General features: G+C 63.6%; 53 protein-coding genes. 29 read left to right on the top strand and 24 right to left on the bottom strand.

All coding sequences use genetic code 11. From position 1 onward, the window contains the following. Window positions 1-165 precede the first annotated feature (165 nt). From dnaJ to hrcA, 5 genes are all read right to left on the bottom strand, one after another. Window positions 166-1,287 carry a molecular chaperone DnaJ gene (gene dnaJ, locus ACTHNE_RS18385; RefSeq protein WP_324945380.1) on the bottom strand — a complete coding sequence of 374 codons (1,122 nt, stop codon included), beginning with the start codon at window positions 1,285-1,287 and terminating at the stop codon, window positions 166-168. After that, on the bottom strand, window positions 1,284-1,862 hold the full coding sequence (locus ACTHNE_RS18380) for a TMEM175 family protein (protein WP_324945378.1): 579 nt from the start codon (window positions 1,860-1,862) through the stop codon (window positions 1,284-1,286). The genes dnaJ and ACTHNE_RS18380 overlap by 4 nt, the downstream gene beginning before the upstream one ends. A gap of 230 nt (window positions 1,863-2,092) precedes the next feature. After that, complete coding sequence (gene dnaK / locus ACTHNE_RS18375; protein ID WP_324945375.1) at window positions 2,093-4,024, bottom strand: molecular chaperone DnaK; 1,932 nt, start codon at window positions 4,022-4,024, stop codon at window positions 2,093-2,095. A 132-nt stretch (window positions 4,025-4,156) separates the two neighbouring features. Then, complete coding sequence (grpE, locus tag ACTHNE_RS18370; protein ID WP_440269986.1) at window positions 4,157-4,693, bottom strand: nucleotide exchange factor GrpE; 537 nt, start codon at window positions 4,691-4,693, stop codon at window positions 4,157-4,159. A gap of 85 nt (window positions 4,694-4,778) precedes the next feature. Then, window positions 4,779-5,834: a heat-inducible transcriptional repressor HrcA gene (hrcA, locus tag ACTHNE_RS18365; RefSeq protein ID WP_440269985.1), complete on the bottom strand. Its 1,056-nt coding sequence runs from the start codon at window positions 5,832-5,834 to the stop codon at window positions 4,779-4,781. Window positions 5,835-6,018: 184 nt separating this feature from the next. Between hrcA and recN the strand changes: the two genes are divergently transcribed. Beyond that, the gene (gene recN / locus ACTHNE_RS18360; protein ID WP_440269983.1) at window positions 6,019-7,689 is read left to right on the top strand and encodes a DNA repair protein RecN; all 1,671 of its coding nucleotides are present in this window, start codon (window positions 6,019-6,021) and stop codon (window positions 7,687-7,689) included. 320 nt (window positions 7,690-8,009) lie between these two features. On the opposite strand, the gene hpnA is transcribed toward recN, so the two are convergent. Next, window positions 8,010-9,011, bottom strand: coding sequence for a hopanoid-associated sugar epimerase (gene hpnA / locus ACTHNE_RS18355; RefSeq protein WP_440269982.1), 1,002 nt, complete (start codon window positions 9,009-9,011; stop codon window positions 8,010-8,012). 370 nt (window positions 9,012-9,381) lie between these two features. Here hpnA and ACTHNE_RS18350 point away from each other — a divergent pair, with 370 nt between their 5' ends. The 7 genes from ACTHNE_RS18350 (at window position 9,382) to ACTHNE_RS18320 (ending at window position 18,772) form a co-directional block, all read left to right on the top strand. After that, window positions 9,382-10,551, top strand: a complete 1,170-nt coding sequence (locus ACTHNE_RS18350; RefSeq protein WP_324940034.1) for a phytoene/squalene synthase family protein — start codon at window positions 9,382-9,384, stop codon at window positions 10,549-10,551. Continuing rightward, window positions 10,548-12,524 carry a squalene--hopene cyclase gene (gene shc, locus ACTHNE_RS18345; RefSeq protein WP_324940037.1) on the top strand — a complete coding sequence of 659 codons (1,977 nt, stop codon included), beginning with the start codon at window positions 10,548-10,550 and terminating at the stop codon, window positions 12,522-12,524. The genes ACTHNE_RS18350 and shc overlap by 4 nt, the downstream gene beginning before the upstream one ends. Beyond that, a complete protein-coding gene (locus tag ACTHNE_RS18340) occupies window positions 12,521-13,258 on the top strand; it encodes a phosphorylase family protein (protein WP_324940040.1) in 738 nt (245 codons plus the stop codon). Before shc ends, ACTHNE_RS18340 begins: the two co-directional genes overlap by 4 nt. 28 nt (window positions 13,259-13,286) lie before the next feature. After that, on the top strand, window positions 13,287-13,652 hold the full coding sequence (locus ACTHNE_RS18335; protein WP_324940043.1) for a copper resistance CopC family protein: 366 nt from the start codon (window positions 13,287-13,289) through the stop codon (window positions 13,650-13,652). A gap of 182 nt (window positions 13,653-13,834) precedes the next feature. Next, on the top strand, window positions 13,835-15,490 hold the full coding sequence (locus ACTHNE_RS18330) for a copper resistance D family protein (protein WP_440269980.1): 1,656 nt from the start codon (window positions 13,835-13,837) through the stop codon (window positions 15,488-15,490). An 83-nt stretch (window positions 15,491-15,573) separates the two neighbouring features. Next, window positions 15,574-16,476, top strand: a complete 903-nt coding sequence (locus ACTHNE_RS18325; protein ID WP_440269979.1) for a polyprenyl synthetase family protein — start codon at window positions 15,574-15,576, stop codon at window positions 16,474-16,476. Between the two features lie 154 nt (window positions 16,477-16,630). Next, on the top strand, window positions 16,631-18,772 hold the full coding sequence (locus ACTHNE_RS18320; RefSeq protein ID WP_324940051.1) for a site-specific recombinase: 2,142 nt from the start codon (window positions 16,631-16,633) through the stop codon (window positions 18,770-18,772). An 89-nt stretch (window positions 18,773-18,861) separates the two neighbouring features. On the opposite strand, the gene ACTHNE_RS18315 is transcribed toward ACTHNE_RS18320, so the two are convergent. The 3 genes from ACTHNE_RS18315 to ACTHNE_RS18305 are packed head-to-tail and all read right to left on the bottom strand — an operon-like array spanning window position 18,862 to window position 20,631. Beyond that, a complete protein-coding gene (locus ACTHNE_RS18315; RefSeq protein WP_324940054.1) occupies window positions 18,862-19,212 on the bottom strand; it encodes a hypothetical protein in 351 nt (116 codons plus the stop codon). Window positions 19,213-19,255: 43 nt separating this feature from the next. Further along, window positions 19,256-19,930, bottom strand: a complete 675-nt coding sequence (gene bioD, locus ACTHNE_RS18310; RefSeq protein ID WP_324940057.1) for a dethiobiotin synthase — start codon at window positions 19,928-19,930, stop codon at window positions 19,256-19,258. Beyond that, the gene (locus tag ACTHNE_RS18305) at window positions 19,927-20,631 is read right to left on the bottom strand and encodes a TMEM175 family protein (protein WP_324940060.1); all 705 of its coding nucleotides are present in this window, start codon (window positions 20,629-20,631) and stop codon (window positions 19,927-19,929) included. The genes bioD and ACTHNE_RS18305 overlap by 4 nt, the downstream gene beginning before the upstream one ends. Window positions 20,632-20,708: 77 nt before the next feature. Between ACTHNE_RS18305 and ACTHNE_RS18300 the strand changes: the two genes are divergently transcribed. After that, window positions 20,709-21,197: a GAF domain-containing protein gene (locus tag ACTHNE_RS18300; protein ID WP_324940063.1), complete on the top strand. Its 489-nt coding sequence runs from the start codon at window positions 20,709-20,711 to the stop codon at window positions 21,195-21,197. Between the two features lie 21 nt (window positions 21,198-21,218). On the opposite strand, the gene yihA is transcribed toward ACTHNE_RS18300, so the two are convergent. Continuing rightward, a complete protein-coding gene (yihA, locus tag ACTHNE_RS18295) occupies window positions 21,219-21,866 on the bottom strand; it encodes a ribosome biogenesis GTP-binding protein YihA/YsxC (RefSeq protein WP_324940065.1) in 648 nt (215 codons plus the stop codon). A 402-nt stretch (window positions 21,867-22,268) separates the two neighbouring features. On the opposite strand from yihA, the gene ACTHNE_RS18290 reads away from it, so the two are divergent. The 5 genes from ACTHNE_RS18290 (at window position 22,269) to ACTHNE_RS18270 (ending at window position 26,093) form a co-directional block, all read left to right on the top strand. Next, window positions 22,269-23,084: a c-type cytochrome gene (locus ACTHNE_RS18290; RefSeq protein WP_440269978.1), complete on the top strand. Its 816-nt coding sequence runs from the start codon at window positions 22,269-22,271 to the stop codon at window positions 23,082-23,084. Window positions 23,085-23,142: 58 nt separating this feature from the next. Further along, window positions 23,143-24,033 carry a thiol:disulfide interchange protein DsbA/DsbL gene (locus ACTHNE_RS18285; RefSeq protein WP_440269977.1) on the top strand — a complete coding sequence of 297 codons (891 nt, stop codon included), beginning with the start codon at window positions 23,143-23,145 and terminating at the stop codon, window positions 24,031-24,033. A 92-nt stretch (window positions 24,034-24,125) separates the two neighbouring features. Then, entirely contained in the window at window positions 24,126-24,776 is a 651-nt protein-coding gene (locus tag ACTHNE_RS18280; RefSeq protein ID WP_324940074.1) for a thiol:disulfide interchange protein DsbA/DsbL, read from the top strand. 118 nt (window positions 24,777-24,894) lie between these two features. Then, window positions 24,895-25,671, top strand: coding sequence for an endonuclease/exonuclease/phosphatase family protein (locus ACTHNE_RS18275; protein ID WP_324940077.1), 777 nt, complete (start codon window positions 24,895-24,897; stop codon window positions 25,669-25,671). After that, window positions 25,668-26,093 carry a hypothetical protein gene (locus tag ACTHNE_RS18270; RefSeq protein WP_324940080.1) on the top strand — a complete coding sequence of 142 codons (426 nt, stop codon included), beginning with the start codon at window positions 25,668-25,670 and terminating at the stop codon, window positions 26,091-26,093. The genes ACTHNE_RS18275 and ACTHNE_RS18270 overlap by 4 nt, the downstream gene beginning before the upstream one ends. Here the strand turns inward: ACTHNE_RS18270 and ACTHNE_RS18265 are convergent. Next, window positions 26,004-27,602, bottom strand: coding sequence for a glycoside hydrolase family 17 protein (locus tag ACTHNE_RS18265; protein WP_440269976.1), 1,599 nt, complete (start codon window positions 27,600-27,602; stop codon window positions 26,004-26,006). The two genes, ACTHNE_RS18270 and ACTHNE_RS18265, sit on opposite strands and share 90 nt — an antisense overlap. 178 nt (window positions 27,603-27,780) lie before the next feature. Here ACTHNE_RS18265 and ACTHNE_RS18260 point away from each other — a divergent pair, with 178 nt between their 5' ends. The 3 genes from ACTHNE_RS18260 (at window position 27,781) to ACTHNE_RS18250 (ending at window position 31,912) form a co-directional block, all read left to right on the top strand. Further along, the gene (locus tag ACTHNE_RS18260; protein WP_324940085.1) at window positions 27,781-29,853 is read left to right on the top strand and encodes a transglycosylase SLT domain-containing protein; all 2,073 of its coding nucleotides are present in this window, start codon (window positions 27,781-27,783) and stop codon (window positions 29,851-29,853) included. A 279-nt stretch (window positions 29,854-30,132) separates the two neighbouring features. Continuing rightward, window positions 30,133-31,359, top strand: a complete 1,227-nt coding sequence (locus ACTHNE_RS18255) for a multifunctional CCA addition/repair protein (protein ID WP_324940088.1) — start codon at window positions 30,133-30,135, stop codon at window positions 31,357-31,359. Window positions 31,360-31,558: 199 nt separating this feature from the next. After that, window positions 31,559-31,912: a hypothetical protein gene (locus ACTHNE_RS18250; protein ID WP_440269975.1), complete on the top strand. Its 354-nt coding sequence runs from the start codon at window positions 31,559-31,561 to the stop codon at window positions 31,910-31,912. 1 nt (window position 31,913) lies between these two features. Here ACTHNE_RS18250 and ACTHNE_RS18245 read toward each other — a convergent pair whose 3' ends face one another. From ACTHNE_RS18245 to ACTHNE_RS18225, 5 genes are all read right to left on the bottom strand, one after another. After that, window positions 31,914-33,122 (bottom strand): class I SAM-dependent methyltransferase, encoded by a 1,209-nt coding sequence (locus ACTHNE_RS18245; protein ID WP_440269974.1) that lies wholly within the window; start codon window positions 33,120-33,122, stop codon window positions 31,914-31,916. Further along, complete coding sequence (gene tatC, locus ACTHNE_RS18240; RefSeq protein WP_324940097.1) at window positions 33,119-33,880, bottom strand: twin-arginine translocase subunit TatC; 762 nt, start codon at window positions 33,878-33,880, stop codon at window positions 33,119-33,121. Before tatC ends, ACTHNE_RS18245 begins: the two co-directional genes overlap by 4 nt. Beyond that, window positions 33,867-34,229 carry a Sec-independent protein translocase protein TatB gene (gene tatB / locus ACTHNE_RS18235; protein WP_324940099.1) on the bottom strand — a complete coding sequence of 121 codons (363 nt, stop codon included), beginning with the start codon at window positions 34,227-34,229 and terminating at the stop codon, window positions 33,867-33,869. Before tatB ends, tatC begins: the two co-directional genes overlap by 14 nt. A gap of 18 nt (window positions 34,230-34,247) precedes the next feature. Then, a complete protein-coding gene (tatA, locus tag ACTHNE_RS18230; RefSeq protein ID WP_324940103.1) occupies window positions 34,248-34,490 on the bottom strand; it encodes a Sec-independent protein translocase subunit TatA in 243 nt (80 codons plus the stop codon). Window positions 34,491-34,551: 61 nt separating this feature from the next. Then, window positions 34,552-35,238 carry a lipid-binding SYLF domain-containing protein gene (locus ACTHNE_RS18225; RefSeq protein ID WP_324940106.1) on the bottom strand — a complete coding sequence of 229 codons (687 nt, stop codon included), beginning with the start codon at window positions 35,236-35,238 and terminating at the stop codon, window positions 34,552-34,554. Between the two features lie 106 nt (window positions 35,239-35,344). Between ACTHNE_RS18225 and hemH the strand changes: the two genes are divergently transcribed. Together hemH and ACTHNE_RS18215 are read left to right on the top strand one after the other, a co-directional pair. Then, window positions 35,345-36,400 (top strand): ferrochelatase, encoded by a 1,056-nt coding sequence (gene hemH, locus ACTHNE_RS18220; RefSeq protein WP_324940109.1) that lies wholly within the window; start codon window positions 35,345-35,347, stop codon window positions 36,398-36,400. Continuing rightward, window positions 36,376-37,245 carry an alpha/beta fold hydrolase gene (locus ACTHNE_RS18215; protein WP_324940113.1) on the top strand — a complete coding sequence of 290 codons (870 nt, stop codon included), beginning with the start codon at window positions 36,376-36,378 and terminating at the stop codon, window positions 37,243-37,245. The genes hemH and ACTHNE_RS18215 overlap by 25 nt, the downstream gene beginning before the upstream one ends. A 14-nt stretch (window positions 37,246-37,259) precedes the next feature. Here ACTHNE_RS18215 and ACTHNE_RS18210 read toward each other — a convergent pair whose 3' ends face one another. From ACTHNE_RS18210 to ACTHNE_RS18190, 5 genes are read right to left on the bottom strand one after another with little or no spacing between them, the layout of a single operon-like run. Then, complete coding sequence (locus ACTHNE_RS18210) at window positions 37,260-38,435, bottom strand: ABC transporter permease (protein ID WP_440269973.1); 1,176 nt, start codon at window positions 38,433-38,435, stop codon at window positions 37,260-37,262. Continuing rightward, the gene (locus ACTHNE_RS18205) at window positions 38,432-39,166 is read right to left on the bottom strand and encodes an ABC transporter ATP-binding protein (RefSeq protein ID WP_440269972.1); all 735 of its coding nucleotides are present in this window, start codon (window positions 39,164-39,166) and stop codon (window positions 38,432-38,434) included. Before ACTHNE_RS18205 ends, ACTHNE_RS18210 begins: the two co-directional genes overlap by 4 nt. Next, complete coding sequence (locus ACTHNE_RS18200) at window positions 39,163-40,743, bottom strand: alpha/beta fold hydrolase (RefSeq protein ID WP_440269971.1); 1,581 nt, start codon at window positions 40,741-40,743, stop codon at window positions 39,163-39,165. The genes ACTHNE_RS18205 and ACTHNE_RS18200 overlap by 4 nt, the downstream gene beginning before the upstream one ends. Window positions 40,744-40,750: 7 nt before the next feature. Continuing rightward, entirely contained in the window at window positions 40,751-40,948 is a 198-nt protein-coding gene (locus ACTHNE_RS18195; RefSeq protein WP_324940125.1) for a helix-turn-helix transcriptional regulator, read from the bottom strand. Window positions 40,949-40,994: 46 nt separating this feature from the next. Next, window positions 40,995-41,597: a hypothetical protein gene (locus tag ACTHNE_RS18190; protein ID WP_440269970.1), complete on the bottom strand. Its 603-nt coding sequence runs from the start codon at window positions 41,595-41,597 to the stop codon at window positions 40,995-40,997. Window positions 41,598-41,993: 396 nt separating this feature from the next. Between ACTHNE_RS18190 and ACTHNE_RS18185 the strand changes: the two genes are divergently transcribed. The 5 genes from ACTHNE_RS18185 to ACTHNE_RS18165 all read left to right on the top strand — a co-directional run bounded on the left by ACTHNE_RS18185 (window position 41,994) and on the right by ACTHNE_RS18165 (window position 47,621). Beyond that, window positions 41,994-42,536: a fimbrial protein gene (locus tag ACTHNE_RS18185; protein ID WP_440269969.1), complete on the top strand. Its 543-nt coding sequence runs from the start codon at window positions 41,994-41,996 to the stop codon at window positions 42,534-42,536. Between the two features lie 89 nt (window positions 42,537-42,625). After that, entirely contained in the window at window positions 42,626-43,369 is a 744-nt protein-coding gene (locus tag ACTHNE_RS18180) for a fimbrial biogenesis chaperone (protein ID WP_324940132.1), read from the top strand. A gap of 47 nt (window positions 43,370-43,416) precedes the next feature. Next, window positions 43,417-46,155 (top strand): fimbria/pilus outer membrane usher protein, encoded by a 2,739-nt coding sequence (locus ACTHNE_RS18175; RefSeq protein WP_440269968.1) that lies wholly within the window; start codon window positions 43,417-43,419, stop codon window positions 46,153-46,155. A gap of 61 nt (window positions 46,156-46,216) precedes the next feature. Next, a complete protein-coding gene (locus tag ACTHNE_RS18170) occupies window positions 46,217-47,293 on the top strand; it encodes a fimbrial protein (RefSeq protein WP_324943273.1) in 1,077 nt (358 codons plus the stop codon). Between the two features lie 55 nt (window positions 47,294-47,348). After that, entirely contained in the window at window positions 47,349-47,621 is a 273-nt protein-coding gene (locus tag ACTHNE_RS18165; protein ID WP_324943270.1) for a hypothetical protein, read from the top strand. A 911-nt stretch (window positions 47,622-48,532) separates the two neighbouring features. On the opposite strand, the gene ACTHNE_RS18160 is transcribed toward ACTHNE_RS18165, so the two are convergent. Continuing rightward, on the bottom strand, window positions 48,533-49,279 hold the full coding sequence (locus ACTHNE_RS18160; protein ID WP_324943266.1) for an FAD-binding oxidoreductase: 747 nt from the start codon (window positions 49,277-49,279) through the stop codon (window positions 48,533-48,535). A gap of 99 nt (window positions 49,280-49,378) precedes the next feature. Here ACTHNE_RS18160 and ACTHNE_RS18155 point away from each other — a divergent pair, with 99 nt between their 5' ends. Genes ACTHNE_RS18155 through ACTHNE_RS18145 form a run of 3 tightly spaced genes read left to right on the top strand, consistent with a single transcriptional unit; the run spans window position 49,379 to window position 51,852 of the window. Continuing rightward, a complete protein-coding gene (locus ACTHNE_RS18155; RefSeq protein ID WP_324943262.1) occupies window positions 49,379-50,344 on the top strand; it encodes an ABC transporter ATP-binding protein in 966 nt (321 codons plus the stop codon). After that, entirely contained in the window at window positions 50,341-51,120 is a 780-nt protein-coding gene (locus ACTHNE_RS18150; protein ID WP_440269967.1) for an ABC transporter permease, read from the top strand. Before ACTHNE_RS18155 ends, ACTHNE_RS18150 begins: the two co-directional genes overlap by 4 nt. Before the next feature lie 12 nt (window positions 51,121-51,132). Further along, complete coding sequence (locus ACTHNE_RS18145; protein WP_324943257.1) at window positions 51,133-51,852, top strand: pseudouridine synthase; 720 nt, start codon at window positions 51,133-51,135, stop codon at window positions 51,850-51,852. A 329-nt stretch (window positions 51,853-52,181) separates the two neighbouring features. Here the strand turns inward: ACTHNE_RS18145 and iolG are convergent, their stop codons facing one another. Next, the gene (gene iolG, locus ACTHNE_RS18140; RefSeq protein WP_324943254.1) at window positions 52,182-53,192 is read right to left on the bottom strand and encodes an inositol 2-dehydrogenase; all 1,011 of its coding nucleotides are present in this window, start codon (window positions 53,190-53,192) and stop codon (window positions 52,182-52,184) included. Between the two features lie 144 nt (window positions 53,193-53,336). Beyond that, window positions 53,337-54,203: a MurR/RpiR family transcriptional regulator gene (locus ACTHNE_RS18135; protein ID WP_324943251.1), complete on the bottom strand. Its 867-nt coding sequence runs from the start codon at window positions 54,201-54,203 to the stop codon at window positions 53,337-53,339. Window positions 54,204-54,366: 163 nt separating this feature from the next. On the opposite strand from ACTHNE_RS18135, the gene ACTHNE_RS18130 reads away from it, so the two are divergent. Together ACTHNE_RS18130 and ACTHNE_RS18125 are read left to right on the top strand one after the other, a co-directional pair. Next, window positions 54,367-55,395: a sugar ABC transporter substrate-binding protein gene (locus tag ACTHNE_RS18130; RefSeq protein WP_440269966.1), complete on the top strand. Its 1,029-nt coding sequence runs from the start codon at window positions 54,367-54,369 to the stop codon at window positions 55,393-55,395. 15 nt (window positions 55,396-55,410) lie between these two features. Beyond that, window positions 55,411-56,556: an ABC transporter permease gene (locus ACTHNE_RS18125; RefSeq protein ID WP_440269965.1), complete on the top strand. Its 1,146-nt coding sequence runs from the start codon at window positions 55,411-55,413 to the stop codon at window positions 56,554-56,556. Window positions 56,557-56,635 lie beyond the last annotated feature (79 nt).

Raw genomic sequence — 56,635 nt, 5'->3', positions numbered from 1 at the left:
TCCCCTGCTTGCAGGGGAGGGTTGGGGTGGGGTTACACACCCTTGCGGCATTGTTTGAGTACACCGCGAGATTGCTTCACCCCACCCTAACCCTCCCCTACTACACGTAGGGGAGGGAATCGTCTGTGGCGAGTATGCGGCTCAACGCATCGAATAAGGAATGGCTCAGGACGTCACCCGCGACCAGAACTGCTTCACGCCATCCATAAAGCCCTTGGCCCGTGGCGTGTGCTCATCATCCTCGGCGAACGTCGCTTCCAGCTTCTCCAGCAATTCACGCTGCTCACGCGTAAGGCGCACCGGTGTCTCCACCATCACGCGGCAAACGAGGTCGCCGGTGCGGCCGCCGCGTACCGATTTCACGCCGCGTCCGCGCAACACGAACTGCTGCCCGGTCTGCGTTTCCGGCGGAATCGTGATGGCGACTTCGCCGTCCAGCGTGGGCACCTGCAATTCCGCGCCGAGCGCTGCCTGCGAGATGCGGATCGGCACTTCGCAATAGAGGTTGTTGCCGTCGCGCTGGAAAATCTCGTGTTCGCGCACGCGCACTTCCACGTATAGATCACCGGCTTCGGTACCGGCGGGACCTGCCTCGCCCTGCGCCGCCAGGCGGATGCGATCGCCGTTGTCGACGCCGGCGGGAATGCGCACCGACAGCGTGCGGGTTTCTTCCAGGCGCCCTTCGCCGTGGCATTTCTTGCAGGGTTTCTCGATCGCGCGGCCGCTGCCGCCGCAGTGCGGACAGGTCTGCTGGATGGAGAAGATACCGTTCTGCATGCGCACGCGGCCGTGGCCATTGCAGGTGCGGCAATTGACGGTCTTGCCGTCTTCCGAGCCGCTGCCGTTGCAGTGGTGGCAATTGACCTGGGTGGGAATGTCGAATTTTCTCTCGACGCCGAACACGGCTTCTTCGAGATCGAGCTCCATGATGTAGCGCAGGTCGGCGCCACGGCGCGGACGCGAGGAACGGCCGCCGCCACCAAAAATGTCGCCGAAGATATCCCCGAAGATATCGCCCATGTCGCCGAAGCCGGCGCCACCGCGTCCACCGCCCATGCCGCCCTCGAACGCGGCGTGGCCGTACTGGTCGTACATCGCGCGCTTCTGCGCGTCGCCAAGTACGTCGTAGGCCTCCTTGGCCTCCTTGAATTTCTCCTGCGCGTGCGGGTCGTCCGGGCAGCGGTCGGGGTGGTATTTCATCGCCAGGCGGCGGAAAGCTTTTTTCAGTTCCGCCTCGTCGGCGGAACGTTCGATACCCAGAATTTCGTAATAGTCACGCTTGCTCATTGCTTGATCCGCGATTCGATGCGCCGATCGGGAATGAACCAGATCGCTGCCACCGTGGCATAAAGAACACACGACACCCACGGCGCCACGAACGCCACGAGGATGCCGCCCAGATACATGGCGACGGCGACCCAGCCTTTCCAGTCGCTGCCCACCGCCTGCGCCAACAGGGACTCCCTACCGCCGTTGGCGGCGATCAGGCTGCGCTGGAACGGCTGCCAGGCGATGCCGCACATCAGCAGCACGAAACCATAAACCGCCACGGGTAGCCGCGCGAAATGGTTCTCGCCCATCCAGCCGGTAGTCACCGGCATCAGCGACAGCCAGAACAGGAGGTGCAGGTTGGCCCACAGCACCGCGCCGTTCACCTTGGCCGAAGCATGCAGGAAATGATGGTGGTTGTTCCAGTAGATGCCGACGTAGATGAAGCTCAATACGTAGCTCAGGAACACCGGCCACTGCGGCAGCAGCACGTTCCAGCCGTCGCCGTGCGGCACCTTCAGTTCCAGCACCATGATAGTGAGGATGATGGCGAGCACGCCGTCGCTGAAGGCTTCGAGCCGCCCCTTGTCCATCGTCTCCCCTCCCGTAAGAGCCTGTTCAATGCCTCTTCGCAGCTCTCATGGCTCCCGAGTGGCCGCCATGCGGCAGCGCGCGGCTTGACCAGACACCCAGTCTGGCGCTGCGCCACGCACTACCACCTGACGGCCACTCGGAAACCATGCGAACCACGCTGAGACATTGAACAGGCTCTAATGCAACGAGCGCCCCTTTCGAGGCGCTCGTTGTTCAACAGCTTAAAGGATTACGACTTGCCGTCGTTCTTGACTTCGGTGAACTCGGCATCGACCACGTCGTCCGGCTGGGCCGAACCGCCCGGGCCCGGGCCATGTTGCGCACCAGCGCCCGCATCGGCGTGGCCGGCCTGAGCGGCGGCGTAGAGCGATTGCGCCACTTGCTCCAGCTTCTGGATCTTTGCCTCGATGGCGCCCTTGTCGTCGCTATCTTTGGCCTTTTCCAGATCCGACAGCGCGCCTTCGATCTCGCTCAGCTGCGCACCCGGCACCTTGCCGCCGTGCTCCTTCAGCGCGCTGCGCGTGGCGTGCACCAGCTGGTCGGCCTTGTTGCGCGTGCTGACCAGTTCCTGGAACTTGCGGTCTTCTTCCTTGTGGCTTTCCGCGTCGGCGACCATGCGCTGGATTTCTTCCTCTGACAGGCCGGAACCGGCCTTGATCTCGATGCGCTGCTCCTTGCCGGTCTTCTTGTCCTTGGCGGACACATGCAGGATGCCGTTGGCGTCGATGTCGAAGGTCACTTCGATCTGCGGCATGCCGCGCGGCGCGGCATCGATGCCGGCCAGGTCGAACTTGCCCAGCGACTTGTTGGCACTGGCGCGGTCGCGCTCACCCTGCAGCACGTGCACGGTCACCGCGGTTTGATTGTCTTCGGCGGTGGAGAATACCTGCGAGGCCTTGGTCGGCACCGTGGTGTTCTTCTCGATCAGCTTGGTCATCACGCCGCCCATGGTTTCGATACCCAGCGAGAGCGGGGTAACGTCCAGCAGCAGCACGTCCTTCACCGAACCGCCCAGCACGCCGCCCTGGATCGCCGCGCCCACGGCGACGGCTTCGTCCGGGTTGACGTCCTTGCGCGGCTCCTTGCCGAAGAAATCCTTGACTGCTTCCTGCACTTTCGGCATGCGGGTCTGGCCGCCGACCAGGATCACTTCGCTGATGTCGGCCACGCGCAGGCCCGCATCGTTGAGCGCGGTGCGGCACGGTTCGATGGTGCGCTTGACCAAGTCTTCCACCAGCGCTTCGAGCTTGGCGCGGGTGAGCTTGATGTTCAGATGCTTGGGGCCCGAAGCGTCGGCCGTCACGTACGGCAGGTTCACTTCGGTCTGGTGCGAGGACGACAGCTCGATCTTGGCGCGCTCGGCCGCATCCTTCAGGCGCTGCAGTGCCAGCGCATCCTTGCTGAGATCGATGCCCTGGTCCTTCTTGAATTCCTCGATCAGGTAATCGATGACGCGTTTGTCGAAGTCCTCACCACCCAGGAACGTATCGCCGTTGGTGGCCAGCACCTCGAATTGCTTCTCGCCGTCGACTTCGGCGATCTCGATGATCGACACGTCGAAGGTGCCGCCGCCCAAGTCGTATACGGCGATCTTGCGATCACCGCCTTTCTTGTCCAGGCCGTAGGCCAGCGCGGCCGCGGTCGGCTCGTTGATGATGCGCTTCACATCCAGGCCGGCGATGCGGCCGGCGTCCTTGGTGGCCTGGCGCTGGCTGTCGTTGAAGTACGCAGGCACCGTGATCACCGCCTCGGTGATGGTCTCGCCCAGGTAATCCTCGGCGGTCTTCTTCATCTTCATCAGCACTTTGGCGGAGATTTCCTGCGGCGCCATCTTCTTGCCATCGGAGGTCTGCACCCAGGCGTCACCGTTCTCGTGCGCGACGATGCCGTACGGCACGATGTGGATGTCCTTCTGCACTTCGGCGTCGGTGAACTTGCGGCCGATCAGGCGCTTCACCGCGTAGAAGGTGTTCTTGGGGTTGGTCACGCCCTGGCGCTTGGCAGGGGCGCCGACCATCACCTCGCTGTCCTTGGTGAAGGCGACGATGGATGGCGTAGTGCGATCGCCTTCGGAGTTCTCGATGACCTTGGTGGTGCTGCCATCCATGATGGCCACGCACGAGTTGGTCGTGCCCAGGTCGATGCCGATGATCTTGCCCATGATGTGTGCTCCGGAAATCTCGTGTGCGGCCCCGCGCCGCGAATGGTTGTCAGATGGGGTTCTGGTGAAAGTCGTTCAATACCAGCTAAACCCTGCAGTTCTGGAATTGCAGATAACGTTCAGCAGAGACCGTCAGTCGTCCTTGGCCACGGACACCAGGGCCGGGCGCAACAGCCGATCGTTGAGCACGTAGCCTTTTTGCAGCACCGCCACCACCGTGCCGGGCGCCTTGCCGGGCGCCTCGACCATGCTCACGGCGTGATGACGTTCCGGGTCCAGCGGCTGGTCGACCGGGTCCACCTGCACCAGGCCGTTGTTGCTGGCGATACGCAACATCTCTTTCAGGGTGAGGTTCAGTCCCTCGCGAATCGTGGCCACATCGCCGCCCTCGGTTGCCAGGCCCCGCTCCAGGCCGTCGTACACGGGCAAGAGGTCATTGAGCAGCTTTTCGTTGGCGAAGCGGCGCGCCTGTTCCAGGTCGCGATGCAGGCGGCGGCGCTGGTTTTCCAGCTCGGCCTTTTCGCGCAGCACGGTTTCGCGCAGCTCCCGGTTGCTCGTTTCCAGTTCGGCCAGCTTGGCCTTGAGCGCTTCCAGTTCGTCACCGCCGGCGACGTTCTGCTCGCCCGTTTCAGGGGCCTGGTTCGGCGACTGCGAATCGCTGTTGTGCATGAAATGACTCCAAACATCGTCCTGGGCCGGCATATCTTGCCGACCATCAAAAATTCTGCGGGTGAACCCGCCTCCCAACCGGCCGTTATAGGGTCGTGGCGGCGCGATTCAAGGCATCGCTCAACAACCGAGCCGTGGCCTGCACCACCGGGATCACGCGATCGTAAGCCATGCGGGTGGGACCAATCACACCGACGGCCCCCAGCAATCGCCCCTGCGCCCCATAGCTGGCGGTGACCACGCTGCAGCCGTCCAGCGCGGCGAAGCCCGATTCCTCGCCGATGAACAATCGCACGCCCGGCGCCTTGGCACAGGTTTCCATCAGCTGCAGCAATTCGTTCTTCTTCTGGAACGCTTCGAACAGATCGCGCAGCCGGTCGAGGTTGCCCAGTTCGGCATAGGCCATCAGGTTGGTCTGGCCGCTGACCAGCACGTCTTCGTCCTGCGGCGCAAACGACGATGCCGCCAGTTCCACCGCTTTGGAAAGCAGTTGATGCAATTCGCTGCCGGCTTCGCGCAGTTCGCGCAGCAGACGCGCGCGGATGTCGTCCACGCGCAGGCCAACAAAATGTTCGTTGATGTAATTGGCGGCCTGCTCCAACTCCCGCGCCTCCACCGGCTTGGCCAGCTGGATCACGCGGTTCTGCACCTGGTTGTCGGAGAACACCAGGATCACCAGCACGCGCGCATCCGGCAGCGGCACGAAGTCGATATGGCGCAGCGGGAAATCGGTCTGGCGCGGTACGGTCACCACGCCGGCGAAATGGGTCATCGCCGAGAGCAGCGCCGACGCATTGCCGACCAGGTCGCGCACGGTGGCCGGGCCGGGCGGCAGCTCGCGCTGCAATCGCACCATTTCGTCACGCGGCAGCGGCTGCAATTCGATCAGGCTGTCGACGAACAGGCGCAGGCCGCGCGGCGTGGGGATGCGTCCAGCCGAGGTATGCGGGGAGGCGATCAGGCCGGCTTCTTCCAGGTCCGCCATGACGTTGCGGATCGTGGCCGGGCTCACGTCCAGCCCCGACGAACGCGACAGCGTACGCGAGCCGACCGGTTCGCCATCGATCAGATACTGCGCGATCAACGTGCGCAGCAGGCGTCGTGCGCGGCTATCGAGCTCTTGGCGGTGGTGACTAGACATGCGCTGTGGCAATCCGTGAGACGGCTTAGAAATAAGGTTTGATGAGCCAGAAAGCAAGAAAGGCTCCAAAGACGGGGAACGGGGGCCGGAAAACGGGGAACGTCGAGACCGCCGCATGCCGGATACCCCGTTTCCTATTCCCGGTTCCCCCGTACAATCGCGCCGATAACTACCGCCCTCTCCCATGCTCATCTCTCTCTACGTTCGCCATCTCGCCGTCGTCGAAGAAGCCGATCTCGCCTTTGGTCCCGGCCTGACCGTGGTCAGCGGGGAAACCGGCGCGGGCAAGTCCTTGCTGGTGGACGCCCTGATGCTGCTGGCCGGCGCGCGCGCCGACAGCGGCATCGTGCGTGCCGGCAGCGATCGCGCCGAGCTCGCCGCGGAGTTCGACCTCGGCCAACTGCCCGAGGCGCGCGACTGGCTCAAACGCGAGGAACTGGACGAAGACGGCACCTGCCAGCTGCGCCGCGTGATCCGCGCCGAAGGCAGCTCGCGCGCCTGGATCAACGGCCGTCCGGCCACCATCGGCCAGATGGGTGAGCTGGCCGCCCTGCTGGTGGAAATCCACGGCCAGCACGAGCATCAGGCGCTGCTGGAACGCGCGCATCAAATGAACCTGCTCGACGCCTACGCCGAGAACGAAACGCGCGTGGCACAAGTACGCGAGCTTGCCGCGCAGTGGCGCGAGCTTGGCGCACGCATCCGCAAGCTGGCCGGCGGCGAAGATCGCGAGCATCGCCTGGAACTGCTGCGGCACGAACTTTCCGAATTGGAAAAATGGGCGCTTCCCGCTACCGCACTGACCGAACTGGAAAGCAGCCACAAGCGGCTGGCCAATGCCAGCAAGCTCACCGAAGGCATCACCGGCGTGGTCGATCTGCTCGACGGCGACAGCGAGTTCGCGCTGCGTTCGTCGCTGGGGCGCGCGCATGCGGAACTCAGCCGCCTTGCCGCCCTGGACGATCGCCTCGCACCGATGCTCGAATTGCTCGACAACGCGCAGATCCAGCTCACCGAAGCCGCCGACGGTCTTGCACGCTATGCGCAGGATGTCGATCTGGACCCCGAACGCTATGCGGAGGTCGATGCGCATCTCATGCGTCTGCACGAACTGTCGCGCAAACATCGTTTGCCCGTTGCCGAACTGGACGACAAGCGCATCGCGGTGCAGAACGAACTGACCGAACTGGAAAACGCCGGCGACGCGCTACAACGCCTGGACGCACAGCGCGCGCAATTGCAGCGCGATTACGGCAAGGCGGCCGAAGCCCTGAGCAAATCGCGCCAGGCTGCCGCCAAGCGCCTCGGCAAGGAAGTAAGCGCGCTGATGGGCGAGCTGGGCATGGCCGGCGGCGTGCTGCAGGTCACGCTGGAAGCATCCGAAAACAGCGAACCCGATCCGCAAGGCCGCGAACGCTGTGAACTCTTGGTCAGCGCCAACCCCGGCCAGCCGCCGCGCCCGCTGCGCAAGGTGGCATCCGGCGGCGAACTCGCCCGCATCAGCCTGGCGATCGAAGTGGCCACGCTTGGCAAGGATACCGTCGGCTGCATGGTGTTCGACGAAGTCGACACCGGCATCGGCGGCGCGGTAGCCGAAGTGGTCGGCCAGAAACTGCGCGCGCTAGGCTCACGCTGCCAGGTGCTATGCGTAACGCACCTGCCGCAGGTGGCCGCGCAAGGCCATGCGCATCTGCGCGTCAGCAAGCACAGCGAAAGCGGTTCCACCCATACACGCATCGAAGTGCTGAACACCGAAGGCCGCCGCGACGAACTGGCGCGCATGCTAGGCGGCGTGGAGATCACCCGCGAAACGCGGGCGCACGCGAAGAAGATGTTGGAGCAGGCGCAAGCGTAATCGTAGGTTGGGGTGCAAACCCCAACATCGTGATGCGTGCATACATGGCAATGTTGGGGTTTGCACCCTGACGTATCCCCACGTTTTTGCTCGATGATTTCAATAAAATCAGCGAGCTATACACCTTGCACATGATCTTCCAGATTACTGGGCGTCATTCCCGCGAAAGCGGGAATCCATCTGCTCTGATGCAAAAGCAAAGATGGATTGACCAGCATTCGCTGTTGAAAAGCGCCTCCGCTTTCGCGGGAACGACGGCATTTGGGCAGGTGTGCACGTAAAGGAAAAACGTGGGGATGTATCAGGGTTTGCACCCCAACCTACGCCGCCCTGTTGGCGATTTCCGATTCCCGGCCCTTGAACCACCGCACCGCATCTTCCAACGCCAGCCGCGCCGGACGCGCTGTATAGCCCAGCTCGCGCTGCGCCTTTTCGCTGGTGAAAAACATGCGCTTCTTCGACATGCGCACTTCCTCCACCGTGGCGATCGGCGGCATGCCGGTCACGCGCGCCCATGCTTCGGCAACGTAAGCCACCGGCATCACGGCGGCATGCGGCAGGCGCACCTTCGGTGGTGAACGGCCGGCGATGTCGGCGATCTCGGTGAGCACCTCGCGCAGGCTCATATTGAAGCCGCCAAGGATGTAGCGCTCGCCGACCACACCACGCTCGTAGGCCAGCCAATGGCCTTCGGCCACGTCTTCCACGTGCACGATGTTGAGGCCGGTATCTACGTACGCGGGCAGGCGTCCGGCCATCGCGTCGCGCACGATGCGGCCGGTGGGCGTGGGTTTCACGTCGTGCGGGCCGATCGGCGTGGACGGATTGACGATCACCACCGGCGCGCCTTCGGCAGCGAACTGCCGCGCCACTTCTTCGGCCAGGAACTTGGAACGCTTGTAGTGGCCGATCATGTCGTCCACCGTCACCGGCGTGGTTTCGCTGCCGGGCGTACCGTCCTTCGGTATCCCCAGCGTGGCCACGCTGCTGGTATAGACCACACGCTTGACGCCGACGCGCCTGGCCGCTTCCAGCATCGCGCGCGTGCCGTCGACGTTGGCGCGGTAAAGCTCCGATGGATCGGGCGCCCACAGGCGGTAATCGGCGGCGACGTGGAATAGCGCATCGCAGCCGTCGCACGCGGGCAGCAGGCTCTGCGGCTTGGTCAGGTCGCCTTCGGCCACTTCCACGTCCAGGCCCTGCAGATTGCGGCGATCCGAGCCCGCACGCGCCAATACGCGCACGCTGTGGCCATCGCGCAGCAGGCGGCGCGCCACGGCCGAACCGACGAAACCGGTGGCTCCGGTCACCAGCGCCCTCACGACGCAATCACCCGATCGAGGCACCACGACGCATGGAAAACGACCTGCGCGGTCGATGAAGTTGGGATGGTCATCCAGCGATTATGGATGAAAATCGGCCGCGGATGCTCCGCCACCTCACCAACATCCTTTCATCAACATTTCAACCAATCAGGTCCGAAAAGCATCATCCAGAGCGATGCGGACTTGTTCGTGCACCTTCTGTGCTTCAGCATATTGCGATGCCCACCCCACCCCGCCAGCCCCGAGCCAGCCGCATTGTGCGCATTTTCCCCCAACCTTCCGCCTACGTGGACGTCACGCATGGGACCGACATGTCGGAATCGCATCCGTATGGGTGTGACATAATTCCGGCGCTCGAGGCATACCCATGATCGAATTGAACAACGCCACCGCCGGCAACGGACGCGGGAAGGCCGATACCTACCAGGACGCGATCCTGCCGAAGGTGTCCCGGACTTTTGCGCTGACCATCCCGCAGCTCCCACCGCAGCTGCGACGCGCCGTCGCGAACGCCTATCTGCTGTGCCGCATCGCGGACACCATCGAAGACGAGCCGGCATTGTCGGCCGAGCAGAAGCGCGCGTTCGAAAACGCGTTCGTCGATGCGGTCACCGGCGATGCCGATGCGAAGGAAGTGGCGGACGAAGTCACGCCGCTGTTGTCGGCCAGCACGCTGGAAGCCGAACGCGACCTGATGCAGCAACTGCCGCTGGTGCTGGATGTGACGCGCAGCCTTTCGCCGCCGCAGCAGGCGTCGATCGTGAAGTGCCTGCGCATCATGTCGCACGGCATGCACGATTTTCAGCGCAAGGCCGGCTTGCAAGGCTTGCCTACGCTGCACGACCTGGATCGCTACTGCTACTGCGTGGCCGGCGTGGTCGGCGAGATGCTCACCGAGCTGTTCGTGGATTTCGAACCGCTGCTAGTGCCTCATCGCAACACCATGCTGCGCCTGGCGGTATCGTTCGGCCAGGGCCTGCAAATGGTCAACATCCTCAAGGACCAGTGGGAAGACCGCACGCGCGGCGCCTGCTGGCTGCCGCAGGACATGTTCGCGCGCCATGGCGTGAAGCTCGCCACGCTCGAGGCCGGCAAGCAGAACGCCGGCTACGCCGCGACCATGTCCGAGCTGGTCGGTATCGCGCATGCGCATCTGCGCCAGGCGCTCGAGTACACCTTGCTGATTCCCACCAAGCATGCGGGCATTCGTCGCTTCTGCCTGTGGGCGATCGGCATGGCGCTGCTGACGCTGCGCAATTTGCAGCACAATCTTGATTTCTCCGCCGGCACGCAGGTGAAGATCTCGCGCAAGGCAGTGGCGCGCACGATCCTGCTCACGCGCGTGCTGGGCAAGTCGAACGCAGGCCTGCGCTGGCTGTTCGCGATGACCGCGCGCGGCCTGCCGCTGACCCCGCTGACCGCGGAATGGAGCGAGCCTTCCACCCCGGCCCGCACCTGGCCCAAGCGCTCCATCCCGCACATTGCCGATGTCGCCTGGCGCGAACCGGCCGATGTACAGGAAGTTCACCACCGATGACCCAATACCAGCCAAAGACCGCTACAGCCACCGCCGATCTTTTCCATAATCCCGCTGCCAACGGGCTGAATGAGGCGATCGAGCGCGGCCGTGCAGCCTTGCTGGCGCAGCAGCACGCGGATGGGCACTGGTGCTTCGAACTGGAATCGGACTGCACGATCACCGCCGAATACATCCTGATGATGCATTTCATGGATGACATCGACGACGTGCTGCAGGAGAAGATGGCGCGCTACCTGCGCGCCACGCAAGAGAAAGACACGCATGGCGGCTGGCCGCAGTACCACGGCGGCGCGATCGACCTGTCGTGCACGATCAAGGCCTATTACGCGCTGAAGGCAGCGGGCGACGATCCCGAGGCCGAGCACATGCGCATCGCGCGCAAGGCGATTCTCGCGCTGGGCGGTGCGGCCAAGGCCAACGTGTTCACGCGCATCCTGCTGGCGCTGTTCGAGCAGGTGCCATGGCGCGCCACGCCGTACGTGCCGGTGGAAATCATGCTGCTGCCACGCTGGTTCTTCTTCCACATCGACAAGATGTCGTACTGGGCGCGCACCACGCTGGTACCACTCACCGTCCTGTGCTCACTCAAGGCGAAGGCGGCCAATCCGCGCAAGGTGCATATCCGCGAGCTGTTCGTCACGCCGCCGGAACAGGAGCGCCACTACTTCGTTCACGGCGGCCTGTTGAACCGCACCTTCCTGGCGCTGGACAAGATCGCCCGCACGATCATCGATCCGTTCATTCCAAAGCGGGTGCGCCAGCGTGCGGTAAAGAAAGCCGTCGATTGGTTCATGCCGCGCCTCAATGGCGAAGACGGCATCGGCGCGATCTTCCCGCCGATGGTCAACAGCCTCGAAGCGATGGCGCTGCTCGGCTATCCAAAGGATCACCCGGCGCGCGAGACCTGCCTGCGCTCGATCCAGAAGCTGGTGGTGCATCGCGACGACGGCACCGCGTATTGCCAGCCCTGCGTGTCGCCGGTATGGGACACGGTGTGGAGCGCGCTGACGCTGATGCACACCAGCGACGATGCGCAGACGCAGGGCGCGATCGACACGTCGATCGACTGGCTGGTATCCAAGCAGGAATTCGAACTCAAGGGCGACTGGGCCGTGCGCGCACCGAACCTGGCACCGGGCGGCTGGGCGTTCCAGTACAACAACGCGTACTACCCGGACATCGACGACACCGCCGTCGCCGCCGCGCTGCTGCATATCCACGATCGCCGCCGCGGCGAACCCGGTCGCCATCGCATGAACACCGATCGCGCGGCGGACTGGATGGTCGGCCTGCAATCGAAGAACGGCGGCTTCGCTGCGTTCGATGCGGACAACACCTACTACTACCTCAACGCGATTCCGTTCGCCGACCACGGCGCCCTGCTCGATCCGCCGACGGAAGACGTGTCCGGCCGCGTCGTCGCGGCGCTGGGTGTGCTGGCGCGTCCGCAGGATCGCGAAGCGCTGCGCCGTTGCGTCGACTATCTGCGTTCCACGCAGCTGGAAGACGGCAGCTGGTGGGGCCGCTGGGGCAGCAACTACATCTACGGCACTTGGAGCGTGCTGGCCGGCCTTGCGCTGGCGGGCGAGGATCCGCAACAGCCGTATATCCGCAAGGCGGTGCAATGGCTGCGTGCCTGCCAGAACGCCGATGGCGGCTGGGGCGAGACCAACGACAGCTATATCGATCCGGCCTTGCGCGGCAGCAACCACGGCGTCAGCACACCGCAATCCACCGCATGGGCCGTGCTGGCGCAGTTGGCGGTGGGCGAGGTGCGCTCGGAGTCGGTGCGTCGCGGCATCGATTACCTGGTCGCGCAACAGCACACCGAAGGCCTGTGGTTCCATCCTTCGCACAATGCACCGGGTTTTCCGCGCGTGTATTACCTCAAGTACCACGGCTACACCGCGTACTTCCCGCTGTGGGCGCTGTCGCGCTATCGCCAGTTGCTGCAGTCGGCCGCGGCTTGAGTACGGGCGCGTCGATTCGCACCACCGGCGTCGTCGTCGCGCTGGCATCGGAAGCCCGCGCATTCACCTCGCACGCTGCAAAACCCGACAGCATCACTACGCTGCCTGACGGCGCCGCGCTGTACCTGAGCGGTATGGGGCCGCGGGCCGCGCGTGGCGCCGCCGAAGCCTTGGTGGCAGCAGGCGCTTGCGCACTGGCGGTGTTCGGCGTGGCGGGCGCGCTCGACGATACGCTGCGCAACGGCACGCTGTTCTGCCCGGAACGCGTGCTGGACGGCCAAGGCCGGGCGTACGCGACGGACGTCGCATGGTGCGCGAGCCTGCAGCAGCGGCTCGCCGGCTTCGCCACGCCGCTGCGCACGACCGGCGCACTGCTCAGCGTCGCCTCGCCCTTGCTGACCGCCGCTGCCAAGCGCACTGCGCATCGGCAGTTCGCAGCGCTTGCGGTGGACATGGAGAGCGCCGCCGTGGCCGCAGTGGCACAGGAGCGCGGCCTGCCCTTCGCGGTGCTGCGCGCCATCGTCGACGAAGCGGACGACGCCATACCGCCAGCATTGAATGGCAGCGTCGATACCTGGGGGCGCCCGCGCCCGCTGCGGCTGCTGGCGGCATTTGGCCGGCAGCCGTCCCTTGCAAGCGAGCTGCCCCGACTATACTCACGCATGCAACGAGCCACGCACGCATTGCGCGCCGCTGCCCAAGCCGCGGGACCTGCGCTGGGCTGGCCTCGCTAGAAGAACATTTCAGCCTGGAGAACTCCGCATGTCCTCGCATCGTTTTGGATCGTTCCTGGTCGCCGCCGCGTGCGCCTTGATCAGCGTAGCCGCGTCCGCGCACGCCATCCTGCTCGACAGCACGCCCAAGCCCAACGGCACGCTGCCCGCCGGCCACGTGCAGATGGTGTTCAAGTACAACAGCAAGATCGACCAGCATCGTTCGCGCCTGGTGCTGATCGCGCCCGACAAGAGCGAAACGGTGCTGACCATCGCCACCGACAGCAAGAGCAACGAGCTGGACACCAGCGCCGATCTCAAGCCGGGCGCGTACACGCTGCGCTGGCAGGCGTTGGCGCTGGATGGGCACATCACGCGTGGCGATTTGCCGTTTACGGTCGTAGCCAAGCAATAACCACGTACCCCACGACCTGCGCCATCCACATGGCCGTCATTCCTGCGAAAGCGGGAATCCATTTTTGCCTTTCACCGGAGCAAGGTGGATTCCCGCTTTCGCGGGAATGACGGCCGTGAGGGATATATAAATCGCTCCGATGAGGAGCGCCCCTGATCGATTTTTATCCTGAGCGATTCCCCGTGGAACTTCTCGTCGACATCTTCGGCTACCTCAGCATCATCCTGCACGGCATCACCATCGTCGCGCAGTCGATGACGCTTGGCGGCATCCTGTTCCTGGTTTTCCTGATGCGCCCGTTCGCGCATGTGCTGCCGCAAGGTACGAACCTGGAACGGCGCATCGCGCGGCTGACCATCTACAGCGCCATCGGCCTAATCCTCGCGGAAGTCGCGGGCGTCGGATTGCAGGTGGCGGTGGTGGAATCCACGGTAAACCTGACATTTCTCGACGTCATGCAGGCGCCGTTCGCGATCGCCGGCACGATCAAGATCGTCTGCGCCCTGTTGCTGATTCCATGCCTGGGCGCGCGCATGTCCCGTGGTTTACTGGGCGCGATCCTGCCGCTAGCGATCGGCGCGGTGGAACTCACCGCCGCCACCTTCACCACGCATGCCTACGCACGCCTGGACAACAACGTGCTGCTGCTGTTCGTGGAAGGCTTGCATCAGTTCGGCGCGGCGATCTGGATCGGCGCGATCCCCTGCTTCGTGCTCGCGCTCAGCAAATTGCAGGATGCGGACGGATGGCGCGTGGTCGGCGCGCGGTTCTCGCGCATGTCGATGATCGGCGTGGCCAGCATCATCGTCTCCGGCACGATCATGAGCGTGTTCTACATCGGCGATGTGCAGGGTTTCTACGGCACCGCCTATGGCGTGATGGTGGGCGCGAAGATCGCGATGTTCGTGGCGCTGCTGCTGCTTGGCCTGGGCAACCTGCTGGTGACCGAACGGCTGCGCAAGAACCAGGATGCCTCGGTGATCCGCCTGCGCCGTTTCGCCGAAGTGGAAATCGGCATCGGCTTCACCATCTTCTTCGCAGCGGCCTCACTCACCTCGGTGCCGCCGGCCGTGGACCTCACCACCGATCGCGTCACGCTGCACGAAATCGCCGTGCGCAACGCGCCAGCATGGCCGCGGCTCACCTCGCCCGATCACGACCAGCTCGCCGTCTCGCAAGCACAGGCGCAGCTGGATCACGAAGCGGAGCAGCGCCATCAGGCCGCCGAGCAAGCCATCACGCCGGGCTCGGGCGTGTTGCCGCCGCGCAATGCCGAGGACATCGCCTGGTCCGAATACAACCATCATTGGGCCGGCATCTTCGTGCTGCTGATCGGCCTGCTCGCCCTGCTCAACCGCGCCGGCGTGCGATGGCTCCGGCATTGGCCATTGCTGTTCCTGCTGATGGCCGGCTTCCTGCTGGTGCGCTCGGACCCGGAAGTGTGGCCGATGGGCCAGGAAGGCTTCTGGGCCGCATGGCGCGATGTGGAGGTGGCGCAGCATCGCTTCTTCGTGGCGCTGATCATCCTGTTCGGCCTGTTCGAATGGGCAGTGCGCACGGGACGCCTGCGCAATCCGAAGGCCGCGCTAGTGTTTCCCCTGCTGGTGTCGGTGGGCGGCGCGATGCTGCTCACGCACAGCCACCAGATTTCCAACGTGAAGGACCAGTTGCTGATCGAGCTTACCCACACGCCGCTGGCGCTGGCGGGCGTGGCTTCGGGCTGGGCGCGCTGGCTGGAACTGCGCCTGCCCGGGCGTGGCGGCCGCATTGCGGGCTGGGTGTGGCCGCTGTGTTTCATGCTGGTCGGCGTGATCCTGCTCTGGTACCGCGAGGCCTGATCCCGGCCGATGTTAAAGTTACGGTCTTCCCGCCCGGATTCCGGCGCGGGTAGCCCTTTCACTGCCCGTTTCCCGGATTTCGAATGAACCTGACGTCCCTCGAGGTTTCCGCGTTCGCCGACCGCGTGCCGGCCTATCTGCAGCGGCTGGAACGCAGCACCGACGCTCTCCTCCCATCTGCCGACACGGACCAGGCACGCCTGCACCAGGCCATGCGCTATGCCTGCGAGGGCGGCAAGCACCTGCGCGCGCTGATGGTGTATGCCGCCGGCGAAGCGCTGGGCGTAGCCGCCGAGAAACTCGATGCCGCCGCCTGCGCGGTAGAACTGATCCACGCCTATTCGCTGGTGCACGACGACCTGCCCGCGCTGGACAACGACGACCTGCGCCGCGGCCGCCCGACCGTGCACAAGGCGTACGACGAAGCGACCGGCATCCTGGTCGGCGATGCCCTGCAGACCTCCGCGTTCGAAGCGCTGGCGACCACCACGGCGCTGGATGCGGAGCAGAAAGTGCGCATGATCCGCGCGCTCGCGTATGCCTCCGGTTCGCTCGGCATGGTCGGCGGCCAGGCCGTGGACATGGCCTCGGAAAACAAGACGCTGACGCTGGCGCAGCTGGAATCGCTGCACGCGCGCAAGACCGGCGCGCTGATCCTGGTCACCTGCCAGCTCGCCGGCATCGCGGCCCATGCGCCGGAGGCGACGATTCGCGCGCTGGAGCATTACGGCAAGTGCATCGGCCTTGCGTTCCAGATCCAGGACGACGTGCTCGACCAGATCGCCGATACCGCCACGCTCGGCAAGACCGCCGGCAAGGACCTGGCTGCGCACAAGTCCACGTTCCCGTCCCTGCTGGGCCTAGAACCGGCCAGGCAGCGCGCCGATGCCCTGTTCGATGAGGCCCGTGGCGCGGCGCGCAGCCTCTCCGGCCATGCCGAACCCTTGCTGTGGCTGGCCGATTACATTCAGCAACGCAAGCACTGAAACACCGTGCCTCCCCGGCGTGGCGTCGGGGAGCAAGCTGGCCGCGTGCGCATGCAGGTCGGAGTTTTTGAGACACAGGACTGTCCCGTTCGCCATCAGGTGTGGTAACACCTGACCTTGCGTGAATGGACAACGACAGGAAGGATGTTGACCGATGTTCACTTCTCTCGCGACATTCTGGCGCAAATGGCGGGACGCGTTGCGCACAGGCCGGCAGATCGATGCCCTGTTGGCGCACGCCGATCCCAACGCCGAACTGGCCGCACGCAACGAATGGCTGATCGAGATCGCGCACTGGCTGCGCCGTAGCGGCGCCGTCGCCAGCGATGAAGCGCGGCCCGACCAGGCGCCGAAATATCCGCCGCACACGCGACTGCGGTATCTCATGCAGTTGCTCGATCGCAATCCGCAATGGAAAGCGCGCGTGGCGGCAACCTTGCAGAGCATCGTGCGCGACACCGATGCCATGGCATTGCTGTGCGATTCGGGCATGCCCGCGCACGCGGGTTTCAGTGGCGCGCTGATCGAACGCCTGCAGGCCTCGTTGATTCCGCCGGCACCGAACAGCCGCGATCTGTCCGCCTTGTTCACGTTGGTCTTTCCCTCTGCCGACGATGCGCAGTGGGTGGCGGCGTTACCTCGCGAGCTGTTGAGCAAGCTCAGCGAATTGCTCGCCGACCAGGAAAACGAAGGCGACGACACGCAAGCCGCGCGCGAACAGGCGAACCCATCGCGCCTCTCGCTCGAACTGATCGCCGCCTTGCATTACCTGACCGGACAGATCGGCTCGATCGGTTTGTCCAAGGCCATCCGCACACGCTTGACGGAGCAGCGGCTCGACACGTTGCCGTTCTACAAACTGCCGCGCGCCATGCTCGCGGTGGAGCGCGCCGGCGAAGCCGGCGATGCGGCGCAGGCAGAAGGCCATACCGTCCGCATCAGCCAGACATTGCTGCAGGAAGTGAATTACCTGCGCGCCCTGCTGGATGAATGCCTGCGCTCGTTGGATGACGTGCATACGCATCTGAACGAAAACGGCGTGAGCGTGGACATCGTGTTCCAGCTCGAGCGGATGCGCGTGCGCATCACGCGCGCCGAACGCTTGCTCGAAGCGTGGCTGGCGATCCGCCAGCAAGGCGAATCGATCGAGCCGATCGCCAGCCTGTTCGCCGACCTGATCGCCGCCAACCATGCCAGCCACAGCGTCGGTTACCTGGTACGCAGCAATTTCTCGCTGCTGGCGCGCAAGGTGGTCGATCGCAGCGCGGAAGACGGCGAGCACTACGTCGCCTACGACCGCAAAAATTACTTGAACATGTGGTGGATGGCCTTCGGTGGCGGCCTGGTCATGGTGGCGGCGGTCTACGTGAAGTTCTTCATCTTCAGCCTGCACCTGCATCCGATGATCGAAGGCTTCATCGCCGGCCTCAATTACGCGGCGGCATTCTTGCTGATGCACTTCCTGCATTTCACGCTGGCCACCAAGCAGCCGGCAATGACCGCGCCGATGCTCGCGCAAAAGCTCGACGGTATCGGCACGCCGCAAGGCATGGACGATTTCGTGCAGGCGGTGGTGGCGCTGATCCGCACGCAGGCAGCGGCGGTCTTCGGCAACTTGGTAGCGGTATTTCCGGGTTGCCTGGCGATCCAGCTCGCCGCGCGGCATCTGTTCGGCGTCAACCTGATCACGCCGGAGAAGGCGCACGCGGCCATCCATTCCTTTTCGCTGCTCGGCGTTACGCCTTTGTTTGCAGCGATGACCGGCGTATTGCTCTGGGTATCGAGCCTGCTGGCCGGTTGGGCCGACAACTGGTTCGTGCTGCATCGGCTGCGCGACGTGCTCTCGTACAACCGTCGCTTGCGTTTCGTGTTCGGCGAACGCGGCGCGGTGCGTTTTGCGAACTTCTCGCGCCGCAACGTCGCCGGCGTGGTCGCCAATTTCTCGCTCGGCCTCATGCTTGGCCTGGTGCCGGCAATCCTCACCGCCTTTGCGCTGCCCTACGAAGTGCGCCACATCACCGTCGCTGCCGGCTCGATCGGCACGGCGCTGGGCGTGCTCGGCAACGCCACCTTCCAGACGCATGAAATCTGGTGGTCCGTGGCCGGCTGCGCAGTGATGGCCTCGCTCAACGTGGCAGTCAGCTTCACCCTGGCGTTCCAGATGGCGTTGCGCGCGCGGCCGATGCAACGCCGCGCGCGACGCGAAATCAATCGCGCATTGTGGCGTTACGTGCTGGCCAATCCGTTGCGGTTGCTGTTTCCTGCGCGCAGCAAGATAGCCGTCGATGCAGCGTAGGTTGGGTTAGCGCAGCGTAACCCAAAAATATTGCTACGAAGACGGTGGGTTACCCGGATCAAGTCCGGAGTAACCCCGCAGAGCTCTGCTCAAGCCGGGCGCACATCGTGCAGTTGCCAGTTCGCGCCGATCAGCCAGTTCAGGCGCTGGCGCAGGATGCTCATCGGCAGGTCGCTGATCACACTCACTTCGGTGTGCAGATCCTCGACCTTGGCCGTCACCGTGGCGAGCTGGTCGGTGATGCCTAAGCGTTCGTCCACGCTGTCGGGATCGGGTTGCATGGCGCGCCAGCGCTGGAACAACAGCGGGCTGCGCAGGGCTTCCTGCAGGGCCGCGGCCAGATCGTTCGGGCCGGCGCCGCTGTAACTCAGCGACGGCTCCGCGCCACGCGCGTGCGCGAGATCCTTGATCTGCAGGTAATAGTGACTGCGGTGGCTCATGATTCCTCCTTTTGTCGACCGTTCCTAAGCCCGACGGCCTTCGTCAAAACTGCAGCGCTGCCAGATCCAGCCGGCTCCATGCGCGATCCGGCGATACGCCATGCGGCAGAATCCCCAGGCATGGCGCCGGCAGCAGCGCGCGCAACGTGGCGATATTTTCCTCGATCGCGGCCATCGCCGGGTCGATGCAGTTCCCAATCCAGCCAACCAGCCGGCAACCGTCGGCCTGGATGGCTTCGGCGCTAAGCAGCGCGTGATTGAGACAGCCCAGCCGCAGCCCCACCACCAGCACCACCGGCAGCGTCCAGGCCTTGGGTATGTCCGAGGCGAGCAGGCTGGGCGACAGCGGTACGCGCCAGCCGCCCACGCCTTCGACCACCACCGTGTCGTAACACGCGACTAGTTTCTGAAATGCCGCGTGCAGCGGCGGCAGCGTAATCGTCACGCCTTCGTGAGCGGCGGCCAGATGCGGTGACAACGGTGCCAGCAGGGCGACCGGATTGATGTCTTCGTACGCAGGCGACGGTGCACTCGCCGCTTGCAGCGCCAGGGCGTCCTCGTTGCGCAAACCGTGCGCGGTATCGATGCAGCCGCTGGCAACCGGCTTCATGCCGCAGGCGCTGTGCCCGGCACCGCGCAACGCATGGATCAGTGTGCACGCGGCGTGGGTTTTGCCGATGCCGGTATCCGTGCCCGACACGAACAGCGACAAGCTCATGCTGCGTACGCTCCGGCCCGCTTCGTCCACCTCGCCGCGAGCCAGTACATGGGCGTCAACAGGATATAGAGGCATCCCGGCAACGCCGTCCATGCCGCAGTTCCGGGAATGACCAGTGTCACCAACAGCGAAAGCAAGGCCACGCACACCGAGCCCGCTTGCGTGTAGAACACCTTGCGTGCCTCGATCCGCTGCGCATGCGACATAGGCGCCTTGCGCAAGCTATGGCGATACAGGCATGCCAAGGACCCCGCCATGCACGCATAGGCCAGGCCGTAACAGACGTACAGCGCTTTCACGTCGCGCACGCTGTTGATGGTCGGCGCGCCCGACAATTCCTGATGCGCAAAGGCTTCGTAGAGCGCACTGAACATGGCCTGGAACAGCATGTTGAGCGGGTAGACGAAAATCAGGGCGAAAAATACCAGCATCAGGCTCAGCATCATGCTGGTGGTGTCGTGCAACCGGAAGCGATCGCGCCAGCGCACATGGCGATGCCAGAAAATCATCAACGTGGCGAAACTGCAGGCGAAAGCCGGAATCCGGTCCAGCGCCAGCAAAAGGTCATGCAGATTGCGCGGCACTTCCGCCCCCGCAATCGCCAGCACGCTCACCGCAAAGGCGAAAGCGGCGTCGATGAAACCATCCAATCGGTGCGCCTCCACACGCCCAGCCTGTGCAGCATCATGCTGCTCGCTCATAATCGATTCCCCTTGTGCCTGCGCTGCGGACGACCCATCTTTGGCGCATCAGTTTGCAGCAATCGAGCCTATCCGTCATGTTCGAGATCAAAAACAGTCTGTCGGCAAGCAAGCGCGAGCAATATGCCGAGTTGGTGGAGCAGGCGCGCGGCATGCTTGCCGGTGAGCCCAGCCTTGTCGCCAACGCGGCCAACTTTGCGGCGCTGGTGTTTCACAGCCTGCCCGATTTCAACTGGGCGGGCTTTTACCTGTACGACGGCAAGGAACTGGTCGTGGGTCCGTTCCAGGGCAAGCCCGCCTGCATCCGTATCGCCATCGGCAGAGGCGTGTGCGGCACCGCCGCGCAGACACGCCAGACGCAGGTGGTGCGCGACGTCAACGCGTTCGATGGGCACATCGCCTGCGATGCGGCGTCGCAATCGGAAATCGTGGTGCCGCTGGTGAAGGCCGATGGCACGCTGCTGGGCGTATGGGATGTGGACAGTCCCCTGGTCGGGCGCTTCGATGAAGAAGATCGCGCCGGCATGGAAGCCTTGTGCGCGGTGTTCATGGAGACCGTCGCGTAGGTTGGGGTGCCAACCCCAACGCTATTCGAGGATGGTGCGCGGATGGCTTTCCAGCAAGGCCATCACGGCCGCGCGCGCTTCCTCCACGCCGGTGCCGGCCGGGGCGGAAAATACCTGCATCGTCACCGGCGCATTCGTACCCACTTCTTTTCGAAGTGACGCCAGCGCCTGGCTCGCCTGATTGCGCGACAACTTGTCGGCCTTGGTCAGCAGCACGTGGCAAGGCAGCACGGTGGCGAGGCAGAAATCCAGCATCATCCGGTCGAACTCCTTCATCGGATGACGTATGTCCACGATCAGCACCACGCCGCGCAGGCTGCGGCGCACGTGCAGGTAGCGGTCGATCTCGTGGCGCCAGTGGTCGCGCAGCGCATCGGGCACCTTGGCGTAGCCGTAGCCCGGCAGGTCGATCAGGCGCGTGTCCAGCGGCTGCGACGTTTCACCACGCACCACCGCAGGCAGTGAAAAGGCGACCATCTGCTGCGTGCGCCCCGGTGTCTTGGAGGTGCGCGCCAAGCCCTTCTGCCCGGTCAAGGCGTTCAAGGCGCTGGATTTGCCGGCGTTGGAGCGGCCGGCGAACGCCACTTCGGCGCCTTCATCGGCGGGCAATTGGTTGACGCGATGGGCGGCAAGCACGAATTGTGCGCCCTGCAAGGGATTGATCGGCATGAGTCGTGGTTTGACCGGCTAGTATGGGGTGGCGATAATTCAAGGATGCTCTGATCCATTTTTCATGGGTGGCATGATGTCCAGAAGGCTCGCAGGGTGTGCTGCGTGGCGCAGGGAAGACTGGCCGTCTTGGCAAGCCGCGCGGCGCAGGCTGCGAGCCTTCTGGACATCACCCCGTCATTATGATCGATTCGTTGGGGCCGGCTCTGTCCGTCCGCATGCCTTCGGCCCATCGTCTCGACAGACGGCCAGTCTGCCTTCGCCGACGGTCCTGTGGCCTGCGAACGGACAGAACCGGTGACACCTATGAAAAATGGATCAGAGCATCCTTAAAGCTCTGCCAGTCACGGTACGCTGAGGGTGCGCACCGTACATCAACTGCAGTTTCCTGGAGGCAAGTGTATGAGTTTTCGGCTCGCCGATTGCCGGCCCGCTGTCGTGAATGCAGTAGCCCTGGTTGTTGCTCTCTGTGCTGGCGCCGCATTTGCGCAGAACACCAAAGCCCCGGCCGCACCGAATGCGGCGTCCGCTACGTCCACCGCCAAGCCTGCCGCCCCCGCTCCCGCGGCGAGCGCGCCGGCCGCCGTCGCACCCGCTGCCGCGCCGCACAACAGCAATTGGATGGTGTCGACCAAGCCGGGCGACGCCACCGCAGGCCAAGGTAAGGCCGCCGCCTGCGGCGCCTGCCACGGCATGGACGGCAACTCCAGTGACCCGCAGTCTCCGAAGCTCGCCGGCCAGCACGAGATGTACATCGCGCATCAGTTGCACAATTTCAAATTGGGCGAGCGGCAGAACGCGATCATGCTTGGCATGTCCACGCCACTGTCCGATCAGGACATGCGCGACGTGGGCGCATATTTCGCCAGCAAGCAGCCGCTGCCGGGCGTCGCCGACCAGGCCCTGGTCGAACACGGGCAGAAGCTTTATCGCGAAGGCGATCCGGCGCGCGGCATTCCGGCCTGCATGGCGTGCCACGGCATCGATGGCCGCGGCAATCCGGGCGCGATGTATCCGCAGCTCACCAGCCAGCACGCGCAATACATCGAAGCGAAGCTGAAAGATTTCCACAACGGCACGACCTGGGGCCCGGAAGCCCACGCGCAGATCATGCCGACCGTTGCCAAGAACCTCGACCCGCAAGACATTGCGGCACTCGCCAGCTATATCGAAGGCCTGCACGTGGCCGACCAAGGCGCGGCTGCGGCGTCGCCGTAACTTCCTGTTGGCCGTGTTGTCCAAGCTCTCCCTTGTTTGATCGATTTTGAGGCCAGCCATGCTGAAGCGTTTGTCCTTTCTTTGCGCGGCGCTGATTGCGCTCGCTGCCTGCAGCCATAACGGTTCCGACAGCTCGGCGCCGCAACCGGCTCCGGCACAGACATCCGCGCCCGCCGCGCCGGCGTCCGCCACCAAGCCGGCCCCGGCCAGCACGGTGCAAGCCCCGGCCGCGGGCTCCACTGCCGCCGCTTCGGCCAGCACCGCCGCCGCACCGGCTGCTGCATCCACCGCCGCGGCCGCTACGCAAAAGCCCACGCAACCCTTCGTCGACAACGGCAAGTGGGTGGAGGGCAAGAACTACTTCACCATCGAGCCGCAGCAGCCCACCGGCAATCCGGACAAGATCGCGGTGACCGAGGCGTTCTCCTACGCCTGCCCGGCCTGCAATGCGTTCCACACTACCGCCGACCAGATCGAGAAGAGCCTGCCGTCGAATGCTGTAATGACCTATCTGCCGGTATCGTTCCGTCCGGACGAAAACTTCCCGCTGTTCCAGCGCGCCTACTACGCCGCCAAGGCGCTCGGCGTGGCCGAGAAGGCGCATGACGCCATCTACGACGCGGTGTGGAAAACCGGCGAGCTGGCCTCCGACGATCTCACCACCGGCCGTCCTAAGCCGCAGTCGGCGTGGCCGACGATCGACGACGTCGCGAAGTTCTACGCAAAGTATGGCGTCGATCCCAAGCAGTTCGTGGCAGTGGCCAATTCCTTCAGCGTCAACACGCAGATGAAGCGCGCCGATGACATGGTCAAGGCGTATGGCGTGGATGGCACGCCCAGCATCATCGTCAACGGCAAGTACCGCTTCACCCCCGGCAGCGCCGGCGGTTACGCGCAATCGATCGAGCTGACCCAATGGCTGATCGCCAAGGAAGCGGCCGGCAAGTAAGCCCAAGCTCGCACAGCGCCCGGTTCGCCGGGCGCTTTTTTTTCTGATCTGAAAGAATAGGCAAAGACCTTCGTCATTGCGCAGGAAGACCGATGTTCAAGACCGCCCGACTCCGCTTCGCCGCCATGCTCTGCGGCTTATTGCTGACCACCGCCTGCAGCGCCGCCGGCCCCGACGCCGCGCAGTTCACCGACGGCAACCAGTACGTGACCCTGTCGGCGCCTTATCAGCGCGACAGCAGCAGCGGCAAGGTTGAAGTAGTGGAAGTGTTTTCCTACGCGTGCATCCACTGCGCCGAGTTCTCCACCTATGTGGACGACCTGCGCAAGTCGCTGCCCAAGGGCGTGGAGCTCAAGCTGGTGCCAGCGGCGTTCAACGACAGCTGGATGCCGTTCGCACGCGCCTACTACGCGGCCAAGAAACTGGGCATCCTGGAGCAGACCCACGACGAGCTGTTCAAGGCCAAGTTCAAGGAGCAATACCCGATCAACTCGATGGACGAGATCGCCGATTTCTACGCGCACCACGGCGCCAACCGCGAGCAGTTCCTGAAGATCGCCAACTCGCCCGAAGTGGATGCGCAGATCAAGAAGGACTTCGCGCTGATCCAGGGCTGGGGCGTGGACGGTACGCCGACCATCGTGGTCGACGGCAAATACCGCAGCGCCAACATCAAGAACTTCCCCGAGCTGGTCGAGCTCACCAAATGGCTGGTGCGCAAAGAACTGGGCGCCAAGCAGTGAGTTCTGCGGATGCTCCGGCGCCCGCCCGGAGCATCCTTCCCATGCGGCTTTCACAATAGTCGCATCGAGAACCTTTAGGATGCTCCGGTCTCTTGAGAGCCTCCCCGACGCTGGATCCATGTCCTCCGCCACGCACCAACGTCTGCGCCTGCTGAGCTGCAATATCCTGGCGGGGGCCAGCGTGCAACGTTACCGGCAGTACGTCACGCGCAGCATCAACGCGGTGCTGCCGGGACGCAGCAAGCTGGACAACCTCGATCGCCTGGCCGAGCTGCTGCCACAATTCGACGTGGTCGGCCTGCAGGAGGCCGATGCCGGCAGCCTGCGTTCGGGCTTTCTCAACCAGACGCGCTACCTGGCCGAAACCGCGGGCATGCCGTTCTGGAGCCATCAGCCGAACCGGCCGCTCGCGCAGCTTTCGCATACCGCCAACGGCCTGATCTGCCGGCTGGAACCGCAGCGCGTGATCGACTATCCCCTGCCCAGCCGCATTCCCGGACGCGGCGCCCTGCTGGCGCACTTCGGCGACGACGCGCACGGCCTGGCGGTGGTGGTGGCGCATCTTTCGCTCAGCGCGCAGGCGCGCGCCAAGCAACTGGCCTTCATCGCCGAAGTGCTGCAGGATCATCCGCACGCGGTGCTGATGGGCGATCTGAACACCGATCCGCACAGTCCGGAAATGCGCCACCTGTTCGCGCATTCGAGCCTGCAGGAACCGGAGCAATCGGTGCCGACGTTTCCGAGCTGGAAACCGCGGCGCGCACTCGACCATATCCTGGTGTCATCGGATCTGCGCATCGAAAAAATGTGGACACTGCCGCAAGCGTTCTCCGATCATCTGTCGCTGGCTGCGGAAATCCAGCTCCCCTCCGCTTCGATCAGAAAACATCCATGACCGCACGAAAACGCTTGGTTCCGATCGTCCTGCCATGGTTGCTGATCGTCGTGGTCGGCGCACTGGCCGCGTGGCTGCGCTACGGCTTCATCGAACCGCCCGCGTTCGGACATGCGTGCGACGACGGCAATGCACCCAGCTGGTGCTGGGCGCGTCAGCTGGTGGTGATCGGCTTCAACACCTACGGCTATGGCATCGCCGCGATCATCGTTACGGTGCTGGCGCTGATCGCCAAAAAGCCGTGGCTTGCCGCATCGGCGGCGGCGCTCGGTGTGTTCGCGTTGACCTTGTACTGCTATGACGCCGGTGCGGTGGCCTTGCTTATCGGCAGCCTACGCCTGCTGCGACTGCAGGCGAGCCGCATGCCAGCGCCACGCCACCCAGATCGGCACGGCGATCGCCAGGTTCAACCCCAGCCATAACCAGGTCACCTTGCTCATGCCGGCTTCGTCCACGATCGGCACGATCGCGAGCAAGGGGCCCACGCACGCCATGAAACGCTGCTCGGCCGAAGGCATGGACCGCTCATGCGTCAGCAGGCCGAACACGCCATAGGCGATGCACGGCAGCAGGAACAAGCCCATCGGAAAATCCATGTAGCGGCCGTCGAACGCCAGCAGGATGTCGTACAGCACCAGCGCGAACAGCGCGCCGAAGCGCCACCATTGCGCGGGTTCGGAGTGGTCATGATGATCGGCCAGGTGCGCGGCGATGCGGCGCGCCAGTGCGATGGCGATGGCGAGTGCGCCGGCCAGGCATGCCGCCGAGAGCAGCCATTGCCACCATCCGTCGCATGCAAACAGCATCTGGCGCACCTGCCAGGCCGCGGACGTGCCGGCGGCAAAGCCCGCCAGCAGCAAGGCCGTCCATCCCCGGATGCCACGCCAACGACGCTGCCAAGTGCCGGCTACGGCAAACGCAAAGGCACACGCAACGCCAGACAACCAACCCAACCACCAGCGCGCCACTTCGGTGACCGGGCCGATCATCGGGAATTTCGGCTTCGCATCCGAATCGAAGATGCCCCAGTAACCGCCGACCGTTCCTTCCTGCGCGCGCTTCCATGGTTGATCGAAGGCCTCGATCACGTTGTACGCCATGTTCACGCCAGCGGCATAACGCAGGAACTCGCGCAGATAGAGCGCTTCATCGACCAGGCTCGGTTCGGCCGAGCGTCGCAGACGTCCCGCGCTGGGCCAGCCGGTCTCACCGATCATCAGCTGCTTGCCGGGAAACACATGCTGCATGTGCGCGTAGACGTCTTCCACGTGATGCACCGCATCGATGGCCGCCACTGGATGGTCTTCCCAGTACGGCAAGATGTGGATGGTGATGTAATCGACCACGCTCGCCATCTGCGGATAGCGCAGCCAGTTTTCCCACACGTCGGCATAGGTCACCGGAATCTCTTTCGGCACGGCCGCGCGCACGCGCTGGATGTATGCGGTCAACTGCCTGGGCGAAAGATCCCCGCGCAGCAGCACTTCGTTGCCGGCGATGATGCCGCGGATCGCCTTGGGATTCGCATTGGCGGTCGCGATCGCCTGCTCCACTTCCTTTTCGTTCTGCTTCGGCACACCGCCCAGCCAGATGCCCATCAACACCTGCATGTGATAGCGCGCAGCAATGGAAGGAACCGCCGCCAAGCCGTTGCCTTGCGAATAGGTGCGCACGCAGTCGAAGCGTTGCGACAGCGCGCGCAGATCTTCGTCGATCCGCTGCGGCGTCATCATGAAGTGAATGTCGTAAGGCGTTTCGCCCGGCTTGCGAAACGGCGCGTAAGACACGCAGGCAATCCGCGCGGAAGGCGCATCCGGCAGATCGACCGGCCGCCCGATCTGCCACCACCAAGCCAGTCCGGCCAAGGTGGCCAGGATCAACGCCAGCCAGGCGAGTCCGTAGTGGGCGGCGTTCTTGGACGGAGACGGCATGCGGGTCCTGTGGGCGTGCTGCGGTCGAAGCGCGGAAGCTTAGCAGCGGCGAACGTGGGGCAGCGCATCCGAACCGTCGCACCAAATACATCGCGCCGCCGGCGTGAAGGAACGTTCAGGACACGGCAAACCCATCCGCTACACTTGCCGCGGATTATCCGCAGGATCTGGAGCTTCCATGGCCTCGCTTGCCGTATCGCGCCTCGGCCGCTTTCTGTTTACCGCCCTTGCCGGCACGATGCTGGCCGGCACGGTCGCCGCGCAGTCCGACGACGCCACGCTTCAAGCGCAGCGCGCGGCCTTCAAGCAGGCTTACGCCGCCGCCAGCCAGGGCGGCGATAGCTGGCGTTCCCTCACCGGGAACCTGAAGAACTACCCGCTGTATCCTTATCTGCAGGCCGCCGCGCTGGAACACGATCTGCAGCAGGTCGATCGCGCCACCGTGGAAGCCTATCTGCGGCAATACCCCAACCTGATTCCGACCGGCGATCTGAAGCGCGATTTCCTGCAGGAACTGGCGCGCCGCCAGGATTGGAACGGCTTTCTTGCGATGTACCAGCCCGGCCTTGGCGACGCCCTGAGCTGCGCTGCGTTGCAGGCGAAACTCGCCAGCGGCGCACCGCTGGATTTCGAGCGCGACCTGGCTACGCTGTGGGCCGCGCCCGCCTTGCCTTCGGCCTGCGATCCGGTCTTGCAGGCCGCGCACGATCAGGGCCTGCTGACGCCGGCGCGCATCTGGACGCGCATCGACGCCGCCGTGGAAGCCGGCAAGCCCGGCACGATTTCCGGCATGGCCAGATGGCTGTCGCCGGAAGACGCGCAGGAGGCGCAGCGATTGGTGCTGGCCTTCAACGATCCGGCCGCGGCGGTCAACGCCGCTAAACAATGGCCCGACACACTGCGCACGCGCCAGGCTGCCGCACTTGCGCTGGTGCGCCTGGCGCGCCGCCAATCCGGCACGGCCGACAGCGCGTGGCAGGACCTGCAAGGCCGCTTCCGCTTTTCGCCCGAACAACGCGATCGCGTGTTGAACGCGCTGGCGCTTTTCCACGCCACGGATTTCGACGGCAACGCGCTCGCACGGCTCATCAACCTGCCCGCGTCCGCACAAACACCCATCAGCCGCGAATGGCGCGTGCGCGTGGCGCTGGCCGAACAGAACTGGCAAGCCGTGCTGGACGCCATCGCCGCCATGCCGGCGTCGCAGCAGCAGGACGACGAATGGCAATACTTCCGCGCCCGCGCGTTCGCCGAACTCGGCCGCAGCGACGAAGCACAGCGCGTGTTTGCCGAGGTCGCCAGGCAATCGAGCTATTTCGGCTACCTGGCGGCCGATCGCCAGGATGCGCCGTACGCGCTGTGCAGCACCCAGCTGCCTGCCGATTCGCAGGTACAGCAAGCAGTGCTGGCCATCCCCGGCGTCCAGCGCGCGTTCGAACTGTTTGCCGTGGGCATGCTGAAACCCGCGCGCCGCGAATGGACCCAGGCGCTGGCCGACGCCGATGCGTCGACGATTCGCCAGGCGGTGATCCTCGCCAACGCGCGCGGCTGGTATGACCGGGCCGTGTTCGCCTTCAACAAGGGCGACGCCCTGCATTTTTATACACTGCGTTTTCCGCTCGCCAGCCAGGATGGCCTGGTGCCGCAAGCGCAGCAGGCGGGCATCGATCCGTCTTGGGCATACGGCATCTTGCGTGTGGAAAGCGCCTGGATGACCGACGCGCAATCCGGCGCCGATGCGCGCGGCCTCATGCAACTGGTGCCCAGCACCGCCGCCAGCGTGGCACGCCGCAACGGGCTTGCATGGAACGGCGGCGACAGCCTGTACGATCCGGCCGTCAATATCGAACTGGGTACGCGCTACCTGTCGCAGTTGGCCGATCGCTTCGACGGTTCGACCTGGCTTGCCAGCGCCGCCTACAACGCGGGCGCGGCGCGCGTGGGTCAATGGGTGGACGCGCGCAGCAAACTGCCGCCCGATCTTTTCGTCGCCACCATGCCGTTCAAGGAAACCCGCGAATACGTGGCGCGCGTGATGTACTACAGCGCGATCTACGACTGGCGCCTGCATGGCACGGCCGCGCCGGTTTCCACCCGCTTGACGCCGATCGGCCAGGTGTATAGCCGCGTGGATCCGCCCAAGGAGCGCAAGCAACTGACGTGTCCAGCGCCAACCGTAGCCGCCGCATCGTCCGTGCCGGCGCCGGCAACATCCACCGCGAACAAGCCCGTGAAGGACGCGATGCATTGACCACGTAGGTTGGGGTGCAAACTCCAACGTGGTCGTATGCATGGCCATGGCGATGTTGGGGTTTGCACCCCAACCTACAATCCAACGCCTGCTGGAGAATCTCTCCACGACTGCACAACGCTTCGTCATTTTTGGCGGAACTGCTTCGTCGGCCGTTATCTGATGCGTGGTTTGCTCAAGTCATGGCGCGCCAACGACGACTGGACGCGGCGCGGCAAAACCTTCCGTCATCACGGCGCATGAAAGCGGGTGCCAGGCGGGGCCATGGCACAATAAGGCATGCGTACTTACCTGGTCGGCGGCGCGGTCCGTGACAAATTGCTGGGACGTCCCGTAGTCGACCGCGACCACGTCGTGGTGGGCGCCCGCCCGGAGGACATGCTCTCGCGCGGCTACCGGCCGGTCGGCAAGGATTTCCCCGTGTTCCTGCATCCGGAAACCAGCGAGGAATACGCCCTCGCACGCACCGAGCGCAAATCCGGACGCGGCTATCACGGCTTCGTCGTCCACGCCGACCCGGGCGTGACGCTGGAACAGGATCTGGCCCGCCGCGACCTCACCATCAACGCCATCGCCGAAGACGAAGCAGGCCAGCTGGTCGATCCCTACGGCGGCGCGCGCGATATCGAACGGCGCCTGCTGCGCCACGTTTCCCCCGCGTTCGTGGAAGACCCGGTGCGGTTGCTGCGCGTGGCACGTTTCGCCGCGCGCTTCGCACCGCTCGGCTTCACCATCGCCGACGAAACCATGGCCTTGCTGCAACAGATGGTGCGCGATGGCGAAGTCGACCACCTCGTGCCCGAACGTGTGTGGGCCGAAACGCGCAAGGCTTTGGGCGAGGCGCAGCCATCGGCCTTTTTGCGCATATTGCGCGCATCCGGCGCATTGGCAGTGCTGTTCCCGGAAGTCGACGCGCTATACGGCATACCCCAACGCGCAGAATTCCACCCCGAGATCGACACCGGCATCCACCTGGAAATGGTGCTGGACGCCGCCGCCAAACTCGCCCCCGGCAACGACCTGGTCGGCTTCTGCGCCTTCACCCACGACCTCGGCAAGGCGCTCACGCCGAAGGAAGAACTGCCACGCCACATCGGCCACGAACACCGCGGCGTAAAACCCCTGCGCGCGCTCACGGCGCGTTTGAAAGTACCCACCGAGTACGCCGACCTGGCCGAACTGGTGTGTCGCGAGCATCTCAATGCGCATCGTGCCTTTGAACTCAAGCCCGCCACCATCCTGAAACTGCTGACTGCACTGGATGCATTGCGTCGCCCCGAACGCCTGCAAACCTTCCTGCTCGCCTGCACTGCCGACAAGCGTGGCCGCCTTGGTCACGAACAGGATGACTACCCGCAGGCCGCACTGCTGCAACGCGCACGTGACGCCGCCGCCACGATCACCTCCGCGCCCTTCGTAGCGCAAGGTTTGCAGGGACCGGCAATCGGAACGGCCATGGAAAAAGCGCGGGTGCAGGCGATTGGCGAAATCAACCCGAAAAATTGACCGTCTCTGGAACCAGGGAAGCTTCCGATGAGAACCCTCACTGCGCATGGCCAGGCATGGCGCCCCCTTGCCGCTGTTGCCGCATGCATTCTCATGTTTCATAGCCACTGATATTCAACCCTGGCTACCGCAGGCACGACGAGCTGCAATGGGCCTATTACGCAATGCAGCATCGGGGCGCTGCATTCGCCATTGGCTTATGGCGCGACGTGCATGCCTTTCAATACCGCCCGCTGACCTTTTCGCTGTGGATGCTGAGCTCACGCTGCTGCTATTTGGCAGCGCCGCGTTGGGGCCGGTGCTGATCGTGCAACCCGCGTCAATCTCATGCGCATCATCCACGGCGCTGGCGCAGGCACTGAAGAAAAGCCATGGACAACCGGTCGTGCTGAGCGTGAAGAACGAAAAAGATCGCTGGATCTACATACGAATGACTCACGACATTCCCGCCTACGACGGCGTAAAAATGGGCGAGAACGTCAAGCTTGCTGAAGGCAGTGATGCGGCCAACGATCAAGCACAGGAAGACGGATCGCTCAAACGCCTGCCTTGACCTAAAGCCGCCCACCCTGATCCGCAGCCAGCAGCTCCGCTGGCAACGGCAACGCCTGCAACCCACGCGCCAGCAACATGGCCTGGAAGCGTTCGCCCATCTGATCAGGCATGGTGAGTTTCTTGACCTGTTGCGCGAGGCGGTAACGATCCACGTCGTCGTCGGCCCGCTCGTAGGCGTGTTCGAACACATCCTGCAAACCGGCGGCGATCAGGAATTGCGCTTGCGAAAGATAGGCGGCGACGCCGAAACCGGCCTGGTTACCGGCTTCGGCCAGTGCGGTGAAATCGACCGAGGCGGTGAGGTCGTTGAGGCCGGGGAGATAGAGCGGGTCGCTGTGTGCGCGGTGGCGGTAGTGCGCCATCAGGGTGCCGTCCTGGCGTTCCGGCAGGTAGAACTCGCGGCGTACGTAGCCGTAGTCGATGAAGAGCATCACGCCAGCTTCGAGCGAGCCGGCGATGGCCTGCATCCAGTACGGCAGCTGCGGCAGGATTTCGGACCGGTAGCCTTCTTCGAATTCGCGCCCGAGATCGCGCTCGACGTGGCGCACCGCACCGGACACCAGCGCATCGGCGGGACGGTCGACGCGCAGCAGGCGCGCTTCGCCGTCGAGTGCGACGTGTTCTTCGTAGACCTCGCCATGGCGAATCACGAAGCGCGTGGTCGGCAACGCATCGATCACTTCATTGGCGAACAGCACGCCGCGCCAGTTTTCCTCTGGCGGGCGATCGATCCACGCGACGCGTGCCATCACTTCCGCAGGCAGCGATGCGCCAAGACGCTCGCGCTGGCGTTCGCGCAGGTCCGCACTGGGTTCCAGGAGCAGATAACGGCGCGGTAGCGTGCCGTTTTGCGCAAGCGCCAGCAACGCGGCTTCGGCGAATGCGCCGCTGCCGCCGCCCAGTTCCAGGAAATCCGCCTCGCTGCCCAGCATCGCCAGCACCGGTTGCACGGCATGGACGACGCAGCGCGCAAACAGATCACCCAGCTCCGGCGCAGTGATGAAATCGCCGGCCTCGCCGAACTTGGTCTTGCCCGCGCTGTAATAGCCCAGGCCGGGGGCGTACAGGCAGCGCTCCATGTATTGCGAAAACGGCATCGGGCCGCGTGCGGCGATCGTCTCGCGCAACTGCTGCAGCAAGCGTTCGGAATGGGCGAGCTCGTCGGCGGCCGGCTCGGGCAGGCGGGAAGTCTTGGAAGAACGCGTCATGGATGCGACGGTGCGTCGGCCGCATTCGGCTTCAGCAGCCAGCGCACGGCGAGTATGCCCACTTCGTAAAGCAGGCACATGGGAATGGCCAGCATGATCATCGAGGTGATGTCCGGCGGCGTGACCACGGCGGCGATCGCGAACGCGCCGACGATCGCGTAGCGCCGTCCCTTGCGTAGCTTGTCCAGATCGACGATACCCACGGCCGCCAGCACCACCACCGCCACCGGCACCTCGAAGCACAGGCCGAAGGCGAAGAACATCAGCATTACGAAATCCAGGTAATGCGTGATGTCAGTCATCATTTCCACGCCTTGCGGCGTCACCGCCGTGAGGAAGCGGAACGCCGCCGGCAGCACCAGGAAATATGCGAACGCGCAGCCGATGTAGAACAGGATCAGCGTAGCCACCAGCAGCGGCCGCGCCAGGCGTTTTTCATGTTTGTAGAGGCCGGGGCTGACGAACGCCCACAACTGGTACAGGATCACCGGCATGCTGATGAACAGCGCCGCGTAGAACGCGAGCTTGAGCGGCGTGATGAACGGGCTGGCCACTTCGGTGGCGATCAGGTGCGCGCCTTCGGGCAGGCGTGACACCAGCGGCGCGGCGAGCCAGGCGTAAAGACGATTGGCGAACGGTACCAGCGCGGCGAGCACGACGGCCAGCGCCAGGATCGCCTTGATCAGGCGCGAGCGCAGTTCCAGCAGATGTGAGAACAATCCTTGCTGAAGATCCGATTCGAGTTCAGGTTCCGCCATGGGGTGTTTCCTTGGTCGCGTCGGCGGAGGCGAGATCCTTCTGCACGTCTTCGATGCTGCTGCGCACGTCCGTGGCCGCCGCGGAAACCTGCTCGCGCGTATCGTGGGCGGCCTTGTTCATTTCCGCCTGCATCGCTTCGGCGCGCGCCGCCGCTTCACGCGCGGTGCGCTTGAGCTCCTCGATTTCCAGCTCGCGCTCCACTTCGGCGCGTACGCTTTCCCAGCCCATGCGCAGGCGGCGCATCAACGCGCCCGCGGTGCGGGCGGCTTGCGGAAGCTTCTCGGGGCCGAGCACGATCAGCGCGATCAGCGCCAGCAACACCAGCTTGCCGAGGCTGATCTCGATCATGCTGCCAATCCTGGGTGATTACTTCGATTCGCTGGAGTCGCGCTGCTTGCTGGTCGAGCCGCTGGCATCGGGGGCCGGGTCGGCCTGCAGCTTCTCCTGCGCCTTGCGCTTTTCCTCGTCCTCGTCACCCTGCATGGCCTTCTTGAAGCCGCGCACAGCGTTGCCGAGATCGGAGCCGACCCGCGTCAGTTTGCCGGTGCCGAACACCAGCAGAATGATGACGAGCAGGATCGCCCAATGCCAAATGCTGTCCAAACCCATGAGAACCTCGTTGCGGAACCTTGCCGTCTGCGCCCGGGGGAGGCGGGCGCCGGCGTCCGTATCAGCGGGAAGTGTACTCCTCCAGAGCATCCCGGAAGCGCACGACCGCCGCCGGAACCTTGCTCACCCCACCCTCGAAGATGCGCCGCGGGGTGATGCCCTGGCCATAAACCTGCGCATTGGCATCGTAATCGATCTTGATGACCGAACCATCCAGCGCCACGCCCGCAAACAGGCCGCGGGCGCGTGAGTAGGAGTAGATCTCCGCCTTCAGCTGCTGGTCGGTGGCGGCCGAGGCGGTGCGGCCTACCGGGCCCGCTGCCGCGGAGGCATCCGCGCCCACCGTGAACTTGCCGTTGACAATGCTATCCACGCCGCGCTGGGTGCGGAACACCAGCACCACGTCGGTCTTGGACACGCCGATCTGGAAGCCCACGCTGCCGCCTCCGAACGAGATGAAGCTGGGGTTGGACCAGGTGCCGTCGGGGTTCTTCACCGACACCAGGCCCTCGCCGCGGCGTCCGCCGAACACGAAGCCGACCTTGAGCACGTCGGGAATCACCGCGATGGCGCGGGCATTGCGCAAGAGATCGGTGGGAATGGACTTGTCCGGCGCTTGCTCGATCTCGTTGAGCACGCGCACGGCGGCTTGTGCACGCTGTTCCGGGGTATCGTCCGCGGCGTGCGCGGCGACGGCAGGCAGCAGCGCGAGGGCGACAAACGACAAACGACGCAGTGCTTTGAACATGGGTAGCTCCGGATTGCGGATGACTGGATCGTGATAGGGCGATGATACCGGCTCGGCACACAGTACTTATGGCAGACTGGATCGGCTATTCAGCCGCCACGCATCGATGCCACGCAACCACTACATCGGCCTTGCCGGACCATCCTACGACCAACCGGCTCAGGTTGGCGTCTTGCTCGTGAACCTTGGCACACCTGACGCGCCCACGGCGAGCGCGCTGCGTCCGTATCTGGCCCAATTCCTGGGTGATCCGCGTGTCATCGAATATCCGCGCTGGCTGTGGTGGCTGGTCTTGCACGGCGTCATCCTGCGCATCCGGCCGGCGCGTTCGGCGCATGCCTACGCGCGGATCTGGACTGCAGAAGGTTCTCCGTTGCGCGCCGGTTCCGAAAAATTGACGCTGGCCCTGCAGGACATCTTGCGTCGGCTCGTCAAAGGCCCCGTCCGCGTGGGCCTGGCCATGCGCTACGGCGCGCCATCGGTGCGTGAGCAGATCGAGCAGATGCAGCGCGAGGGCGTGCGCCGTCTGCTGGTGCTGCCGTTGTATCCGCAATATTCGGGCACCTCGACCGGCTCGGTGATCGATGCAGCCGCCGACGCGTTCAAGCAACTGCGCTGGCCGCCGGAGCTGCGCATCGTCAACGATTACCACGACGATCCCGGCCATATCGAAGCGCTGGCGCAGTCGATCGAACGCTGGTGGGCGCAGCATGGCCGTGGCGATACGCTGCTGTTGTCGTTCCATGGCATTCCGCAGCGCTATATCGATGCCGGCGATCCATACTTCCACCAATGCCACGTCACCGCGCGGAAACTGCGCGAGCGGCTGGAACTGGACGAATCGCGGCTGGTCGTAAGTTTTCAATCGCGCGTGGGACGCGAGCCCTGGCTGCAGCCGTACACGGATGAAACAGTGCGGCGGCTGGCGCGGGAAGGCATCAAGCGGCTGGATGTCGCCTGCCCCGGCTTCGCCGTGGATTGCCTGGAAACGCTGGAGGAAATCGCCATGCAGAACGACGAATTCTTCCGCGCGGCCGGTGGCGAAAGCCTGCGCTACATTCCGGCGCTCAACGACAGCGACGAGCAGGTCGCATCCCTCGCCGCACTGGTGCTGCGCCACACGCAGGGATGGCCCGAATGTTCGCCGCGCGAGAAGTCGTGATGCGCGCGCATGCGCCGCTCGAGCAACGCATCAGTCTGTCCGATCACCTCGTGCTGACCGCGCAGATCTGGGGCGACGCCGATGCGCCGCCGCTGCTGTCCCTGCACGGCTGGCTCGACAACGCCGGCAGCTTTGCCTTGCTGGCGCCGAAGCTCGCCGAACGCTTCCGCTTCATCGCGCTGGAATTGCCCGGACACGGACATTCCAGCCATCTGCCGGCCGGCATCAGCTATCACTACGTCGACTACGTCAGCGCGGTGGTCAGCGCAGCTGAGGCGCTGGGACTGGAACGCTACACCCTGCTCGGCCATTCGCTGGGCGCAGGCATCGCCTCGCTGGTGGCGGCCGCGACACCGCAGCGTATCGATCGTCTCTTTCTGATCGAAGGACTCGGCCCGTTGGGCGATGACGGCGCCAGTACCTTGCAGCGCTTTCGCGACGCCTATGCCGCGCCAACACCGAACGGCAAATCGCTGCGGGTGTTTGCAAGCGTGGAGCAGGCGATCAGCGCGCGCACGGTCGCCAGCGGCCTGCGTGCAGAGTTGGCGCGCCCGATCGTCGAGCGCGGGCTTGCCGCCGTCGACGGTGGCTATCGCTGGCGCAGCGATCCACGCCTGACGCGGCCCAGCGCCGTGCGCCTGGCCGAAGCGCAGATCCAGGCGCTTATCGCCGGCATCGAGGCACCTACCGCGCTATTGCTGGCCAGACCCGTGACGCCGTATTTGCCCAGCGCAATGATGGAAGCGCGCGCACGCAACGTGCCGCGCCTCATCACCACCCATATGGATGGCGGACATCACCTGCATCTGGAACATCCGGACAACGTTGCCGCATGGCTCTCGTAGCCCTGCATCCCAACCTACGCGGAAATGGCCAATCGCTCCGAGCGGTACACCCAAGTCGTGAGCCATCCCACCAGCACCGCCACCACCACACCCGCCACCACGACGTGCGTGAGCTGCAGCGCCGACACACCTTCCCCGCGCAGCAGGCGCATGATGCCCATCTGCTGGCCAAGCAACGGTACGTCGTACATCCAGTCGGCGATCTTGATCGGCATCACCGCCAACAGCATGGAAGGAATCACCGGCACCATCATCAGGATGCTCTGGTAGGTCTGTGCTTCGCGATAGCTTTTCGCAAATGCGGCGACCAGGGTTTGCAGCGCGGCCAGCAGCATCACCAACGGCAGCATCATCAACACCACGCGCCAGGCGAAGGAGAAGCCCAGGTCGATCACCATACCTAAGCGCTCGGCCGGTATCAGCCGGCCGCATACGGCGAACGCGATCACGCTGATAAACAAACTGGCCAGCGAGAACGCGCAGATGGCGGCCAGCTTGCCGAGCAGGATCTTCCAGCGCGAGACGGGATTGACGAACAGCGGCTCCAGCGACTGCCGCTCGCGCTCGCCTGCGGTGAGGTCGTTCGCCAATGACATACCGCCTACGAACACGGTGAGCACAAAGAAGTACGGCAGCAAGCCGAAGATCAAACTCGCGCGCGATTGCGGCGTGGACTGGTCGCGCTGATCGATCGAGATCGGCGCCATCATGGTGGGCGAAAGACCGCGCGCCACCAGCCGCATCACGCCCTGGCGGCGGCTGTAGTTCTCCAGCATCGAGCGCAGCCTTCCGATTGAGCCGCCGGTATCGCTCTGCGAGGAGTCGAAGATCAGTTCGACCTGCGAGGTTTCGCCCTTGCGCCAGGATTTGCCGAATCCTTCGGGAATGCGGAGCACCGCTTCGGCATCGCGGTTGCGCACCGCCATGTCGGGATCGGCGACGGGTGGCAACGGCACCAGGCCGTCCTGCTTGAGTGCGGCGATCAGGTTGGGCGCGTAGTGTGCACCAATCACCGGCACCCTGATCGGCTGGTCGGCCTTGTTCAACTCGCGCGTGAGCAGGCTGTTGGTGATCAGCATGAACACGAACGGCCCCAGCAACGGCCCGAAAATGAGCGCGCTGAGCACCGTGCGCCGGTCGCGCAGGTTTTCCTTCACTTCCTTGAAGAACACAGTGAGCGTGGTTCTCATGCCGCCAGCCCCTCTTCGCTGCCGATGATCTTCACGAAGGCGTCCTCGAGATTGGCTTCGCCGGTTTGCGCACGCAGCGCGTCGGGTGTTTCATCCGCCACCACGCGGCCGTGGGCGATCACCACGATGCGGTCGCACAATGCCGCCACCTCCTGCATGATGTGGCTGGAGAAGAGCACGCAACGCCCTTCGTCCTTCAGGCGATGCATGAAAGTGCGCATGCTGCGCGTGGCCATCACATCCAGGCCGTTGGTGGGTTCGTCCAGGATCACGTTCTTCGGATCGTGGACAAGCGCCCGCGCGATCGCGGTCTTCACGCGCTGGCCCTGCGAAAAGCCCTCGATGCGCCGGTCGGCGATATCGTCCATGCCCAACGCCTGGATCAATTGCTCGCGCCGCGCGCGGATCAACCGCTCGTCCATGCCTTGCAGGCGCGCGAAATAGTCGATGTTCTCGCGTGCGGTGAGGCGCTTGTAGAGGCCGCGGGCATCGGGCAGCACGCCAAGCCGGCGGCGCACGGCCTCGGCATCGCGCGCCGCATCGATGCCATCGACCAGCACCTGGCCGCGATCGGGTTGCATCAGCGTGTAAAGCATGCGCAAGGTGGTGGTCTTGCCGGCGCCGTTCGGGCCGAGCAGGCCGGTGATTTCGCCGTCACGCGCGGTGAAGCTCACGCCATCCACGGCTTTGACTTCGCCGAACTGCTTGTGCAGATCCTTCACTTCGATCATGGCGACGCTCCATTGAAATCGATGAATGCCGGCGTGCCGCCCAGCTTGTCCAGGCAGCGTGCATCGAGTTGCTTAGGATCGGGTTTATCGATGAATTTGCCGAGCAGTTGCGGCATGCAGCCACGGCTGAGCAGGGAGTGGCCTTGTCCCTTGAAAACCAGTTGCCTGGCGTCGGACAAACCGGGCAGGATCTGCTCGCCATAGCGCGGTGGCGTCACCGGATCGAGTTCGCCGGACAGCAGCAGGATCGGCTTGTCGCTTTTCAACGGCGCGTGGAAATCGGCCGGTCGCGTGCCATGCGGCCATACCTCGCACTGCGCTTTCAGTGCCTCGATGAGATGATTGCCGAGCATGGTGTTCTGATCCTGCGGCTGTGGCTGCAACAGGTCGGCGTCTTCGCTGCAGATCACGCTCATGGACATGCCGTTGTTCATGTCGCCGCTGAGGTCGCCGCTGAGAATCTTCGCCTGGCCCAGCAAAGGGCCCACATCGCCATGCGCAGCAGCGTTGATCGACAGCGGCAGCAGCGCGGCCGTTTCCGGCTGGTAGGCAAACATGCGCACCACGCTGGCGAGCGAAAATTCGCTCAAGGGGCGCACCACCGTTTCATAGGTTTCCGGATCGCGAAAGCTCACCTTGTGCGGGTTCGCGCGCAGGGCATCGCGCAGCTGGTACAGCGTCTGCATGGAATCGCCGAAGCGCTGCTTGCAGGCGGGCACGGCAGCGCAGTTGGCGAAATTCTTTTTCAGCGCATCGTCGAGATTGCGCGCGAAATCCTGGCCAAGCACCACCTGGTTGGGCACCACCGAATCGAGCACGACACTGCGCACGCTGTCCGGATAGTGCTTGAGATATTGCTGCGCCATGCGCGTGCCGTAGGACACGCCGACCAGGTCCAGTTGCGGCGAGCCCAGCGCCTTGCGCACGTCTTCCAGATCCTGCGCCGCGATGGTGGTGGTGTAGTAGCGCGGATCGGCCTTCTGCTTCACTTCGTCCAGGCACGCGGTGACGCTTTTGCGTACCTTGTCCAGGTCCAGCGTGATGGCGTTGTCTTCGGAGGAGGCTTGCTCCGCGCTCTTGCAGCTGAGCGGATTGGAGCCGCCCGTGCCGCGCTGATCCAGCAGCAATACATCGCGATGCTTGCGCACGGCGCCGAAGGCGGGGGCCACCAGCAGCCACGCCTCGGTCGCCGCTTCGCCGGGACCGCCCGCGAGCAAGGCCGCCATATCCGGCGCGGGCACTTGCGCTTCGCTGCGTGCAATCGCCAGTTTCAGGCCGATACGGCGGCTGTGCGGATCGTCTCGGTTCTCCGGCACCTCGAACGTGGCGCACCACGCCTGCGCCCGCGCGCCGCTGCCGGGACGGCTCAGTTCGCATGGCTTGAACGTGAGCGAGCCGCGCTGCCAGGTGCGTGGCGGCTGCGAGGGCTCCTTGGTTTCGGTTTGCGTGGTGATCGGCGCCACATCCGCCGCGGGCGTAGCGGGCGGCTCCGCGCGATGCCAATGCTGGTACGCCAGCACCCCCACCGCTGCGGCGACCACCACGATGCGAAAAACGGTTCTCGCCTTCAAGGCCATGTTTCCCTCACTCCTCTTCCGGCACAAAGATCATTTCGATCGGCATGCCGAACAGGCGTGCGATCTTGAAGGCCAACGGCAGACTGGGATCGTATTTTCCGGTCTCGATGGCGTTGATGGTTTGTCGCGATACATCCAGTTGCTGCGCAAGCTCGGCCTGCGACCAGCCGCGTTCGGCGCGCAATTCGCGGATCAGGTTGTTCATGATGCCCGCAACGTTCCCGCAAGGCATTCGACGCGCTGCATGCCGCTCATTCGCCACTCCGCGCACGACGCCGGCGCTGCGCCACGAAAAGCGCGGCGCCCAGCGCCATCAAGCCCGCACCGGCACCGCACAGAAATCCCGACCGCACATCATCCAACGTTGCGCGGCCAAGCCATGCGACCAACAGCAGCACGCCTCCGGCCAGCACGAACAATGCGTATTTGCTCGCGCCGGCGTCGCTTTCGCAGAACGCTCCCATGCCATAGCGGCGCGCCACCTGCCAGCGAGCCAGGCCGTAGCAAAACATCAGGCCGGGAAAAACCCAGATCAGGATCGAACCATCCAGCTTCAGGACATTGGCGACGCTGAGGAACCCGCCGATCAGGCTAGCCGCGCCCACCACCGCCGTGGAAATACCCAGCCCGATCAGATGCATCTGCCGCTCGAGCTCGTCGCTGTCGCGAATGCGGCGCGCCATCAGCACGATCACGTAGATCATTGGCAACACGGGTACCAGCGCCAGCAGGCATTTCAGCGGCAGGGTGACTACCGTCCGCACCAGCGGCCACTCGACCAGCATGCATAGCGTGTACAGCGCCATGGCGACGAGCACGCGCCCTTCGTACTGCTTTTGCGAGAACCGCGGCATGATCCCTTCCCCGTGTAAAGTTTGCTTTACATAGGCTAAACCCACGACCCAGAGAACGTCAAGCATCCTTTACACGCCCGGCCGATCGGCGTGTAAATCGCGTAACGCCTTTGACGTTTCTCGTCACTTTTTGACGGTGTCCCGCGCTGTCAGGAGAACCAGTTCACACTTTTTCCCGACAGAAAGCCGGAAATGTTTTTGAAACGTGTAGGAGATGTGTAGGAAATAAGCCGGATTTCTCCGACAATGTGATGAGGGTCACGCTTTGGCCTGAATGTTGCTGAGTGGCTGCGAGGCGTGGGCCTGCCCGTGAGGGGGCGGGAAAACGCCCGGCCCACCGTAAGACTTTACCGAACACTGCAATCCTTTCGACACACGCATTCCAAGGAATCCGCAATGAAAAAAACGCTACTCAACGCTGCCCTGATCGCCGGTTTCGGCATCGCAGCGTTTGCTTCGCAGGCTGCATCCGCCGCTTCCACCGGCACGATCAACTTCACCGGCAAGGTCTACAAGGACACCTGCGTCATCACCGTCAACGGCGGTAGCACGGTCACTCTGCCGACCGTCGCCACGTCGGCATTCGCCAGCACCTCGGGCACCGCGCTCACCTCCAGCGCAACCCCGTTCACCATCGCGCTGAGCTCGTGCGACAACAATCTGGTGAGCGCGGCGATGGCGTTCAGCGGCACCAACATCGACACCACCACCGGCAACCTCAAGAACTCGCTCACGAGCAACAACTCGAACGTCGAGATCCAGTTGCTGAACAGCTCCGGTGCCGCCATCAACACCAACACCGGCACCAACGCGCCCACCATCGCGATCGCCACCGGTGCGGGCAGCACGCAACTGACGGCCCAGTACATCACCAACTCGACCAGCACCACCGCGGGTCTGGTGTCGTCGTCCGTCGGCTTCACGCTTACCTATAACTAATAAGTAGAACCGGTGCTGCGGCCATGTGCCGTGGTCGCAGCACTTGCTTTATCGCCGGCCGCGGCGCACTGGCCTGACAGGACCACCCGATGAAAAGCCTTCTGTGCGCAGCACGCGCAGCCTTGATCGCGCTCTCTTTAACCGCTACGGCGGCCAGCGCCAACGTGCTGATTGCCGGCACGCGCGTGGTGTTTTCAGCGCAGGAAGGCGAGGTCACGGTACGCCTGACCAACAACAATCCTCATCCGGCGCTGGTCGAAGCATGGATTGATGACGGCGATCCCAATTCCACGCCGAACACGGCCAAGGCACCGTTTCTGATCACGCCACCCCTGTTTCGCATGGAGGTGAGCAAGGATCAGAACCTGCGCATCGTCGGCACGCCCGCAAACCTTCCCAGCGATCGCGAGTCGTTGTTCTGGCTCAACGTGCTGGAAATACCGCCCAAGCCCAGCGGCCCTCAGTACGCGGGCAAGAACACCCTCCAGTTCGCGATTCGTTCGCGGCTCAAATTCTTTTACCGTCCGGCCAACCTGCCGGGCGATGCCAACAAGGCGCCCGAACAGGTGAGCTGGAAGGCTGTTGCCGATGGGCAAGGCTATGCACTGGAAGTGCACAATCCCACGCCGTATCACATCACGGTCGTCCAGGCGTCGCTGACGGTCGACGACAAGGCGTACAGCACCGACATCGGCATGGTCGATCCGTTCGGCACGCTGCGCCTGAAGATCAAGGGGCTGGCGACAGCGCCGGCGGCTGGCACGTCGATCGCCTACAACTGCATCAATGATTTCGGCGCCACTGTCGCCTTCAAAGGTAGTGTCGCGCCGTGACCCACCGGCCCGCACTCCATGCGGCGCATGCAGCGCCCAGACATGGTGTGTGTCGCCAGATTTTGCTGTGCGCGTTCATTGCCGCAGCCCTAAGCGGTTGGACGAATGCCGCGGCGGCGGCTGCTTCACGTGATCCGGCTGCTGCAGCCGCCAATGGGGCGGATGCCAGCGCCAGCAGTGGCTATGCCGACTTCGATCGCAACCTGCTGTCTGGTTCAGGCCAGAACACGACCGACCTGTCGCGTTTCGAACATGGCAACCCGATACTGCCGGGGAGCTACAACACCGATATTTATCTCAATAAAACCTGGGTCGGTCGTCGCGACGTACGCTTTGCCGCCCCATCGCCCAATGCCAGCGCCACGCCCTGCGTGGATCGCGACCTGCTCGATCAGCTCAAGCTCCATCCGGCCAAACTCTCCGATGAGATCAAAGCGCAACTGAGCGACCCGAAGGCGTGCGTGAGCCTGGGCAGCCTGATCCCCGATGCGACGACGACGTTCGACATGACGCAGCTGCGCCTGGACGCCAGCGTGCCGCAGGCTTATCTCGGCCAAATGGCTCGCGACTATGTCAGCCCGGAATATTGGGATGCCGGCGTGCCAGCCGCGCTGCTGAACTACAACTTCAACTCGTATCGCACTGCCTCCCAAGGCCAGACGCAAACTACGTCGTTCCTGGGATTGAACAGCGGCTTCAATATCGCGCGCTGGTATTTCCGCGAAGATGCCACCGTTACCTGGCAGTCGGCCGCCGCTGGTACGCCGGCGCGTCGTCACTGGCAGAGCATCAATACGTACGTACAGCGCGCATTGCCCTCGCTGCGTGCCCAGCTGACCCTTGGCGATAGCTACACCGATGGCGCCGTGTTCGACAGCTACGGTATCCGCGGCGTACAGCTCGGTACCGACGATCGCATGTTGCCGCAATCCTTGCAGGGCTACGCGCCGGTGGTACATGGCGTTGCGCAGACCAATGCCAAGGTGACCGTGCGGCAGAATGGCATGGTGCTTTACGAAACCACCGTGGCGCCCGGTCCGTTCACGCTCAACGATCTCTACCCGACCGGTTATGGCGGCAACCTGCTGGTCACGGTGACGGAAGCGGATGGCCACGTCACCACGTTTACCGTGCCGTACGCTGCGGTGGCGCAACTGATGCGTCCCGGTATCACTCGCTTCGACGTGGCCGCGGGGCAATTGCGCGATGCGACGATCAAGTCCAAGCCTGCCGTGCTGCAGGCGACGATCCAGCACGGCTTCAGCAACCTGCTGACGGGCTATGCCGGTATTGCAGGTTCGCAAGGCTATGGCGCGTTGCTGGCGGGCGTTGGCTTCAACACGCACTACGGCGCCTTCGCGGTGGATATCACCCACGCGAATGCGCACATACCGGGTTACTCGACCCAGTCCGGCCAGAGCGCGCGGATTACATACAGCAAAATTATCACCGCGACACATACGACGCTGTCGGTCGCCGCTTATCGCTACTCCACCGGCGGCTTTCTTAGCCTCACCCAGGCGGAGCAGGCGCGTGCGTATGTGCGCGAAGGCATCAATGCCTTCGAAGTCGTGCCACAGACAACCGTATCGACGGTCGACGGCGTGCCAGCACAAAGCCTGTTGACGCAAGCCCAGCAAGCTGCGCTTACCGGCAGCGCATTCACGACCAATCCGATTTTTTCGGCGACGGGCGTGCAGCGGCAGCGTAGCAATTTCACGCTGTCGCTCACTCAGCCGCTGGGAGAAAGGGGCGGCTCGCTCTACGCCAACGTGACAGCCCGCAATTACTGGAACCAGCGCGGCAACGACACGCAATTCCAGATCGGCTACAACAATCACTTCCACCAGATCAGCTACGGCATCTCCGCCACGCGCTCGGTGGATCCGCTGGGTCATCACGACAACCAATTCTTTGTGAATTTCTCGCTGCCGCTGGGTCACAGCGAACATTCGCCGACCTTCATGCTGAGTCTCAACCACGACCAGCAGACCGGTTCGCAAGAGCAAGCGATGGTGAACGGCACGTTGGGCCGCGACAACCAGTTCTACTACGGCGCCACGGCGACGCACGCCGGCGTCGGCGGCGGCAATGCCGGCTCGGTGAATATGGGTTACCGCAGTCCGTTCGCCGTATTCAATGCAAGCTATGGCGACGGCAGTGGTTATTCGCAGGCATCGGTGAACGTGAGCGGATCGGTGATCGCGCATTCCGGCGGCGTCACCTTCGGGCAACCAATCGGCGGCACGGTAGGCATCGTCTATCTGCCGAACGCCGCCGGCGCGCGCCTGACCAATGCCCCCGGCGCGCGCGTCGATCGCTTCGGCTACGCGGTGGTGCCGTATCTGACGCCTTACCAGCTCAACACCATCCAGATCGAGCCGCAGGGGCTGCCGCTGAACGTGCAGCTCGACGCTACCAGCGCGCAAGTAGCGCCGTATGCCGGCGCCGTGGTGATGATGAAGTTCAAGACGAAGAGCGGGCGCACACTGATCGTTCGGGCGCGCCTGCAAAATGGCCAAACCCTGCCCTTCGGCAGCGAAGTGTTCGACGACAACGGCGCCTCCATGGGCGTGGTCGGCCAGGGCGGGCAGATCCTGCTGCGTGGCGTCGGATCAGCCGGTCAACTGACGGCGCGCTGGCAGGATGACAACGGTGCCGATCATTCCTGTTCGTTCCCCTATAAGTTGGCGGACCGAGCCGCGAACAAGCAAACACGGGTGCAGGAGATAAGTGTGACCTGCTCGATGACCACGCCTGGCGTTGTAATGGCAACAAAGCCATGAGATACGCCACCGTTCACGGCTTCATGAAAACGGATGCAGCCGTTGCCATTCGGAGACCATCATGAGGCGACTCCTCTCGCACCGCCTGCGCATCAGCCGCCAGAGCATAAGCTGGTGTGGATTGCTGTGTTTGCTGTTGGCGCTGAGTCTGCTGCCAACAGGCAAGGCGGATGCACAGACCAGCGGATGCATGTTGGACAACAACTCTCCAGGGGCGCAGGGAACGACCAGCTTCAGCTTGCCTTCCACCGTTTCGGTGGCCGCGAACACCGCTATCGGTACTGTCATAGCAACCTCGTCGGCGACGTCGACCAGTCCATCGCCGATTTACGACTGCGCCGGCAACGTCCCTGACGGCATCGTCAACAACGTGGGTGCAACCCCAGCGGCTGGCGTGACCACCTTTCCGACTGGCATCCCCGGAATTTCGTACCAGATCGTACGCGGCGGCAATACCTTGGTGCCCTGGCCCAACGGCGTCATGAACACCGGCGTATCCGGCTGCAACTACTTCAGTCGATTTGGTTGGTACTGTCCGCAGGGCACCGCCAACTACACGTTCAGCGTCAGCACGCAATTGCAGTTGGTCGTGACCGGATCGTTCGGCAACAGCACGGTTCCGGCCGGCACGCTCGGTTATTGGCAATTCCAATCACTCGCCGACGGTGGCGGAACCTCTACGGCACAAATCGTGGCCTTCTCCTTAAGCAACCCGGTCAACATTGTCATTAATCCTGCGTGCTCGGTGACCACCAACCCGGTGAACGTCACCCTTCCGGCCATCAGTACCTCGGCACTGGGCAGCACGGGCGCCACGGCGGGCACCATTCCGTTTGCTATTGCACTGAACTGTCCGAGCGGCGCTTCGGGCGCGAACTTGTCCGTTCAGCTCGACTATAACGGCACTGCCTCCGGTATTCCGGGCGTGCTGACGCCTACCGGTGGAAGCAGTGCAGGCGTAGGCGTTCAGGTACTCAACAAATCGAGCAATCCCGTTACGTTCGGAACGCCACAGAGTGTCGGTAGCATATCCACCGGTGCCAGCAACATCTCGTTCTTCGCGCGCTATTACCGGACCGGTACAGTCACGCCAGGAACATTGCAGGCATCGGCAACCTTCACGCTGTTATATCAATAGAAGGTTTGCCACCTGTCGAGCCATCAACGCTCACCAGCTATCGCAGGAAAACGCCATGAACAAAATCATCATCGTTGCACTGAGCATGGCTTTTGCCGGCATGGTGCATGCACAGGCGGCGCCTCACGCAAAAGCGCTACCTCGCGCCGACAAGACGCCCGAGCGCAGCGCTGTGGGCCAGCCCATCGTTCCGGCACCAGCGACGAACACCATTCGCACGAATACCACGCCGCTACGAAATGGCGTCAAGCCGTGCTTTCAAGGGTCAAGTCCCCAGGACAATCCCACCGGCGTACCCTGCCATCACGTCAAAACCACTCAAATGTGATCGCTGTGAAACTGTGGAATTTCTTCCACTGCAAGCGCACGGCTCAAGTTTTCCGCGCCGTGCGTCGATAGATACGAAGCGTCACTCGTAGGTCTGCGTCAGCAACACCGGATCCGCCGAGCCGGGCTGGGCAGCGCGAACATAGTTGGCGAAATACTTGAGCACCTGATCCGGCTCGGCCTCGGACAGATGCACGACGTTGACCTCGTAAGGCCTGGCGTTCGCACCCGCCGTTGCGGTCGTAGCGGCAGTTGATTCGGAGCAGCTTCGCTGAAGTGCCGGATGCACTTGGGCAGCACTGGCGACCAGATTCAAGTCACCAGGTGTGCCTGCAACACTGCAAGTCGGTTCCACGACGGCACCGACAAAAGTGATCGTTCCGCCCCCGCCCGCCGTCGCGGCAGGCGACGCAAATACCATGGCTACGGAACAACCCGCCAGAACAAGCCAACGCATCCCACGCATAATGCTGCCCTCCACCGGTATACGCGCATCTGCGCGCACCTGAAGGCACCATCGGCAGCGGTGCACCGGCGCTTAAGAGCCTCCGCCGATGCATGTCTTGGAAATGCCAAGCTCATCACACTAATGATAGGTTTTGGGCGTCAAAAAGCCTGTGCGTGTGCTTCGCGGCGGCAAATGTATAGGTTGCGTGAATTCCTTGTGAAACAAAGCGTTGGACGGATTACCGGCCGGCGTGGGTGATGTTGGCAATCCGTCACAGTGGCATCCGGCCGGTGGACGCAGAGCTTCGCCGTCCCGAGGGCGGTGGGACGGTTTCGCAGCTGTGTTTTGGGGCCGGAACGTCGGGGCTATGACGTTCGCGAGGGGCTGTGCATCCTCGCACTGGTTGTATCGGCGAGAATCCGTCGCACTTGAGTCTCAGTGTGAAATTTTTCGTGCAATGACGATCAACGCGAGGAGATGTATTTCTCGCGCCGGATCTGCGGCACCGGCAAGCCGAATTCCTTCAGCGCATTGAAGCCCGCGTCGACCATGTTGGGATTGCCGCAGAGGTAAGCGATGTCCCGGCCGGCGGAAGGCTGCAGTTCGGCGAGCACGCTTTGCACGTGGCCCGGCCGGTCATTCGGACGCGGCACGGCGCGCGGCTGGCGGCTGAGGCAGCCGTAGAACGAGAAGCCCGGATGCGTCTGCGCGAATACCTCGAATTCTTCGCCGTAAAGCAGCTCTGTTTCGTTGCGCGCGCCGTACAGCAGCACCACCTCGCGATCGCCGTTGGCCAGCAGTTTTTCAAACGCCGGTAGCATCGCGCGGTATGGCGTGACGCCGGTGCCTGTGGCCAGCAGCAGATAGCGCGGATGCGTATCGCTGTCCTGCAGGCAGAAGCGTCCGTACGGGCCGCTGGCCTCGATGGTATCGCCGATGTTCAAGCCGCTGAGCAGCTTGGTGGCGGCGCCGCCTTCCACGTAGCTGACGGCTATTTCGATGCGTTGCACCGGCGAGTGACCGTCACCCACGGTGGCGATCGAATAGCTGCGCTTGGTGGCGGTGCCGTCGTCGTAATGGAAATGGATCTGCAGGAACTGGCCGGGAATGAAGGCAAGCGGCTGTCCGTCGGCGCGTTCGAAAGCCAGGTGGCGCACCTGCGGTGCCAGCATGTGGCTGTCGACGAGGCGGAGGGTGAAATGTTCGGCCATGCAGGAGTTATCCGGGAAGAAACGGTCAGTGCGCCCGGCCGAACGGGTCGTCGGGACAAGGCCCGCTATAATAAGGGGCTAGCCCCTACGGTGCAGCCCATGTCCACCATTACACCCGCACTGGTCGTCGAAAACCTGCGCAAGACCTACGGCAACGGCGTCCAGGCCCTCAAAGGCATCAACCTCACGGTACAGCCCGGCGATTTCTTCGCCCTGCTGGGCCCAAACGGCGCCGGCAAATCCACCCTCATCGGAATCCTGTCCTCGCTGGTCAATTCCACCGACGGCGATGCGCGCATCTTCGGCGTGTCGGTGAACAAACAACGCAATGAAGCGATGAAGCTGATCGGCCTGGTGCCGCAGGAGATCAACTTCAACCAGTTCGAAAAACCGTTCGACATCTGCGTGAACCAGGCCGGCTTCTATGGCATCCCACGCAAGACGGCGGCCGAGCGTGCCGAGAAGTACCTGAAGGAGCTGCGCCTGTGGGACAAGGCGCAGGACCAGGCGCGCATGTTGTCCGGCGGCATGAAGCGTCGCCTGATGATCGCGCGCGCCATGATGAACGAGCCGCGCCTGCTGATCCTCGATGAACCGACCGCCGGCGTGGACATCGAGATCCGCCGCTCCATGTGGCAGTTCGTCAGCGGCATCAACGCGGCTGGCACCACGGTGATCCTCACCACGCATTACCTGGAGGAAGCCGAACAGCTCTGCCGCAACATCGCCATCATCGATCACGGCACCATCGTGGAAAACACCTCGATGAAGCTGCTGCTGTCGAAGCTGGACGTGGAAACCTTCGTGTTCGACGTGAACAACATGCCGGAGCAACTGCCCAGCCTTCCCGGCATCGCCTTCCGCCGTATCGACGATCACACGCTGGAAGCGGAAATGCCGCGCACGCAGGCGATGAACGCGCTGTTCGACGCACTTACCGCGCACGGCATCACCGTGATTTCCATGCGCAACAAGACCAACCGCCTGGAAGAGTTGTTCGTGCGCCTGGTCGAAAGCGGCCGGCAAGAACCCGGCCGGCAGGATTCCAAGGAGAAAGCGGCATGAGCAATCTTTCCGGCAACATGGTCGCGCTCAAGACCATCGTGCGGCGCGAGATCGTGCGCATCATGCGCATCTGGACACAGACGCTGATTCCGCCCGCGATCACCATGACGCTTTACTTCGTGATCTTCGGCAAGCTGATCGGCAGCCGCATCGGCAACATCCAGGGCGAGTTCACCTACATGCAATACATCGTGCCGGGCCTGGTGATGATGAGCATCATCACCAATAGCTACGGCAACATCTCCAGTTCGTTCTTCGGCGCGAAGTTCCAACGTTCGGTGGAGGAGATGCTGGTATCGCCCATGCCCAATTGGGTGATCCTGCTCGGCTACGTGACCGGCGCGGTGACGCGCGGCCTGGTGGTGGGCCTGCTGGTGCTGCTGATCGCGCTGTTCTTTACGCACCTGCACGTGGCGAACATCGGCGTCACCGTGTTGTCGGTGCTGTTCGGCGCAACGATCTTTTCGCTGGCCGGGTTCGTCAATGCGATCTACGCGAAGAAGTTCGACGATATCGCGCTGGTTCCCACTTTCGTGCTCACCCCGCTTACCTATCTCGGCGGCGTGTTCTATTCGGTCAACATGCTCAGCGAACCGTGGCAGGCGATTTCGCGCATCAATCCGATCCTCTACATGGTCAACGCATTCCGCTTCGGCGTGCTCGGCATCAGCGACGTGCACATCGGCGTGGCGTTCGGGGTGATGCTGCTGTTCGTGATCGGCTTGTCGTACTTGGCATTGAGCCTGCTCAAGCGTGGCGCGGGTTTGCGTTCGTAACGCGTCATCTTCATGCGCGTCAACAAATACATCAGCGAAGCAGGCCTGTGCTCGCGCCGCGAAGCGGACGAGTTGCTGCTGGCCGGGCGTGTCACCATCAATGGCGAAGTCGTCACGACCGGTGCGAAAGCGCTGGAAGGGGACGAAGTTCGCGTCGATGGCGAGATCGTCCGTGCGCGCATCCTGGCCAGCACGCCGGCGGCCAAGCGCGCCGTCTATATTGCGCTGAACAAGCCAGTCGGCATCACCTGCACCACCGATCGCAGCGTGAGCGGCAACATCGTCGATTTCGTCGATCACCAGGAACGCATCTTTCCCATCGGCCGACTGGACAAGGATTCCGAAGGCTTGATCCTCTTGACCAGCAATGGCGACATCGTCAATGAAATCCTGCGTGCGGAGAACCAGCACGAGAAGGAGTATCTCGTGGCGGTGAACAAACCGGTCACCGACGAGTTCCTGGCCGGCATGGCGAAAGGCGTGCGCATCCACGGCCAGATGACCAGGCCCTGCCGTACCCGCAAGATCGCCAAGTTCGGCTTCGCCATCGTGCTGACGCAGGGACTGAACCGGCAAATTCGCCTGATGGCGGCGGCGTTTGGTTATCGGGTTACGCAGCTGCGCCGCGTGCGCATCATCAACGTGAAGCTGGGCCATTTGAAACCTGGTCAATGGCGCAACCTTACCGATGCGGAATTGAAGGGCCTGCTGCCCAACCGCACGCAGTGGTGACGTAGGTTGGGGTGCGAGCCCCAACACCTGATGCGCAGATATATCTCGATGTTGGGGTTTGCATCCTGAGATGTCCCACGTTTTCGTTCAATATGTTGAGCGAAATAATCAAACCATGTATCCCGCATCAACTTTCCCTATAACCTCACCGTCATTCCGGCGAAAGCCGGAATCCATCGCCAGCACGAAGCATGGATTCCGGCCTTCGCCGGAATGACGACGTGGCTTTTCTTAGCAATGCGTCAGTATGTAATTCTTCGTTTTTGTTGAGGAAAAGCACTAAGTTAAGCAGGATATTTCAGGGTTTTCACACCAACACATGACCAGAACTAAATCGAGCAATCGATAGCCCTGCCCTCGCGCCACGATTGCGTCGCCACCTCCGCAAGCTCCAACGCCTTGATGCCGTCCTCGATCGTGGTGCGCACCGGCGTGCCGTTCACCAGCGCATCGAAGAAATGCTCGATTTCCAGCGCATAGGCCGCGCGATAGCGCTCCAGAAAGAACGCCTCCGGCTTGTCGCTGCTGATCGCCTGTTCGCTCCACGCGACCACTTCCGTCGGGCGCACATTGCCTGCCTGCAATAAACCTTTGCTGCCGAGCACTTCAAAGCGCTGGTCGTAGCCATAGGCAGCGCGGCGCGAGGTATTGATCTGGCATAACGCACCGTCGCGCGTGCGCAAGGTGACGGCCGCGTGCGAGATGTCGCCTGCGGCAGCCACCTCCGGCATGTTCGGACAGCCGCCGGTGGCATGCACGCTGACCGCTTCGCCGCCGAGAATCCAGCGAAAAATATCGAAGTCGTGAATCAGCATGTCCTTGAACACGCCACCGGAATGCGCGATATAGGCAGCCGGCGGCGGCGCGGGGTCGCGGCTCGTCACGATCAGCACTTCGGGTATGCCGATCTCGCCCACATCCAAGCGCTGCTTGAGCGCAGCAAAGGTGGGATCGAAACGACGCTGGAAGCCGATCATGCAGACAACGCCGGCCTCCTTCACCGTTTGCGCACAAGCATGCGCACGCTGGACGTCCAGATCCACCGGTTTTTCACAGAAGATCGCCTTGCCCGCGGCAGCCGCGCGCATGATCAGGTCCGCATGCGTATCGGTGCTGGAACCGATCACCACCGCACCGATGCCCGGGTCGGCCAGCACCTGCTCCATCGTTGCGACGCTGGCGCCGTGTTTCGCCGCCAACGCTTCGGCGGAAGGCTGATGCACGTCCACCACGTAGCGCAATTGCGCGCGTGGATGCCGGACGAGGTTGGCGGCGTGGATCTTGCCGATGCGTCCGGCGCCGAACAGCGCAACGCCGATGGCTCTAGAGTCTGCGCTCATATGCCAAGCACCCCGCGCTGGGTCTGTTTGGGCACCATCCTGTGTCCTCGCTCAGTTGCGTATCGACATACACGCCATCGCTCCTCCTTGGCTGGTGCCCAAACAGTTCCCAGCGCGGGGCACTTGGCATATGAACGCAGACTCTCAGTCATCGTATTCTCCAGGATGGGTGGTTTCTTCGACTTTCAGTTCAAGCCTATAGGCCAACGCAACGAACAAGGCCTGGCACAGGCAGATGGTGCTGGTGAGTGCGCGGAACGCGAATGCGCTGCCCTCGTTCACCATTAAAGTAATGTGCGCTTCACGGCCCAGCGCGCCGAGCGCGCTGTCGGTGATCGCCAGCACCTTCGCCTTGTGCTGATGCGCGACGCGGCTGCAGTACAGTGTTTCCTTGCCGTACGGCGGATAGCTGATGGCGATCAGCACGTCGTTTTTGCCGATACTGCGGATCTGCTCGCGGTACATGCCGCCCAGTCCGCTTACCAGGTGCACCCGCTTATGCGTGTGCTGCAACGCGTAGACGATATAGCTGGCGATGCTGAAGGTGCGGCGCACCGCCACCACGTAAATGTTCTCCGCCTTCACCAGCAGGTTGACGGCTGCGTCGAACTGCGCCGCATCCAGTGATTTGGCCAGTTCATCGAGGCCGATCCGGCTGGCGTCGATAAAACGCAGCGCCATCTGCGCGGTCGGCAGGTTGCCTTCGCCCTCGGCGATCACCTTGCGGATGCGCTGCTGGTAGCTGCGTGCGGGCGTCACACCTTCGGTGTAATCGTTGCGGAACACCGCCTGCATCTCGCTGAAGCCGGAATAGCCGAAACGCTGCGCGAAACGCACCACCGCCGAAGGATGCACCTCGCAGCCCGCGGCCACCTCATTGATGCGCTGGACCATGATGTTGGCCCGCTCTCGCTCCAGGTAGCTGGCCACGTTCTGCAGCTGCCGCGGCAGGGTCTCGAATGCGCTCGCTATACGCTGCAGCAGCTCGTCGACTGCGCTTTGTTTGCCCATGCAGGCCGTCCGCTGGAGGTCCGGCGCCCATCCTGGCGCGCCTGGAAAATTATTTCCATAATTTTTTATTGTGCAATGCAAGTTGCAATTTCGGAAACGGCATTCCTATGCTCGCCTACCGGCGGCGTGCACAGCGCCGACCGCGAAACCCTGGGAGATACCTATGCGCATGCGATGGATCTCGACCTTGCTGGCAGGCGTGCTGGCGACCAGCGCGGCAGTTGCCGCCGGTCCACATGCGGGCGAACGCTATGTGCTGATCAGCCACGCGGCCGACTCGGACGTGTGGTGGAACACGGTAAAGAACGCCATCAAGCAGGCCGCCGACGATTTCGGCGTTGCGGTCGATTACCGCAACCCGCCCAACGGCGATCTGGCCGACATGGCGCGCCTGGTCGAGCAGGCCGCGGCGCGCAACTACGACGGCGTCGCCTTCGACATCTCCGATTTCGACGTGTTGTCCAAGCCTGCCATGCGGGTGACTGCCAAGCGCATTCCCTTGATCACGATCAATTCCGGCACCGCCGAGGAAAGCCGCAAGCTCGGCGCGATCATGCATATCGGCCAGCCGGAATATGCAGCCGGCAAGGAAGCGGGGGAACGCGCCAAGGCTGCGGGCATCAAGTCGTTCGTATGCGTCAATCACTATTCGACCAACGCGGCATCGTTCCAGCGCTGCAAGGGTTTTGCCGATGCACTCGGCGTCGACGCGCGCAGCTCGATGATCGATTCCGGTGTGGATCCCACGGTGGTAGCGAGCAAGGTCAGCGCGTATCTGCGCAACCATCCGGACACGCAGGCGATCCTGGCGCTGGGACCCAATTCGGCCGAGCCAAGCTTGCAGGCGCTGCAGCGGATGGGCCGGGCCGGCAAGGTCTATTTCGCCACGTTCGATCTTTCCAGCGTAATCATCGACGGTATCCGCAAGGGTTACATCAACTTCGCGATCGACCAGCAGCCGTATCTGCAGGGCTATATGTCGATCGCGGCGCTGGCGATCGCGCATGAACACAACACACGCGACCCAGCCGCCGTCCTGGCCACGCTGAAAGCCGATCCGAAATTCCAGGCGCGCCTGAAGGATTATGGCCTTGATCCGATCTACACCAAGGATGGCGTCAGCTCGGGCCCTGCCTTCGTCACCAAGGACAACGTCGACACGGTCGCCAAGTACGCCGGCCAGTACCGTTGATCCCGGAGATGCCTGATGAGCGCGACGACTCCCCCCATGCAGGCCGGCACACGCAAGGACAAGCCCGTCGTGCAGGCCGATGAGCGCGTACGACGCGTGTCGCCCTGGCGCAGCTTCGTCAATCGTCCGGAATTCGGCTCGATCGCAGGCACGGTGCTGGTGTTCGTGTTGTTCGGCATCTTTGCCGGCGACTCGGGCATGTTCCATCTCGATGGCGTGATGAACTGGGCGCAGGTCGCCGCTTATCTCGGCATCATCGCGGTGGGCGCATGTCTGCTGATGATTGCGGGCGAGTTCGATCTTTCCATCGGTTCGATGATCGGCTTCGCCGGCATGATGATGGCGGTGCCGTCGATGTTCCTGCATTGGCCGATGTGGCTTTCGGTGCTGTTCGCTTTCGCCGGCTGCATGGCGCTGGGCTGGTTGAACGGGTATCTGGTCATGCGCACCAAATTGCCTAGCTTCATTCTCACGCTGGCCTTCATGTTCATATTGCGCGGCTTGACCCTGGTGCTGTCCACGTATTTCTCCAACAGCACCATCGTCAGTGGCGTGGGCGAGAAGGTAAGCGGCGATCCGGTGGTGAGCGCGCTCTTCCAGGGCAGCACGTTGCATGGCGTATTCACGTGGCTGGCGCAGATCGGCGTGATCGACAAATTGCCTGACGGCGAGCCCATTGTCGCCGGCCTGCCGAAGGTATTGCTGTGGTGGCTGCTGATGGCCGTGGTCGCGGGATTCATGCTTTCACGCACGCGCTTCGGCAACTGGATCTTCATCGTCGGCGGCGATGCAGCGGCGGCGCAGAATGTAGGCGTGCCGGTGCGGCGCGTAAAGATCAGCCTGTTCGTATTCACCGCGTTCTGCGCCTGCCTGTTCGGCATGCTACAGGTGGCCGACGTCGGTTCCGCCGCGGCGGACCGCGGCCTGCAAAAGGAATTCGAGGCGATCATCGCGGCAGTGATCGGCGGCGCGCTGCTCACCGGCGGCTACGGGTCTGTGCTCGGCGCCTGCTTCGGCGCGCTGATCTTCGGCGTGGTGCAGATCGGCATTTCCTACACCTCGTTCGATGCGGACTGGTACCGCGTCTTCCTCGGCGCCATGCTGCTGCTTGCGGTGCTGTTCAACCATTACGTGCGCTTGCATGCCACCCGCAGCAAATAAGGGTATCGCCATGACCGGCAACGACGATTACATCCTGCAACTGGAAAACGTCAGCAAATTCTTCGGCACGGTGATTGCG

The organism is Dyella sp. (assembly GCF_051954575.1).
Classification (GTDB): Bacteria; Pseudomonadota; Gammaproteobacteria; order Xanthomonadales; family Rhodanobacteraceae; genus Dyella_B.
Note: the sequence above shows the minus strand (reverse complement) of the source record. Positions and strands in the feature narration are given on the sequence as shown.

Coding starts and splice junctions, on each gene's coding strand:
- dnaJ (WP_324945380.1), bottom strand. CDS start 1,287: ATGAGCAAGCGTGACTATTACGAAATTCTGGGTATCGAACGTTCCGCC.
- ACTHNE_RS18380 (WP_324945378.1), bottom strand. CDS start 1,862: ATGGACAAGGGGCGGCTCGAAGCCTTCAGCGACGGCGTGCTCGCCATC.
- dnaK (WP_324945375.1), bottom strand. CDS start 4,024: ATGGGCAAGATCATCGGCATCGACCTGGGCACGACCAACTCGTGCGTG.
- grpE (WP_440269986.1), bottom strand. CDS start 4,693: ATGCACAACAGCGATTCGCAGTCGCCGAACCAGGCCCCTGAAACGGGC.
- hrcA (WP_440269985.1), bottom strand. CDS start 5,834: ATGTCTAGTCACCACCGCCAAGAGCTCGATAGCCGCGCACGACGCCTG.
- recN (WP_440269983.1), top strand. CDS start 6,019: ATGCTCATCTCTCTCTACGTTCGCCATCTCGCCGTCGTCGAAGAAGCC.
- ACTHNE_RS18350 (WP_324940034.1), top strand. CDS start 9,382: ATGATCGAATTGAACAACGCCACCGCCGGCAACGGACGCGGGAAGGCC.
- shc (WP_324940037.1), top strand. CDS start 10,548: ATGACCCAATACCAGCCAAAGACCGCTACAGCCACCGCCGATCTTTTC.
- ACTHNE_RS18335 (WP_324940043.1), top strand. CDS start 13,287: ATGTCCTCGCATCGTTTTGGATCGTTCCTGGTCGCCGCCGCGTGCGCC.
- ACTHNE_RS18325 (WP_440269979.1), top strand. CDS start 15,574: ATGAACCTGACGTCCCTCGAGGTTTCCGCGTTCGCCGACCGCGTGCCG.
- ACTHNE_RS18320 (WP_324940051.1), top strand. CDS start 16,631: ATGTTCACTTCTCTCGCGACATTCTGGCGCAAATGGCGGGACGCGTTG.
- ACTHNE_RS18315 (WP_324940054.1), bottom strand. CDS start 19,212: ATGAGCCACCGCAGTCACTATTACCTGCAGATCAAGGATCTCGCGCAC.
- bioD (WP_324940057.1), bottom strand. CDS start 19,930: ATGAGCTTGTCGCTGTTCGTGTCGGGCACGGATACCGGCATCGGCAAA.
- ACTHNE_RS18305 (WP_324940060.1), bottom strand. CDS start 20,631: ATGAGCGAGCAGCATGATGCTGCACAGGCTGGGCGTGTGGAGGCGCAC.
- ACTHNE_RS18300 (WP_324940063.1), top strand. CDS start 20,709: ATGTTCGAGATCAAAAACAGTCTGTCGGCAAGCAAGCGCGAGCAATAT.
- yihA (WP_324940065.1), bottom strand. CDS start 21,866: ATGCCGATCAATCCCTTGCAGGGCGCACAATTCGTGCTTGCCGCCCAT.
- ACTHNE_RS18290 (WP_440269978.1), top strand. CDS start 22,269: ATGAGTTTTCGGCTCGCCGATTGCCGGCCCGCTGTCGTGAATGCAGTA.
- ACTHNE_RS18285 (WP_440269977.1), top strand. CDS start 23,143: ATGCTGAAGCGTTTGTCCTTTCTTTGCGCGGCGCTGATTGCGCTCGCT.
- ACTHNE_RS18280 (WP_324940074.1), top strand. CDS start 24,126: ATGTTCAAGACCGCCCGACTCCGCTTCGCCGCCATGCTCTGCGGCTTA.
- ACTHNE_RS18275 (WP_324940077.1), top strand. CDS start 24,895: ATGTCCTCCGCCACGCACCAACGTCTGCGCCTGCTGAGCTGCAATATC.
- ACTHNE_RS18270 (WP_324940080.1), top strand. CDS start 25,668: ATGACCGCACGAAAACGCTTGGTTCCGATCGTCCTGCCATGGTTGCTG.
- ACTHNE_RS18265 (WP_440269976.1), bottom strand. CDS start 27,602: ATGCCGTCTCCGTCCAAGAACGCCGCCCACTACGGACTCGCCTGGCTG.
- ACTHNE_RS18260 (WP_324940085.1), top strand. CDS start 27,781: ATGGCCTCGCTTGCCGTATCGCGCCTCGGCCGCTTTCTGTTTACCGCC.
- ACTHNE_RS18255 (WP_324940088.1), top strand. CDS start 30,133: ATGCGTACTTACCTGGTCGGCGGCGCGGTCCGTGACAAATTGCTGGGA.
- ACTHNE_RS18250 (WP_440269975.1), top strand. CDS start 31,559: ATGGCGCGACGTGCATGCCTTTCAATACCGCCCGCTGACCTTTTCGCT.
- ACTHNE_RS18245 (WP_440269974.1), bottom strand. CDS start 33,122: ATGACGCGTTCTTCCAAGACTTCCCGCCTGCCCGAGCCGGCCGCCGAC.
- tatC (WP_324940097.1), bottom strand. CDS start 33,880: ATGGCGGAACCTGAACTCGAATCGGATCTTCAGCAAGGATTGTTCTCA.
- tatB (WP_324940099.1), bottom strand. CDS start 34,229: ATGATCGAGATCAGCCTCGGCAAGCTGGTGTTGCTGGCGCTGATCGCG.
- tatA (WP_324940103.1), bottom strand. CDS start 34,490: ATGGGTTTGGACAGCATTTGGCATTGGGCGATCCTGCTCGTCATCATT.
- ACTHNE_RS18225 (WP_324940106.1), bottom strand. CDS start 35,238: ATGTTCAAAGCACTGCGTCGTTTGTCGTTTGTCGCCCTCGCGCTGCTG.
- hemH (WP_324940109.1), top strand. CDS start 35,345: ATGCCACGCAACCACTACATCGGCCTTGCCGGACCATCCTACGACCAA.
- ACTHNE_RS18215 (WP_324940113.1), top strand. CDS start 36,376: ATGTTCGCCGCGCGAGAAGTCGTGATGCGCGCGCATGCGCCGCTCGAG.
- ACTHNE_RS18210 (WP_440269973.1), bottom strand. CDS start 38,435: ATGAGAACCACGCTCACTGTGTTCTTCAAGGAAGTGAAGGAAAACCTG.
- ACTHNE_RS18205 (WP_440269972.1), bottom strand. CDS start 39,166: ATGATCGAAGTGAAGGATCTGCACAAGCAGTTCGGCGAAGTCAAAGCC.
- ACTHNE_RS18200 (WP_440269971.1), bottom strand. CDS start 40,743: ATGGCCTTGAAGGCGAGAACCGTTTTTCGCATCGTGGTGGTCGCCGCA.
- ACTHNE_RS18195 (WP_324940125.1), bottom strand. CDS start 40,948: ATGAACAACCTGATCCGCGAATTGCGCGCCGAACGCGGCTGGTCGCAG.
- ACTHNE_RS18190 (WP_440269970.1), bottom strand. CDS start 41,597: ATGCCGCGGTTCTCGCAAAAGCAGTACGAAGGGCGCGTGCTCGTCGCC.
- ACTHNE_RS18185 (WP_440269969.1), top strand. CDS start 41,994: ATGAAAAAAACGCTACTCAACGCTGCCCTGATCGCCGGTTTCGGCATC.
- ACTHNE_RS18180 (WP_324940132.1), top strand. CDS start 42,626: ATGAAAAGCCTTCTGTGCGCAGCACGCGCAGCCTTGATCGCGCTCTCT.
- ACTHNE_RS18170 (WP_324943273.1), top strand. CDS start 46,217: ATGAGGCGACTCCTCTCGCACCGCCTGCGCATCAGCCGCCAGAGCATA.
- ACTHNE_RS18165 (WP_324943270.1), top strand. CDS start 47,349: ATGAACAAAATCATCATCGTTGCACTGAGCATGGCTTTTGCCGGCATG.
- ACTHNE_RS18160 (WP_324943266.1), bottom strand. CDS start 49,279: ATGGCCGAACATTTCACCCTCCGCCTCGTCGACAGCCACATGCTGGCA.
- ACTHNE_RS18155 (WP_324943262.1), top strand. CDS start 49,379: ATGTCCACCATTACACCCGCACTGGTCGTCGAAAACCTGCGCAAGACC.
- ACTHNE_RS18150 (WP_440269967.1), top strand. CDS start 50,341: ATGAGCAATCTTTCCGGCAACATGGTCGCGCTCAAGACCATCGTGCGG.
- ACTHNE_RS18145 (WP_324943257.1), top strand. CDS start 51,133: ATGCGCGTCAACAAATACATCAGCGAAGCAGGCCTGTGCTCGCGCCGC.
- iolG (WP_324943254.1), bottom strand. CDS start 53,192: ATGAGCGCAGACTCTAGAGCCATCGGCGTTGCGCTGTTCGGCGCCGGA.
- ACTHNE_RS18135 (WP_324943251.1), bottom strand. CDS start 54,203: ATGGGCAAACAAAGCGCAGTCGACGAGCTGCTGCAGCGTATAGCGAGC.
- ACTHNE_RS18130 (WP_440269966.1), top strand. CDS start 54,367: ATGCGCATGCGATGGATCTCGACCTTGCTGGCAGGCGTGCTGGCGACC.
- ACTHNE_RS18125 (WP_440269965.1), top strand. CDS start 55,411: ATGAGCGCGACGACTCCCCCCATGCAGGCCGGCACACGCAAGGACAAG.